At 67.4% G+C, this 55,706-nt stretch carries 52 protein-coding genes (1 of these 52 running past the window's edge); 21 read left to right on the top strand and 31 right to left on the bottom strand.

The window, feature by feature from the left end:
* Together GBZ48_RS16195 and GBZ48_RS16190 are read right to left on the bottom strand one after the other, a co-directional pair.
* Positions 1–1,400: the 5' portion of a translocation/assembly module TamB domain-containing protein gene (locus GBZ48_RS16195; protein WP_174471954.1), read on the bottom strand. It extends 2,953 nt beyond the left edge of the window; the window shows 1,400 of its 4,353 coding nt (coding positions 1–1,400); it begins with the start codon at positions 1,398–1,400; its stop codon lies beyond the left edge, outside the window.
* Positions 1,401–1,459: 59 nt separating this feature from the next.
* Entirely contained in the window at positions 1,460–3,511 is a 2,052-nt protein-coding gene (locus tag GBZ48_RS16190; RefSeq protein WP_246307233.1) for an autotransporter assembly complex protein TamA, read from the bottom strand.
* A gap of 193 nt (positions 3,512–3,704) precedes the next feature.
* Here GBZ48_RS16190 and typA point away from each other — a divergent pair, with 193 nt between their 5' ends.
* Complete coding sequence (gene typA / locus GBZ48_RS16185) at positions 3,705–5,531, top strand: translational GTPase TypA (protein WP_174471953.1); 1,827 nt, start codon at positions 3,705–3,707, stop codon at positions 5,529–5,531.
* A 97-nt stretch (positions 5,532–5,628) separates the two neighbouring features.
* Positions 5,629–7,302 carry an ABC transporter permease gene (locus GBZ48_RS16180; RefSeq protein WP_174471952.1) on the top strand — a complete coding sequence of 558 codons (1,674 nt, stop codon included), beginning with the start codon at positions 5,629–5,631 and terminating at the stop codon, positions 7,300–7,302.
* A 3-nt stretch (positions 7,303–7,305) separates the two neighbouring features.
* Here GBZ48_RS16180 and GBZ48_RS16175 read toward each other — a convergent pair whose 3' ends face one another.
* A complete protein-coding gene (locus GBZ48_RS16175) occupies positions 7,306–9,195 on the bottom strand; it encodes a potassium/proton antiporter (RefSeq protein ID WP_174471951.1) in 1,890 nt (629 codons plus the stop codon).
* A 119-nt stretch (positions 9,196–9,314) separates the two neighbouring features.
* Positions 9,315–9,812, bottom strand: coding sequence for an RT0821/Lpp0805 family surface protein (locus GBZ48_RS16170; protein ID WP_246307232.1), 498 nt, complete (start codon positions 9,810–9,812; stop codon positions 9,315–9,317).
* A gap of 170 nt (positions 9,813–9,982) precedes the next feature.
* Between GBZ48_RS16170 and GBZ48_RS16165 the strand changes: the two genes are divergently transcribed.
* Positions 9,983–10,165 carry a hypothetical protein gene (locus tag GBZ48_RS16165; protein ID WP_085089555.1) on the top strand — a complete coding sequence of 61 codons (183 nt, stop codon included), beginning with the start codon at positions 9,983–9,985 and terminating at the stop codon, positions 10,163–10,165.
* A 19-nt stretch (positions 10,166–10,184) separates the two neighbouring features.
* Here GBZ48_RS16165 and GBZ48_RS16160 read toward each other — a convergent pair whose 3' ends face one another.
* Positions 10,185–11,222: a patatin-like phospholipase family protein gene (locus tag GBZ48_RS16160; protein ID WP_246307231.1), complete on the bottom strand. Its 1,038-nt coding sequence runs from the start codon at positions 11,220–11,222 to the stop codon at positions 10,185–10,187.
* A 177-nt stretch (positions 11,223–11,399) separates the two neighbouring features.
* Here GBZ48_RS16160 and GBZ48_RS16155 point away from each other — a divergent pair, with 177 nt between their 5' ends.
* Positions 11,400–13,187 carry an ABC transporter transmembrane domain-containing protein gene (locus GBZ48_RS16155; protein WP_174471949.1) on the top strand — a complete coding sequence of 596 codons (1,788 nt, stop codon included), beginning with the start codon at positions 11,400–11,402 and terminating at the stop codon, positions 13,185–13,187.
* Between the two features lie 20 nt (positions 13,188–13,207).
* Here the strand turns inward: GBZ48_RS16155 and GBZ48_RS16150 are convergent, their stop codons facing one another.
* The 6 genes from GBZ48_RS16150 to GBZ48_RS16125 all read right to left on the bottom strand — a co-directional run bounded on the left by GBZ48_RS16150 (position 13,208) and on the right by GBZ48_RS16125 (position 20,172).
* Positions 13,208–14,290 (bottom strand): ABC transporter ATP-binding protein, encoded by a 1,083-nt coding sequence (locus GBZ48_RS16150; protein ID WP_174471948.1) that lies wholly within the window; start codon positions 14,288–14,290, stop codon positions 13,208–13,210.
* 1 nt (position 14,291) lies between these two features.
* Positions 14,292–15,314, bottom strand: coding sequence for a Fe(3+) ABC transporter substrate-binding protein (locus tag GBZ48_RS16145; protein WP_174471947.1), 1,023 nt, complete (start codon positions 15,312–15,314; stop codon positions 14,292–14,294).
* 471 nt (positions 15,315–15,785) lie between these two features.
* The gene (der, locus tag GBZ48_RS16140) at positions 15,786–17,180 is read right to left on the bottom strand and encodes a ribosome biogenesis GTPase Der (protein WP_174471946.1); all 1,395 of its coding nucleotides are present in this window, start codon (positions 17,178–17,180) and stop codon (positions 15,786–15,788) included.
* A gap of 41 nt (positions 17,181–17,221) precedes the next feature.
* On the bottom strand, positions 17,222–18,589 hold the full coding sequence (locus GBZ48_RS16135; RefSeq protein WP_174471945.1) for an outer membrane protein assembly factor BamB family protein: 1,368 nt from the start codon (positions 18,587–18,589) through the stop codon (positions 17,222–17,224).
* A gap of 8 nt (positions 18,590–18,597) precedes the next feature.
* Entirely contained in the window at positions 18,598–19,242 is a 645-nt protein-coding gene (locus tag GBZ48_RS16130) for a tetratricopeptide repeat protein (protein ID WP_174471944.1), read from the bottom strand.
* Between the two features lie 288 nt (positions 19,243–19,530).
* Entirely contained in the window at positions 19,531–20,172 is a 642-nt protein-coding gene (locus GBZ48_RS16125) for a response regulator transcription factor (protein ID WP_098739653.1), read from the bottom strand.
* 951 nt (positions 20,173–21,123) lie between these two features.
* Between GBZ48_RS16125 and GBZ48_RS16120 the strand changes: the two genes are divergently transcribed.
* On the top strand, positions 21,124–21,861 hold the full coding sequence (locus GBZ48_RS16120; RefSeq protein ID WP_246193703.1) for a response regulator transcription factor: 738 nt from the start codon (positions 21,124–21,126) through the stop codon (positions 21,859–21,861).
* A 97-nt stretch (positions 21,862–21,958) separates the two neighbouring features.
* Here the strand turns inward: GBZ48_RS16120 and GBZ48_RS16115 are convergent, their stop codons facing one another.
* From GBZ48_RS16115 to GBZ48_RS16075, 9 genes are all read right to left on the bottom strand, one after another.
* On the bottom strand, positions 21,959–23,905 hold the full coding sequence (locus tag GBZ48_RS16115; RefSeq protein WP_343049559.1) for a methyl-accepting chemotaxis protein: 1,947 nt from the start codon (positions 23,903–23,905) through the stop codon (positions 21,959–21,961).
* Between the two features lie 252 nt (positions 23,906–24,157).
* Complete coding sequence (locus GBZ48_RS16110) at positions 24,158–24,493, bottom strand: tRNA-binding protein (protein ID WP_174471999.1); 336 nt, start codon at positions 24,491–24,493, stop codon at positions 24,158–24,160.
* A gap of 184 nt (positions 24,494–24,677) precedes the next feature.
* Positions 24,678–25,112, bottom strand: a complete 435-nt coding sequence (locus tag GBZ48_RS16105) for a phasin family protein (protein WP_174471942.1) — start codon at positions 25,110–25,112, stop codon at positions 24,678–24,680.
* A gap of 173 nt (positions 25,113–25,285) precedes the next feature.
* A complete protein-coding gene (locus GBZ48_RS16100) occupies positions 25,286–25,972 on the bottom strand; it encodes a TetR family transcriptional regulator (RefSeq protein WP_174471941.1) in 687 nt (228 codons plus the stop codon).
* A gap of 78 nt (positions 25,973–26,050) precedes the next feature.
* Positions 26,051–26,533 (bottom strand): YbaK/EbsC family protein, encoded by a 483-nt coding sequence (locus GBZ48_RS16095; RefSeq protein WP_174471940.1) that lies wholly within the window; start codon positions 26,531–26,533, stop codon positions 26,051–26,053.
* An 11-nt stretch (positions 26,534–26,544) separates the two neighbouring features.
* Positions 26,545–27,369, bottom strand: a complete 825-nt coding sequence (gene proC, locus GBZ48_RS16090; protein ID WP_174471939.1) for a pyrroline-5-carboxylate reductase — start codon at positions 27,367–27,369, stop codon at positions 26,545–26,547.
* 72 nt (positions 27,370–27,441) lie between these two features.
* Positions 27,442–27,945, bottom strand: a complete 504-nt coding sequence (locus GBZ48_RS16085; protein WP_085089634.1) for a type III secretion system chaperone family protein — start codon at positions 27,943–27,945, stop codon at positions 27,442–27,444.
* A gap of 223 nt (positions 27,946–28,168) precedes the next feature.
* Positions 28,169–28,555: an accessory factor UbiK family protein gene (locus GBZ48_RS16080; protein WP_246307230.1), complete on the bottom strand. Its 387-nt coding sequence runs from the start codon at positions 28,553–28,555 to the stop codon at positions 28,169–28,171.
* Between the two features lie 115 nt (positions 28,556–28,670).
* On the bottom strand, positions 28,671–31,949 hold the full coding sequence (locus GBZ48_RS16075) for an AsmA family protein (RefSeq protein WP_174471938.1): 3,279 nt from the start codon (positions 31,947–31,949) through the stop codon (positions 28,671–28,673).
* Between the two features lie 275 nt (positions 31,950–32,224).
* On the opposite strand from GBZ48_RS16075, the gene GBZ48_RS16070 reads away from it, so the two are divergent.
* Both GBZ48_RS16070 and GBZ48_RS16065 read left to right on the top strand, forming a co-directional pair.
* Positions 32,225–32,407 (top strand): DUF4169 family protein, encoded by a 183-nt coding sequence (locus GBZ48_RS16070; RefSeq protein WP_174471937.1) that lies wholly within the window; start codon positions 32,225–32,227, stop codon positions 32,405–32,407.
* A 177-nt stretch (positions 32,408–32,584) separates the two neighbouring features.
* Entirely contained in the window at positions 32,585–33,397 is an 813-nt protein-coding gene (locus GBZ48_RS16065) for a DUF2189 domain-containing protein (protein ID WP_174471936.1), read from the top strand.
* 63 nt (positions 33,398–33,460) lie between these two features.
* Here the strand turns inward: GBZ48_RS16065 and GBZ48_RS16060 are convergent, their stop codons facing one another.
* The gene (locus tag GBZ48_RS16060) at positions 33,461–33,658 is read right to left on the bottom strand and encodes a DUF1192 family protein (RefSeq protein ID WP_174471935.1); all 198 of its coding nucleotides are present in this window, start codon (positions 33,656–33,658) and stop codon (positions 33,461–33,463) included.
* 119 nt (positions 33,659–33,777) lie between these two features.
* Between GBZ48_RS16060 and GBZ48_RS16055 the strand changes: the two genes are divergently transcribed.
* From GBZ48_RS16055 to GBZ48_RS16035, 5 genes are all read left to right on the top strand, one after another.
* Positions 33,778–34,794 (top strand): NAD(P)H-quinone oxidoreductase, encoded by a 1,017-nt coding sequence (locus tag GBZ48_RS16055; protein ID WP_174471934.1) that lies wholly within the window; start codon positions 33,778–33,780, stop codon positions 34,792–34,794.
* Between the two features lie 285 nt (positions 34,795–35,079).
* Positions 35,080–35,694 carry a DUF1013 domain-containing protein gene (locus GBZ48_RS16050; protein WP_109442700.1) on the top strand — a complete coding sequence of 205 codons (615 nt, stop codon included), beginning with the start codon at positions 35,080–35,082 and terminating at the stop codon, positions 35,692–35,694.
* A gap of 64 nt (positions 35,695–35,758) precedes the next feature.
* Positions 35,759–36,352, top strand: coding sequence for a UbiX family flavin prenyltransferase (locus GBZ48_RS16045; protein WP_174471933.1), 594 nt, complete (start codon positions 35,759–35,761; stop codon positions 36,350–36,352).
* A gap of 122 nt (positions 36,353–36,474) precedes the next feature.
* Entirely contained in the window at positions 36,475–37,155 is a 681-nt protein-coding gene (locus GBZ48_RS16040) for a carbonic anhydrase (RefSeq protein WP_109452532.1), read from the top strand.
* A gap of 131 nt (positions 37,156–37,286) precedes the next feature.
* Positions 37,287–37,547 carry a hypothetical protein gene (locus tag GBZ48_RS16035; RefSeq protein WP_174471932.1) on the top strand — a complete coding sequence of 87 codons (261 nt, stop codon included), beginning with the start codon at positions 37,287–37,289 and terminating at the stop codon, positions 37,545–37,547.
* Here GBZ48_RS16035 and GBZ48_RS16030 read toward each other — a convergent pair.
* A complete protein-coding gene (locus GBZ48_RS16030; RefSeq protein ID WP_174471931.1) occupies positions 37,523–39,310 on the bottom strand; it encodes a tetratricopeptide repeat protein in 1,788 nt (595 codons plus the stop codon). The genes GBZ48_RS16035 and GBZ48_RS16030 overlap by 25 nt on opposite strands.
* A 195-nt stretch (positions 39,311–39,505) precedes the next feature.
* On the opposite strand from GBZ48_RS16030, the gene GBZ48_RS16025 reads away from it, so the two are divergent.
* On the top strand, positions 39,506–39,934 hold the full coding sequence (locus GBZ48_RS16025) for a hypothetical protein (protein ID WP_174471930.1): 429 nt from the start codon (positions 39,506–39,508) through the stop codon (positions 39,932–39,934).
* A gap of 1 nt (position 39,935) precedes the next feature.
* Here GBZ48_RS16025 and GBZ48_RS16020 read toward each other — a convergent pair whose 3' ends face one another.
* Both GBZ48_RS16020 and GBZ48_RS16015 read right to left on the bottom strand, forming a co-directional pair.
* Positions 39,936–40,394, bottom strand: coding sequence for a TIGR02444 family protein (locus GBZ48_RS16020; RefSeq protein ID WP_174471929.1), 459 nt, complete (start codon positions 40,392–40,394; stop codon positions 39,936–39,938).
* 19 nt (positions 40,395–40,413) lie between these two features.
* Positions 40,414–41,508, bottom strand: a complete 1,095-nt coding sequence (locus tag GBZ48_RS16015; RefSeq protein WP_174471928.1) for an ATP-dependent 6-phosphofructokinase — start codon at positions 41,506–41,508, stop codon at positions 40,414–40,416.
* Between the two features lie 272 nt (positions 41,509–41,780).
* Between GBZ48_RS16015 and GBZ48_RS16010 the strand changes: the two genes are divergently transcribed.
* Complete coding sequence (locus GBZ48_RS16010; RefSeq protein WP_085089646.1) at positions 41,781–41,981, top strand: YdcH family protein; 201 nt, start codon at positions 41,781–41,783, stop codon at positions 41,979–41,981.
* A gap of 142 nt (positions 41,982–42,123) precedes the next feature.
* Here the strand turns inward: GBZ48_RS16010 and GBZ48_RS16005 are convergent, their stop codons facing one another.
* A complete protein-coding gene (locus GBZ48_RS16005; protein WP_246307229.1) occupies positions 42,124–42,588 on the bottom strand; it encodes a group III truncated hemoglobin in 465 nt (154 codons plus the stop codon).
* 215 nt (positions 42,589–42,803) lie between these two features.
* Between GBZ48_RS16005 and purE the strand changes: the two genes are divergently transcribed.
* The 4 genes from purE to GBZ48_RS15985 all read left to right on the top strand — a co-directional run bounded on the left by purE (position 42,804) and on the right by GBZ48_RS15985 (position 48,331).
* Positions 42,804–43,340, top strand: coding sequence for a 5-(carboxyamino)imidazole ribonucleotide mutase (gene purE / locus GBZ48_RS16000; RefSeq protein ID WP_174471927.1), 537 nt, complete (start codon positions 42,804–42,806; stop codon positions 43,338–43,340).
* Between the two features lie 46 nt (positions 43,341–43,386).
* Positions 43,387–44,499: a 5-(carboxyamino)imidazole ribonucleotide synthase gene (locus tag GBZ48_RS15995; protein WP_174471926.1), complete on the top strand. Its 1,113-nt coding sequence runs from the start codon at positions 43,387–43,389 to the stop codon at positions 44,497–44,499.
* 555 nt (positions 44,500–45,054) lie between these two features.
* Positions 45,055–46,245: an acyltransferase family protein gene (locus tag GBZ48_RS15990; RefSeq protein WP_174471925.1), complete on the top strand. Its 1,191-nt coding sequence runs from the start codon at positions 45,055–45,057 to the stop codon at positions 46,243–46,245.
* A 334-nt stretch (positions 46,246–46,579) separates the two neighbouring features.
* Complete coding sequence (locus tag GBZ48_RS15985; protein ID WP_246307238.1) at positions 46,580–48,331, top strand: EAL domain-containing protein; 1,752 nt, start codon at positions 46,580–46,582, stop codon at positions 48,329–48,331.
* Positions 48,332–48,363: 32 nt separating this feature from the next.
* Here GBZ48_RS15985 and GBZ48_RS15980 read toward each other — a convergent pair whose 3' ends face one another.
* The 4 genes from GBZ48_RS15980 to fumC form a co-directional block, all read right to left on the bottom strand.
* A complete protein-coding gene (locus GBZ48_RS15980; RefSeq protein ID WP_174471923.1) occupies positions 48,364–48,579 on the bottom strand; it encodes a hypothetical protein in 216 nt (71 codons plus the stop codon).
* Between the two features lie 137 nt (positions 48,580–48,716).
* On the bottom strand, positions 48,717–49,439 hold the full coding sequence (locus GBZ48_RS15975) for a DUF599 domain-containing protein (protein ID WP_174471922.1): 723 nt from the start codon (positions 49,437–49,439) through the stop codon (positions 48,717–48,719).
* A gap of 93 nt (positions 49,440–49,532) precedes the next feature.
* Entirely contained in the window at positions 49,533–49,739 is a 207-nt protein-coding gene (locus GBZ48_RS15970; RefSeq protein ID WP_174471921.1) for a ribbon-helix-helix domain-containing protein, read from the bottom strand.
* Between the two features lie 89 nt (positions 49,740–49,828).
* A complete protein-coding gene (fumC, locus tag GBZ48_RS15965) occupies positions 49,829–51,220 on the bottom strand; it encodes a class II fumarate hydratase (protein ID WP_174471920.1) in 1,392 nt (463 codons plus the stop codon).
* A 271-nt stretch (positions 51,221–51,491) separates the two neighbouring features.
* Here fumC and GBZ48_RS15960 point away from each other — a divergent pair, with 271 nt between their 5' ends.
* Entirely contained in the window at positions 51,492–51,740 is a 249-nt protein-coding gene (locus GBZ48_RS15960) for a hypothetical protein (protein WP_174471919.1), read from the top strand.
* Between the two features lie 365 nt (positions 51,741–52,105).
* The gene (locus GBZ48_RS15955) at positions 52,106–52,321 is read left to right on the top strand and encodes a hypothetical protein (protein ID WP_109048389.1); all 216 of its coding nucleotides are present in this window, start codon (positions 52,106–52,108) and stop codon (positions 52,319–52,321) included.
* Between the two features lie 10 nt (positions 52,322–52,331).
* Here GBZ48_RS15955 and GBZ48_RS15950 read toward each other — a convergent pair whose 3' ends face one another.
* Positions 52,332–52,829, bottom strand: coding sequence for a GNAT family N-acetyltransferase (locus tag GBZ48_RS15950; RefSeq protein ID WP_109048390.1), 498 nt, complete (start codon positions 52,827–52,829; stop codon positions 52,332–52,334).
* A 108-nt stretch (positions 52,830–52,937) separates the two neighbouring features.
* Entirely contained in the window at positions 52,938–54,005 is a 1,068-nt protein-coding gene (locus tag GBZ48_RS15945) for a CgeB family protein (RefSeq protein ID WP_174471918.1), read from the bottom strand.
* 344 nt (positions 54,006–54,349) lie between these two features.
* On the opposite strand from GBZ48_RS15945, the gene GBZ48_RS15940 reads away from it, so the two are divergent.
* Entirely contained in the window at positions 54,350–55,624 is a 1,275-nt protein-coding gene (locus GBZ48_RS15940) for a lytic murein transglycosylase (protein WP_174471917.1), read from the top strand.
* The last annotated feature ends 82 nt before the right edge of the window (positions 55,625–55,706 follow it).

Here is a 55,706-nt window from a genome sequence, read left to right as displayed (position 1 = left end):
TTCAGCGTCAGGTCGACCGTCTGGCCCCAGCCGCCGACTGTGCCTTTCACCTCGGCCCGCGCCGCGGCGGCGGTCAGCGCCAGCGTCTCCAAGCCGATCCGGCCACTGCCGGTGTCGATTTGCGCCTTGGCGGCCAGGGTGGTTTCGGGCCCGGTCAGGCGGGACAGCGCAGGATCGTCGGCGGCCAGGTCGCGCAAACTGGCGTTCACCGCGACGTTCAGCGCACTCAGCGCCCCTTCCGCCGAACCCTCGACCACGCCCTCGCGCCAGGACAGCGGCACCAGGGTATGCAGGGTGGAGTCCGGCCCGGCCTGCAAGGTCCAGCGCAGGGTCATGCTCTTGTAATCGGCGGCGACGTCGCCGTTGACCGTCGCGCTCGCTGCGGCGACGGTCAGCGCCAGCGGACGGAGACTGATGGCCCCCGACGGCGCCCGCAGCACAGTCGCGCTCAGCGTGGGGTTGGGGCCGATCAGCGGCACCACCGTATCCCCCGCCAGCCCGGCGATCAGCGGCGCGAAATTGCCCCCGGCCGCCAGCGTCAGCGCGTGCCCCTCCGGCCCCTTCTTGATGGTCGCGTCGGCGTTCAGCGTGCCGCTGGGCGATGCCGCCTCGCCGGCCATGGCGCTCAGCTTGCCGGTCCAGTCGTCGAGCGTGCCGTCGCCCTTCAGCGTCAATTCGACCGGCAGCAGGCCGGGAACCGACAGCGCGCGGGCCATGACGCCACCCGCAGGTTCGGACGCATCGACCGACAGGTTCAGCGTATTCTTGCCGGGATCGTAGACGGCGACCAGATCGGCCTTGCCCGGCTTGTCGTCAATGCGCGCCACCGACAGGTTGGTGTTCAGCGCCCCGCCGCTATGCTCCAGCGCCAGGGCGCCGGCAATGCGCAGCACCGCCGGCTCGCCCAATAATGCCGGCGCCAGTTCCAGCCGCTCCACCACCAGCTTCTTCAGATCGATGTCGACCGGCAGGCTGGGCAGCAGCGGGGCATTGGGATCGGAGGGTGCGGCCGGCTGGCTGCTGACCGGTGCACGGGTCACCACGACGGACGCCGCCTCCAGCACGTCGATCCTGGCGCTGCGCAGGAACAGGGCGGACGGCGACATCACGACATGCAGCCGGTCGATGGTCAGCCAGACGCCCTGGCTGTCGGCCAGCGTGACGGTCGCGATGGTGAAGTCGGTGGGGATGCTGCCTTCGATGGCGCCCAGCTTCAGGTGCATGTCCGGCGATTCGACGGCACCCTCGATCTTCTCGACCAGCCAGTCGCGGGCGGTATCGCCGGCGAACAGCGAGAAGGCCCGAGCGGGCTGCGGACCGGCCAGCAGGCCGGCAAGGATCGTCAGACCGACCAGAAATAAGCGAACCGCCGTCACACCATACCCCTTCACCGTCACCATCTTCGTCTCAACCGCAATAAACGGTCATCGTCCCAAAGGATTGGGACGAAAATGCGCCATCAGAACGCCTGACCCAGGCTGAGATACAGCTGCCAGCGCGAATCGCCGCTGGCGGGATTGAGCGGAACGCCGACATCGACGCGCAACGGACCGAAGTCTGTGTAGTAGCGCAGCCCCAGCCCGGCGCCGACGCGCAACGGCTCGCTGAAGTCGGGATAGGCCTTGTCATAGACGGTGCCGGCATCGACGAAGGGCACCACGCCGATGCTCTCGGTCACCTTGATGCGCAGCTCCGCCCCGATCTCGAACAGCGACCGGCCGCCGACCGGATCGTCGTAGCGGTCGCGCGGCCCCGCCTTCTGGAAGCCGTAGCCGCGTACCGACCCGCCACCGCCGGCATAAAAACGGTGATCCGGCGGAATGTCGCTCAGCGACGTGCCGAGGATGCTCCCCAACCCGATCCGGCCCGCGGCGACATAGCGCCCGTCCTTGCTGAGATCGTAATAGGTGGAGCCGTTCAGCAATATCGAGGTGAAGGGTGACTTGGTGTCGCCGCCAACCGGGAACCAGGGCGTCACCTGCAACGACGCCCGCTGGCCGGAGGTCGGATTCAGCAGGTTGTCGGTGCCGTTCCAGGCCGCCCCCAGCGGCACGCCGATGAAGGAGGTCTGATAGGTGGTGTCCTCCGTCCGCACCCGGCCACGCTCGCCGGTCACGCCATAGCTGACGGTCAGCTGGTCGGTCAAAGGCCGCTCCAGCTTCACCGTCAGTTCAGACGCGACTCGGCTGTAGGCCGGCGGTTGGTCGTTCACCACGGCGAAATTGACCACCAGCGACTGCTTCACCGCCAGGAAGTCGGGCTTGCGGAAATTGACGCTGAAGCGCAGATCCGGCAGGTCGTTGCTCTTGCTCGACGTACCGCCACTTGAGCCGGCGACGCGTCCGACATCGACGCCGACGCGAAGCTGCTCGGCACCGCCGAACAGGTTGCGGTGGCCCCAATAGGCGTTGGCGCCCACCCCGTCCTCGGTCGAATAGGTGACGCCGCCGCCGATGAAGCGACGCTTGCGCTCGCTGACCGACACGATGACAGGCGTCACGCCGTCCGGCCCCGGCTCGTCCGCCATCCTCACGCGCACGGTGTCGAAGACCTGGAGGGCGGCGATGTCCTGGCGCGCCCGGTCGGTGGCACCCGGGTCGTAAATCTGCCCCTCCTTCCAGGCGAGACGCCCGCGCACCAGATCCTCGTCGACCTTCTCCAACCCTTCGATTCTGGTTACGCCATAGCGGGTCAGCGGGCCGGGATCGACGGTGTAGGTGACATCCATAGTCCGGTCGGAATGGTCGACCACCACCTCGCGGTCGGGCACCTTGGCGAAGGCATAGCCGCGCTTGCTCAGCCGGCCGACCAGTTCCGATTCGGCGTCCAGCACCTTCTGTGCGATTGCGGGGGCACCGGCGACGAGGCCGAGATCGTCGGTGGCGACCTCCTTCGGCAGGATAGAGCTGCCAGCGGAACTGGAAACACCGCGCACCGTCACCGTCTTAATGTGATAGAGCGGCCCCGGCGTCACCGCGACCGTCACCTTGACCGGGGGGGCCTGCCCGCCCGCGGGCAGGGTGCCGGCCGCCGCCGGATCGTCGATGCGGATGTCCAGCTTCGCGTCGTAATAGCCGGCGGAGCGCAGCGCCGTCTGCAAGCGGTCGCGGTCGCTGTCGGCCCGCCGCTCCAGCCCGATCAGCGAAGGCGGATGGTCGTCCTTCAGCTCCACCAGGGTGGAGGCGTCGCGCAGAGTGCCGCGAAGGCCCTCATCCTCGACGCCGGTGATCTCCACCTCATAAGCGATGCCGGCCGGCCTCACCTCCTCGTCCGGCGGCGCGGCGTCCGGCGGGGCACCCTCCGATGGCGCCGCGGGCACGGCGCCGGGGATGCTGTCGGGCGGCGAATCCTGGGCATAGCCGGCGTCGGCCGGCCCCAACATCAGCAGGGCGGCGACCATCGGTACGGCGATCGGGGCCTTGAGCGGAGCGGCTGCAATCCTCGTTGCAGCGGCCGCGCGGCGGCGGGAAGCGGAAGCGAAGCGGATCATCGTCCCCAATGTAGGGGCCATTGACGCATGGCTCCATCCCGGAAATTCGCCCTAGACCAAAGGGTACAACGCTTGCGTTTTTGCCTCAGATCCATATATTGCGCCGCAACAGTTTCCCCGACAGCGCCCACCGATTTCTTTCGGCGGGCCTTTTTGTTGTTTGTGGCATGACGCTGCTGCGTGTCGGGGGTGCCCTTGCGAGACCGAAGGCTCCATGAATCTCCGTAACGTCGCTATCATCGCCCACGTCGACCACGGCAAGACCACGCTGGTCGACCAGCTCCTCAAGCAGGCCGGCTCGTTCCGCGAGAACCAGCAGGTCGCCGAACGCGCCATGGACTCCAACGACCTGGAGCGCGAGCGCGGCATCACCATCCTGGCCAAGTGCACGTCCGTTCTGTGGAACGACCTGCGCATCAACATCGTCGACACCCCGGGCCACGCCGATTTCGGCGGCGAGGTGGAGCGCATCCTCTCCATGGTCGACGGCGTCGTCCTGCTCTGCGACGCGGCCGAAGGCCCGCTGCCGCAGACCAAGTTCGTGCTGGGCAAGGCCCTGAAGCTCGGACTGCGCCCCATCGTCGTCATCAACAAGGTGGACCGTCCCGACGGCCGTCCGCACGAGGTGCATGACGAGGTGTTCGACCTGTTCGCCTCGCTCGACGCCTCGAACGAGCAGCTGGACTTCCCGACCCTGTTCGCTTCGGGCCGCAACGGCTGGGCGACCACGGACCTGGAGAACGGTGCCCGCGAGACGCTGACCCCGCTGTTCGAGCTGATCCGCGACCATGTCCCGGCCCCGAAGGTCGAGGAAAACCTGCCCTTCAGCATGCTGGCGACCACTCTGGAAGCGAACCCGTATCTGGGCCGCATCCTGACCGGCCGCATCCTGACGGGTTCGGTCAAGGTCAACATGGCCGTCAAGTCGATGAGCCGCGACGGCAAGCTGGTCGAGAACGCCCGCATCAGCAAGGTGCTGGCTTTCCGCGGCCTGGAGCGCGTTCCGGTGGACGAGGCGCATGCCGGCGACATCGTGGCACTGGCCGGCATGACCAACACCACGGTTGCCGACACCATCTGCGCGCCGGAAGTGTCCGAGCCGCTGGCCGCCCAGCCGATCGACCCGCCGACCCTGGCGATGACCTTCTCGGTCAACGACAGCCCGCTGGCCGGCCGCGAGGGTGACAAGGTCACCAGCCGCATGATCCGCGACCGCCTGTTCCGCGAAGCCGAAGGCAACGTGGCGCTGCGCATCTCCGACACCGAGGGCGGCGACGCCTTCGAGGTGGCCGGCCGCGGCGAACTGCAGCTGGGCATCCTGATCGAGACGATGCGCCGCGAGGGCTACGAGCTGGCGATCAGCCGTCCGCGCGTGCTGTTCAAGACCGATCCGCTGAACGGCCAGCGCCTGGAGCCCATCGAGGAAGTCGTCGTCGACGTCGACGAGGAGTTCTCGGGCACCGTCGTTCAGAAGATGTCGGAGCGCAAGGCCGACCTGATCGAGATGCGTCCGTCGGGCGGCAACAAGACCCGCATCGTCTTCCATGCACCGTCGCGCGGCCTGATCGGCTACCAGGGCGAGTTCCTGACCGACACCCGCGGCACCGGCATCATGAACCGCCTGTTCCACGGCTACGCCCCGTTCAAGGGCGCCATCGCGGCGCGGCGCACCGGCGTCCTGATCTCCAACAGCGACGGCACCGCGGTGGCTTACGCCCTGTGGAACCTGGAAGATCGCGGCCCGATGCTGATCGATCCGGGCGTGCCGGTCTATCAGGGCATGATCATCGGCGAGCACACCCGCGGCAACGACCTTGAGGTCAATGTCATCAAGGGCAAGCAGCTGACGAACATCCGCACCACCAGCAAGGACGAGGCGGTCCGCCTGACCCCGCCGATCCAGATGACCCTGGAAAAGGCGCTGTCCTACATCTCCGACGACGAGCTGGTGGAAGTGACGCCGAAGTCGATCCGCCTGCGCAAGCGCTACCTCGATCCGAACGAGCGCAAGCGCCACTCGCGCGCCGCCGAAGCCAGCTGATAACGGTTCGCATATAGGGTAGAGTACCGGCGGCGCTTGCCCCCCTGACAGGGAGCAGGCGCCGCCTTCTTTTTGCACACTGCTAGGATATTTCCGCATGGCGATGGCGACCGACGCGAAGTCCCCCGGCTCCCCGTCCTTCTCCCCCCGCCAGATCTGGGCACGAATCGGCCCGACCGGGCTGTTCGCCCTGATCCTCGCGCTGCTGATCGCCCTGCCGATTCTTGCCGTCTTCATCCAGTCCGCCGGAGTCTCCACCGATCTGTGGGGGCACATGGCGCGGACGGTGCTTCCCGGCTATATCCTCAACACGGTGATCCTGCTGGGCATCGTCGGCGTCGTCACGCTGGTGACCGGCGTCGCCTGCGCCTGGACCGTCACCATGCACGACTTCCGCGGTCGCGGCGTCCTGCAATGGCTGCTGCTGCTGCCCCTGGCCATGCCGGCCTATGTGCTGGCCTACACCTACACCGACTTCCTGCAATTCGCCGGCCCCCTGCAGACCTTCCTGCGCGCCACCTTTGGCTGGCGGCGCGGCGACTATTGGTTCCCGGACATCCACACCGCCTGGGGGGCCGGGCTGGTGCTGTCGTCGGTGCTGTACCCCTACGTCTACGTCCTCACCCGCGCCGCCTTCCTCGAACAGTCGGTCTGCGTGCTGGAGGCCAGTCGCACGCTCGGCTGCACCGCCTTCGGCGCCTTCCGCCGCGTGGCATTGCCGCTCGCCCGTCCGGCGCTGGTGGCCGGGGTCGGATATGCGCTGATGGAGACGCTGGCGGACTTCGGTGCGGTGCGCTATTTCGGCATCGACACCTTCACCGTCGGCATCTATCGCACCTGGTTCGCGCTGGGCGATCCGGCCGCGGCGGCACAGTTGGCGGCCGTCCTGCTGCTGGTGGTGCTGGCGCTGGTCGGGTTGGAGCGGCTGTCGCGCGGCAAGATGCGCTTCCACCAGACCACCGGCCGCTACCGCGCCCTGCCCGCCCCGCGCCTGTCGGCCCGTGGCACAATGGTGGCCTGGATCGTCTGCCTGACGCCGGTGCTGTTCGGCTTCCTGCTGCCCGGTGCCGTGCTGATCCGCATGATCCTGCGCGGCGGGACCGAACTGACGTTGGCCCACTTCACCGACCTGACGGTGAACACCTTCATCCTGGGCGCCAGCGGCGCGGTTCTGGTCGTCACGGTGGCGCTGATGGTGATCCACGGCGTGCGCCATGACCGCAGCGGCTTCGCCACCGGCGCTGCACGGCTCGCCTCGCTCGGCTATGCCACGCCGGGCACGGTGATCGCCGTCGGCATCCTCATCACCGTCGGGCTGACGCGCGACTGGACCGGCTGGCCGATGGGCGCGATCCTCGGCACCACCATCGCCGGCATCCTCTATGGCTACCTGATCCGCTTCTTCGTCGTCGCCTATGGGCCATTGGAGTCGGGCTTCGCCAAGATCGGCCCGAATCTGGAAGGGGCGGCACGTTCCCTCGGCCACACGCCGTTGCAGGTGCTGCGCCGGGTTCATCTGCCGCTGCTGCGCCCCAGCCTGCTCAGTGCCGCCATGCTGGTCTTCGTCGACATCACGAAGGAGCTGCCGGCGACGATGATCCTGCGGCCCTTCAACTTCGATACGCTGGCGATCGAGGCCTTCCGCATGGCCTCCACCGAGCGGCTGGACGACGCCGCCCTGCCCGCCCTGGTGATCGTTCTGGTCGGCCTCGCCCCGGTCATCTATCTCAGCCGCACCATTGCGGCGTCGCGGCCGGGGCACCGCGACTGACCGTCAGACTTCCGTGCGGCCTTCCATCCGCTCGTCGTGCCGGGGCTCCGCCGCCGGCACGCCCGACCGGCACGCCCGCTGCTTTTCGCGTTCCTTCCAGCGGCGGAAGGACTGCTCGTTCCACCAGCCATGCAGCCGTCCGCCGATGTCGGCGAGCCGCTGATAGAGCGGCCGGCGCCGGCTGGTCACACGGGCGGGCTCCAGCGCCAACCCGACGGAAGTGATGATGCTGTCCTCCATATCGCGCACGATCAGCTCGACGCCGCCCATGCGCACCCGGTCGCCCAGTTCGCAGGAGCCACCGAACTCGTTGCGCAGCAGGTCGCTCAGTGTCAGCCGGGCGTTCGACATCGACAGCGGCAACCCATACATCTCGGCGATCTGCTCCACCGTCGCGTCGGGGCTCAGCACCAGATCGCCGTAGAACTCCCGGTCGTTCTGGTCAAGCGCCCGGCTGCCGCCATAGAGCCGGTCGATCAGGGTCAGCCGGTGCTGCGGCGTGAACAGATAGACATGGTCGCCGGGCTGCAATGGCTTCGCCTTGTGCAGCGGCACCACCGCACCCGACCGGATGACCAGCGACGGCTTGGCCCAGCGCGGCATGCGCTGCCCTCTGGCCGCCGGGCTCTTGGCATGGACGGTGTAGGCGACCAGTTCCTGGTCGGCATTGCCGGGAAGCTCCAGTTCCACGCGCTCGACCGGGCCGCGGCGTGGCGGCACGATCAGTTCCAGCGCCCGCGCCATCGTGCCGATGGTCCAGCCCTGCACCAGCAGCGACACCACCACGACGATGAAGGCGGTGTTGAAGATCAGCTGTCCATTCTCCAGCCCGCCCAGCACCGGCACCAGCGCCAGCAGGAGTGACACCGCACCGCGCAAGCCGACCCAGGCGATGAAGCTGGTCTCCCGGACCGAGAAGCGGAAGGGCAGCAGGCACATCCACACCGCGGCAGGGCGGGCGATGACGATCAGGACGAAAGCGACACCCAGCGCCGGCAGGATCATCCCGCCGAATTCCCGCGGCGTGGCGAGCAGGCCCAGCATCACGAACATGACGATCTGGCTGAGCCAGGTCAGCCCGGCATGGAAGCGCCGCAGTTCCAGGGCGCCGCGCAGCTTGACGTTGCCGGCATAGAGCCCGGCGGCATAAACGGCAAGATAGCCGCTGCCGCCCATGACATTGGTGACGGCAAAGATGAACAGGGCGAAGGTCAGCGTCACCACCGGGTTCAGCCCGGCTTCGAAATTCGCCTTGTTGATGAAGGTCACCAGCAGCCAGCCGCCGGCCAGCCCCATCACCCCGCCCAGCGAAAAGGCCAGCACCAGCTCGCCGACGATGGCGACGGGGGACGCCAGACCGTGGGTCGCCGCCTCCACCAGCAGGATGGTCAGCATGATGGCGACCGGGTCGTTGCTGCCCGATTCGATTTCCAGGGTGGAGCGGACGCGGTCGCGGAGCGTGATACCGCCGACGCGCAACAGGAAGAAGACTGCCGCCGCGTCGGTGGAACTGCACGCAGCCCCGACCAGCAATGCCTCCCCCCAACCCAGCCCCATCAGGTAATGGGCGGCGATTCCCACCACGCCGGTGGTGACCGCCACCCCGACCGTCGCCAGCGTCATCGCCGGCCAGGCTGCGGACTTGTAGCTGGCGAGCTTGGTGTCGAAGCCGCTTTCGAACAAGATCACGGCCAGCGCCATCGATCCGATCAGGAAGGCGGAGCCGGCATCGTTGAAGGAGATGTGGCCAATCCCGTCCTCGCCGGCCAGCAGGCCGATGCCGAGGAAGATCAGCAGCAGCGGCGCACCGACCCGCAAGGCGAGGTAGCTGGTCAGCACGCTGACGATCAGCAGGGTCGATCCGATGAGGATGATGTAGCTGACCGCCTCCATAAGCCCCGCACGCCGTTCTTATCGGGCCGCCATCCGGCGGAACTCCTTGATTTTGACGGCAACTCCCCACATCCGCAAGGAGTAGGACCCGGAGGCGATCATTCGGATAGGCTGTACGCTTACGATACTAGCTTCCAGCTTCCGTCAGCCTGACGGCAGGCGGTGCCGCGCGCCACCTCGGTCCTGCCGTCGATCACGACCGTATGGTTGTAGTCGCGGCAGGTCTGGCCGTCGGTGCCCTGATAGGTCCTCACCGGCTGGATTGTGCCGCTGTTGCCGGACTGCGGGTTGTTCCAGGTGATGGTCTGGTTGTTGGCGACCGCGCGCTCCTCCGCGTCCGACGCACGGTTCTGGTCGGCGGGACTGAAGTGCCGGGCCAGCTGCTGTCCGGCATAGGCGCCGACCAGCGTGCCGATGGCCGTCGTCGCCAGCTTGCCCGCGCCTCCACCGAAGCGCGAGCCGAGCAGGCCGCCGGCGACGGCGCCGCCCAACGTGCCGACGGTCTCCGACGTGTTCATACCGCCGATGCCGCCGCCGCTGCTGTTTCCGGTCTGGCAGGCACCGAGCGACAGAGCCGCAACAGCGGCGATGGCCGTGACGCGCAACCTCTTGGTCATGGTCCGCATGGTGGTTCCCCCGTATCAACGTTTCACGGTTAAAGTCCGGTCAACGCTTATGGAGAGAAGAAGTTCCCCCAAAGAAGCAGGACCAAAAGATCAGGGGGCGATGGAAGCAAAATGCGTTTTCGCGTGTTTAGAGACCGAACAGTCAACACGTGGAGGGTAGTATGATGTCCCGTTTGCGTCTGATCGGTGCGGTGTTCGCGCTCCTTTCCGTCACCGCCTGTTCGACTGGCGGCGTGGTCGGCGGTGCGGCCGGTGCGGCCGGCGGATACGCCGTGGACGGTACCCGCGGCGCCGTGATCGGCGGCCTGGGCGGTGCGGCGCTGGGCACCGCCATCGATCACTAAGACCGGCTGCCCAAAAGCCTCAGTCACGCACCGGTGCGCGCGTCGATTCGCGCGGACCGGTGGCGAAGACGGCGAGCGCGTCGTGCAGTTCCGGCAGGACGCGCTCCACCGCCAGTTCGCCCTCGCGGATGCAATCGTCGGCCCGGTCGAACTCGGTCAGCCCGATGTGACCCAGCCGCGGCACGATGTGCACGTCCGGCGGATCGCCGGCAAGCCGCGACCGGGTGATGCGGTCGGTGACGATGCTGAGCGACGAGACCATTACGCCAAACAGGCTCGGCCCCTCATAGTCGCGGCGGAAGATCCGACGCGTCAGGGCGCCGATGCCGCTCGGTGCGCGATGGCCCGGCGTCTCGTCCTCGACCAGCCGCAACAGATCGAATCCTGCGGCAGTCGGCACGCTCGACCCGGGCTTGCGCGCCTTGCCCAGGATATCGCCGGCCAGATTGACGGCGATCACCATCTGCGCGCCCAGCGCCCGGCACGCCGACACCGGCACCGGGTTTACCAGCGCGCCGTCGATCATCCAGCGCCCGTCGATGGACGCCGGTGGGAATACCCCCGGCAGCGAGAAGGACGCCCGCATGGCGTCGACCAGTTCGCCACGTTGCAGCCACACCTCGTGGCCGGTCACCAGATCGGTGGTGACGGCGGCATAGGGGCATGGCAGTTCCTCGATCCGCACGTCTCCCAGATGCAGGCGCAGTTCAGCCAGCAGCCGGTCGCCGCTGATCAGTCCACCGCCCTGGCGCAGCCGCAGATCCAGATAGCCGACGATCTTCATTCGGGTCAGCGTCCGCACCCACTCTTCCAGCGTGTCGAGTTTTCCCGCGAGATGGACGCCGCCAACCAGCGCCCCGACCGAGGAACCGCAGACGATGTCGGCCTCGATGCCATAGCGCTTCAGCGCCCGCAGCACCCCGATATGCGCCCAGCCGCGCGCCACGCCGCCGCCCAGCGCAAGACCGATGCGCGGACGCCGCGCGCTCCCGCCACCATTGTTACCGCCAGTATTAACGCCATTGATGCCGCCATTCAGGCTGGTTCCGTTCGGCATTGGCCTTCCCCCCATCCCCGGCGGCACCGATGTTCGCCGCCCCGATCGTCAGCATCCTCGTACGGAATCGGTAAAGGAAGCCTGTAACCAGCACCGGTGGCGCCGCGTCGACCGGTGGACAAAGCCGAAGCCCATGGGCTAAGCCATCCCCATCGGACAAGATGATCGGATGCGACCGTGACGAACAAGAGCGGCAAGCCCCTGCGCCTGGATGCGGCGACCGAACGGCTGGCGGCCCGGATGTGGCGCGAATGGGTGCGACCTTATCGCGGCAAGCTGCTGCTGTCCTTCGTGCTGATGGCGGTGGTGGCGGCAACCACCGGCGCCTATCCGCTGCTGATCGACCGGTCCTATGCCATGTTCTCCGCCCAGGACCGCGGCATGCTGCTGGCGATCCCGCTCGCCATCGTCGCGGTGACGATCATCAAGGGCGCGTCGCTCTATTCCCAGACGGTGGTAACCAGCGACATCGTCCAGCGCATCATCGCCGACGTCCGGCTGGCGATGTTCACGCACCTGCAAACCGCCGACATGGCACAGCTTCATGCCACCCCCACCGGGTCGCTGACCTCGCGCTTCATCAACGACGTCGATCTGATCCGCAATGCGCTGACCCGGACGCTGACCGGGCTGGTGCGCGACATCCTGACGGTGATCGCGCTGGTAGGATCGATGTTCTATCTCGACTGGCTGCTGTCGCTGATCGTCTTCATCATCTATCCCATCGCCGCCGTTCCCATCGTGCGGATCGGCAAGCGTCTGCGCCGCGTCTCCCGCGACACCCAGGCGCAGATGGGCGACATGACCTCGCTGCTGACCGAAAGCCTGTCGGGCGCGCGCATGGTCAAGACCTACAACCTCGAAGACTATGAGCGCGCCCGCGCCGGCCGCGCCTTCCACGAGAACTACCTGCTGACGATGAAGGCGGTGCGCGCCCGTTCGCGCATCGACCCGATGATGGAGGTACTGGGCGGCGTCGCGGTTGCCGGCGTGATCGCCTTCGCCGGTTATCGCATGACGATGGGAGAAGGGTCGGTCGGTGCCTTCTCCGGCTTCGTCGGCGCCCTCCTGATGGCGGCCCAGCCGGTGCGCGCCATCGGCACGCTGAACGCAGCCTTGCAGGAAGGGCTTGCCGCCGCCCAGCGCATCTTCGAACTGCTGGACCAGCAGCCGACCATCGTCGAGCAGCCGGGCGCCAAGCCGCTCTCCGTCTCGACGGGTGTCGTCGCGCTGCGCGGCGTCCGCTTCTCCTATGAGGCCGGGGCCGACACACTGAAGGGCATCGACCTCGACGTGCCGGCCGGCAGCACGGTGGCGCTGGTCGGGCGCAGCGGCGCCGGCAAGTCGACGGTCTTCAACCTGATCCCCCGCCTCTACGACGTGACGGGTGGCGAGGTGCTGATCGACGGCCAGGATGTCCGCGGCGCCACCCTGCGCAGCCTGCGCGGTGCCGTGTCCATCGTCAGCCAGGACACCGTGCTGTTCAACGACACCGTGCGGGCGAACATCTGCTTCGGCCGGCTCGATGCCGGGATGGACGACGTGATCGCCGCCGCCAAGGCAGCCGCCGCGCACGACTTCGTGTCGAAGCTGCCGGAGGGCTACGACACGGTGATCGGCGACCGCGGCGTGAAGCTGTCGGGCGGCGAGCGCCAGCGCCTGGCGCTGGCCCGTGCCTTTCTGAAGGACGCGCCGATCCTGCTGCTGGACGAGGCGACCAGTGCGCTGGACAGCGAATCGGAACGACTGGTGCAGGCTGCTCTGGAACGGCTGACGGAGGGTCGCACCACACTGGTGATCGCCCATCGTCTGGCGACGGTGCGCAATGCCGACCGGATTGTGGTGATGGAAGGCGGGCGCATCATCGAACAGGGCCCGCACGAGGCGCTTCTGGCCGCCGACGGAGCCTATGCCCGGCTGTGCCGGCTGCAATTCGGCGAGGACGAGGTGCGGGCGGGGGCCTGAGGCTTCCCGCCCCTCCCCGCTCACTCTGCCGGGAACACCATCGCGCGGTCGGCCGCCATCGCGGCGAACAGCTCTTCGCCGGCACGCACGTCCACATGGCCGGGCAGGCGCGCATGGACCTCCGACCCGGCCAAATCCAGGCACACCCGGGTCGCTGGCCCGAGGAAGCTGGAATGGCGCACCCGCACCGGAACGGCATCGGGCCGGGTGCCCGGCGGAAGCAGCTCCAGATCCTCCACCCGGCAGGCGACCTCCACCTTCGTCCCACCCGGCAGGCCGGGGGCCATGATCCGGCCCAGCGGAGTGACGATCTGCCCGTCGCGCACCGTCGCTTCGAAGCGGTTCACCTCGCCGAACAGACGGGCGACGAAGCTGTTGGCCGGGCGCTGATAGAGGGTCACCGGCGTGTCGGCCTGGACGATGCGCCCGGCTTCCATCACCACCACGCGGTTGCCCATCTCCATCGCCTCTTCCGGGTCGTGGGTGACGACGACGGTGGCGATGCCGCTGGCGCGGATGATCCGCACCACCTCCTCCCGCACCGAACGGCGAAGCTGCTCGTCCAGTGCGGAAAACGGCTCGTCCAGCAGCAGGACCTTGGGGTCGCGCGCCATGGCGCGGGCCAGCGCCACCCGCTGCTGCTGGCCGCCCGACAGGGTGTGCGGGTAGGCGTCGGCATAGCGGGTCAGCGCCATGGTCTCCAGCAACTCGTCCACCCGGCGCCGGCGTTCGGCGCGCGGACGGTCGGTCTGGCCGAAGGCGATGTTGCCCGCCACCGTCAGGTGCGGGAACAGCGCGAAGTCCTGGAACATCATGCCGACCGGCCGCTTTTCCGGCGGCAGCGACCGGCCCGCGGTGGCGAGCACCTGCCCGTCCACCGCGATCTCGCCCTTCTGGACCGCCTCAAGTCCGCTGATCAGGCGCAGCAAGGTCGACTTCCCGCAACCGGACGGGCCGACAATGCACACCACCTCGCGCGGGGCCACCGACAGCGAGACGCCGTCGACCGCCGTTACGCCGCTGTCGGGGCGACCGTAGCGGTGGGTGATGCCGGAGAGGACGACCGACGGAGAAAGAGCGGACGGAGAAAGGGCTTCTGTCATCTTACTTCCAGCCGGCACGGTCCATGATGCGCAGCGCCTGCGGCGTGTGGGCAGCGAAGGAGGCGGCATTCACCTCGGCCGCCTTGAAGCTGCCCAGCTTCACCAGTTCCGGATGCGGCTGGACCGCCGGGTTGACGGGATATTCCATGTTGCCGTCGGCGAACTGGCGCTGCGCCTCCGGGCTCAGCAGATATTCCAGAAGCTTGCGGGCGTTATCCTGGTTCTTGGAGGTCTTCACCACGCCGGCGCCACTGAGGTTCACATGGGTGCCGCGGTTCCCCTGGTTGGGGAAGATCACGCCGATCCTGGATGCGACCTCGCGGTCCTCTTGCTTGGCCGAGGTGATCATCTTGCCGACATAATAGGTGTTGGCGATGGCCAGATCGCCCTCACCCACCGCGACCGCCTTAATCTGGTCGGTGTCGCCGCCCTGCGGCGGACGGGCGAGGTTGGCGACGAGGCCCTTGACCCACTCCTCCGTCTTCTCCTCGCCGAGCGCTTCGATCATCGAGGCGGTCAGGGCCAAGCTGTAGGGATGGGTGCCGCTGCGGGTCAGCACGCGATGCTTCCACTCCGGCTTGGCGAGATCCTCGTAATCCTTGATCTGCTCCGGCTTCACCCGGTCACGGGCATAGACCACGATGCGGGCGCGGCTGGACAGGCCCCACCAGGCGCCGTTCGGGTCGCGCAGGTTGGCCGGGACCTTGATCGCATCGAGCTGTGGCGAGGTGACGGAGGCGAGCAACCCTTCCTTGGCGGCAGCGGCCAGACGGCCGGCGTCGACGGTGATGAACAGATCGGCCGGGCTGCTGGCGCCTTCCGACTTCATGCGCTGGATCAGTTCATCATGGTTGCCTTCAATAATGTTGACCTTGATACCGGTCGACTTGGTGAAGGTTTCATAGATCGCGCGGTCGGTATTGTAATGCCGCGAATTGTAGATGTTGACTTCCTGCGCCTGAACGGAAAAGGCGGTCAAGGCACCGACGGCAAAAGCGACCCCAGCGATCTTATCGATGAACATCCATCACTCCCGGACTGCGAATGGCTCTCAATTTCATGAGAATGGATATCAGTTGCAGGCTTCGCTGTCGAGACGGGATTTACCTGGGGAGAGTCAATCACATGGCTCGGTGTGAGCCCGCCCGTCACAGAGGGCCGCTCTCAAATCGGTCGCCCTGATGATCTATGGTGAGGCCCCGGACGATCCCGGCGAGCACAATCAAGGGACTGGATCGGACGATTGAGGCGGCGGCTTCCAAATTTCAGGAGCAGGCCGGCGGACAATCGTCTCTGGGAAGCCGGGGCTGGGCGGATAACAGCGCCTGCCACTTCAGCGATCAAGGCTTCCCATCGACAACATGTAAAGCCGCTCGACAGGCGGACGCAGGTCAGCGAAAAGCTTTATGTGGAGCGTGATCGTTTCGGATCACGCTCCACAACATTACCGGTGCTCGTCGTGCCCCCTTCCCATCGGGGAGAGGGCACATCGGGATCATTCGTCCGCGTACGGATTCTTGCCCTTGCGCAGAAGCAGGCGCACCGGCACGCCGGGCATGTCGAAGCTCTCGCGCAGATGCGTCGTCAGGTAACGCTGGTAGCTTTCCGGCAGATCCAGCGGCTTGTTGACGAAGAGCGCGAAGGTCGGCGGACGGGTCTTCACCTGGGTGACGTAGCGGATCTTCACCCGGCGGCCCTCCACCAGGGGCGGCGGATGGTGGTCCAGAACGCCTTCGATCCAGCGGTTCAGCTGGGCGGTCGGGATGCGGCGGTTCCAGACCGTGTAGGTCTCCAGCACGCCGTCCAGCAGCGTGTCGAGCTTATGGCCCTTCAGCGCCGAGATGGTGACGACCTTTACGCCCTTGATGTAACCGAGCGAGGCCTCAAGCTTGTCCTCGACCTGACGCAACGCCATGGCGCGGTCCTCGACCGCATCCCACTTGTTGACGGCAATCACCAGGGCGCGGCCCTCGGAAATCACCAGCCGGGCGATGGTCAGATCCTGCTTGTCGAGGATGGCGGCGGCATCGACCACCAGCACCACGACATTCGCCATGCGGATGACGCGCAGGCTGTCGGCGACCGCCAGCTTTTCGACCTTCTCGTCGACGCGGGCGCGGCGGCGCATGCCGGCGGTGTCGACCAGCTTGAAGCGGCGGTCGCGCCACTCCCAGTCGACGGCGATGGCGTCGCGGGTCATGCCGGCCTCAGGCCCGGTCAGCACGCGTTCCTCGCCGAGCAGGCTGTTCAGCAGCGTCGACTTGCCGACGTTCGGACGGCCGACGATGGCGATCTGGATCGGCTTGGTGCGATCCTCCTCCGGCTCGGGCTGGTCGCCGATGGGGATGGAGGGGTCGAAGCCGTCGTCGGCGTCCTCGGCCTCGTCGGACTCCTCGGGCGGAGCGTAAGGCAGAAGGGCCTCGACCAGATCGGCCATGCCCTCGCCATGCTCGGCGGACAGCGGGATCGGATCGCCCAGGCCGAGTTCGTAGGATTCGAACATGCCGGGCTGGCTGGCCTTGCCCTCGGTCTTGTTGGCGACCAGCAGCACCGGCGTCTTGCCGCGGCGCAGCAGCTTGGCAAAATGGCGGTCCAGTGGCGTGATGCCGGCGCGGGCGTCGATGATGAACAGCGCGACGTCGGCACGGGCCAGGGCCTGCTCGGTCTGGCGGCGCATGCGCGCCTCCAGGCTGTCGTCGGTCACATCCTCCAGACCGGCGGTATCGACCACCGTGAAGGACAGGCCGCCGACATGGGCCGGGGCCGAGCGCCAGTCACGGGTGACGCCCGGCGTATCGTCCACCAGGGCCAGCTTCTTGCCGGCCAGACGGTTGAAGAGGGTCGATTTGCCGACATTCGGCCGACCGACGAGGACCACGGTGAACGACATGGGGCCAAAGGCCTTTCACAACAGACGGAGGAAATCCGCGATCAGCGGAACGCGACGAGCGTTCCGTTGTCGCACAGCACATAGAGAGTGTTGTTGGCAACGACCGGAGACAAGTAGGAACCGGTGGGCAGCGAACGGGTCACCTCGACCTTGCCGTCGGACGGCGACAGGCCGAGCAGTTGGCCGTTGGAACCGGCGACCCACAGGCGACTGCCCGCCATCACCGGGCCGGACCAGACGATCGGACCGGACCTGTCCTCCGGATCCTTGAAGCGGGCGAGCGGCGCCACCCAGCGGACCTTGCCGTTCTGGCGGGCCACCGCGACCACTTCCTGGTCGTTGGTGACGGTGAACAGGTAATCGCCGGCCAGCCAGGGGGTCTGGACGCCGCCGATCTCCGTTTCCCAGATGCGGGCACCGATGCGCTCGTCGATGGCGACCATGCGGCCGGAATGGCCAATGGCATAGACGGCGCCGCGGTCGACCACCGGCAGGCCGCGGATGTCGGCCAGATTGCTCAGCGCACCGCTGCGGCGGATGTTGGCGAGGCTGTCCTGCCAGGCGACACGGCCGTTTTCCGGACGCAGGCCGAACAGCTCGCCTGAGGAATAAGGGGAGACGACCAGCGTGCCGGTGGCGGCCGGGCTGGCGGCGCCAAGCAGGCCGGCGGTTTCCAGGATGCCCTGCTGCGACCACTGCACCGCACCGTCGTCGGTGGACAGCGCGATGGTCTGGTTGTCCAGCGTGATGACCAGCACACGGCCGCCGGCGACCGTCGGCGCGCCGCGGACCGGGCCGGCGATGCGCTTGCGCCACAGCACCTTGCCGCTGCCCGCGTCGAATGCCAGCACCTCGGCGAAGCCGGTGGCGGCGTAGACGCGGCCGTCGGCATAGGCGACACCGCCGCCGGTGGCGCCGCCGCGCTCGTTCTCCGGACGGGTATCGAACCGCCACAGCGACTGGCCGCTGCGCTCGTTCAGCGCGGTGACGTGCGAATCGGCATCCATCGCGAAGATGCGGCCATCGGCGATCACCGGCGTGCCGAGCAGCGCCCGCGAGCTGCTGGACCCGGCGCCGATGTCAGCGCGCCAAGCGTCGGACGGGTTTGCCGACAAGGCGAGGTTGCCCAGCACATGGTCCGGCGTGCCGCCCGGCTGCGCCCAGGCCGCGTTGGTGACCGGCGGCGGCACGGTGACGGCGGTGGCGGCGAGCTGGGCATCCGGCTCCACCTTGCGCTCGCGCTGGAGCACGGCGACCCGCTTGCCCGGCAGGGGCGGATCGGGAGTCTTGCCCATCCAGCTGTCGATGGTGTCGCAGCCGGCGAGCAGGACGGTCAGCAGCGATGCCGACAGCAGCGCGGCGCGGCGGATCGAACCGGCCATTGCGGTCTTCTCGGTCTTGGTCTTCATGGCCCGGGTCAGCCCTTGCCGTAGAGGGAGGCGAGATCGGCGGCGCGGCCGCGCACGCCCGACGGGGCCTGCTGGTCATCTGCCAGTTGCTTGTAGAGCGTGCGCGCCTTCTCGGTGTCGCCGGCACGGGCGGCCAGCATCGCCGTCAGCTCGCGCGCCGAGAAACGCCAGGGGCTGGTGTCGGTAGTCAACGGCTGCAGCTTCGCGGTCAGCTGCACCGGATCGCCGCTGTCGGCACGCTGCATCACCCCCATCAGGGTGGCGAGGTCGCGGTACTGCGCAGGCACGGCGGCGTTGCCGGCGATGCCGTCATAGACGGTCGCGGCGTCGGCGCCCTTGCCCTGGCGGATCATCAGCGCAGCGGCGTTGAACTGGGCAATGGCGGCGAGGCTGGGATCGGCGGAGCCGGCGAACGCTGCAAGCGCGTCGACACCCTTCTCCGGCCCCTGGCCGCTCTGCGAGATGGCGGTGACGAGGGCGGCGGTCTGCTCCTGCTTCTTCTGTGCCTGCCAATGGCGCCAGAAGCTGTAGCCGCCGGTGCCGGCGACGACCAGGACGGCCGCGGCGATCATGGCGCCGCCATACTTCTTGAACAGGTGCTCCGCGCGGTCCCGGCGCAGATCCTCGTCGACTTCGCGGAAAATATCGCTCATGGCGCTGCGGTGGCGTCCTTGCGGTGGCGGCTTCGCGCACGGCCCGGATGGCGGCGCGGGTCAGGCGGAACCCAGCCGGCCGGCTATCCGGACGGATGATTCCACAAGATCAAGAGGGGCGGATAGCATCGGGCAGCCCACCCGGTCAAGAGGCAGGCTGTCTCGCGGTGGAGGGATGTGGTCGCAGGCAAAAGAAAATGGGCCGCGGAGGCGATGCCCCGCAGCCCATTCCCACGACCCGGACCTGCCCCGGATCGGTCGATTCCTATTGGAAAGCTTCGGTGCGGCTTACGCCGACATGGCGGCGGCAGCGATGACGGCCTGGGTGCGGTTCTTAACGCCCAGCGACTTGAAGATGGCCGTGACGTGGATCTTCACCGTGCCTTCGGACAGGCCCAGCTCATAAGCGATCTGCTTGTTCGACTTGCCGAGACGCAGGCATTCCAGCACTTCGCGCTGGCGTTGGGTCAGGCCGTAGCCGGCGTTGCGGTCGGACATGTCGACGGTCCGGCGGCGCGGGGCGGCGTCCATGCTGGCGGTCAGGGCGCCCGGCGGCAGGTAGATGCCGCCCGAGAACACGAGGTTCAGGGCGCCCATCATGACCTTCACGCTGCTCGACTTCGGGATGTAGCCGGTCGCACCATGGTCGAGCGCGCCGCGGATGTCACCCAGCGCTTCCGACGCGGAGATCACCACCACCGGCACGCCCGGCTGCAGCGCCTGAATCTCGCGCAGGCCGTCGAAGCCCGGCCAGTTCGGCATATGCAGATCCATCAGGATGATGTCGAAGGTGCCGCTGGTGCGGCATTGCTCCAGAACCTCGTCGAAGGTGCCGGCCTCCACGAAACTGGCATCGCCCTGCAGTTGTTCCAGCAGACGCCGCAGGCCTTCGCGGAACAGCAGATGGTCGTCCCCGATCAGAATCTTCATGGTCCCCGTCATCCTCGCTCGCCGGCCCTTGCCGGTGCCGTCCGCTTTGCGGACGACCGCCCGTCAGGGCTTGTTGTCAATCTCGCCCCGTGCGCCCCCGCGGCACCCGGGTCACCGATTTCATGCCGCTTGCACGGCTTGGTGGCCGATTTTTACTGCGGCCCCGATCCGGGCATCGGCCGGAAGGCTGTCTGCCGTTGTGGGGCTGTTCTTCTCTGTGTTGAGTATCTGATACCACGATCGGAAGGGGCTCTGTATCCCGACAAGGGCCATAGGTCATTCGAAGCCGCAACCCTCCTTCGAGGCACCGTTCGTCATGCGACCGGCAAGAAACGGCTCTGCCTAAGGTCATAGATTCTATTGCGTCCGCGAATAGAGTTATCGCACACATCCATTGGATTCATTCGATCCGGACGGGTTCATTCAAAAAGAGACCTGCTGTCTCCATTAGCGACGGGAATTTTTCTGGAACCTTGCCATCTTTGCGGCGTTCGTGTGGCAGGGATGCGGCTAATCCCGATTCGAACACGCAATAGAGGAGGGAAAAGCCGTTGCGAAACCGAAAGGATAGTCCTGAAGGATGCCTGTACCAACGCGCATTCCCGTGTGACCCGGCCAGCACACATCATTCCATAGGTGTTACCGTTTCGAAACCTGAGGCGACCAACAAGGAGACGGGAAGCGATCTTGGCTGATCATCCATCGCCTGATTTACGAAGAGCACCAATCATTTCTAAATCACGCGGTGCGAACAGGACTTCCCGAACCCCGACAAGGAGGGAGTCTGCGGTCCGCACGCAAATACTTTCATCCCGCAATATTCCCCAACGACGTGACCCAATCCATGACGTGCCTGGGCCAACCGGCCGGTTCCTCCTCAACCCTTAGACGCAGGCGGCAATGCCCTGAGCCGGGCCGGCCGTGGATGCCTCCTCCAGACAGAGCTGACCCATGCACACACACCATGAGTACGCCCATGAGAAAGCATCTCACCAGACCCGCAACGCGGTGACTCCCATGCATGTCTGCCTGATCCTCGACAACAACGCGCTGACCGAGAACGTGGTCCAGCAGCTCGACCGGGGCGGCCGCCATCGCGTCACGGTCCTGCACGACATCGGGGAGCTGACCCAGAGCGCACTGACGCCGGATGCGATCCTGATCGGGTTGCAGCAGTTCACCGCACTGCGCGAGAATGAACCGATGGTCTATCTGCGGCTGTCCCGCCGCTCGCGGATCGTCGTCGTGCTGTCTTCCCGCGAGTTGCTGGACGCCGCCCATATCCTGGCCTTCGCCGACGCCTGGGTGTTCGAGGATCTGAACGTCGATCGCATCAACGAGCTGCTCGACCTTGGGCTGGAAGGCCATTGCCTGATGCCCAAGCAGTTCCTGTCGCGCCTGGGCGTGGACGAGATCCGGCTGACGCTGCTGCCGCGTCTGTCCGATCCGGAGTTCGAGACCCTGCGCCTGCTAGGCGAGGGCATGAACAACCGGACCATCGCCAACGCGCTGGATCTGTCGGAAGCGGTCATCAAGTCGATGGTGCGCAGCGTGCTGTCCAAGCTGCATTTCCGCAACCGTACGGAAGCGGGCGTCTTCGCCGCTCGCCAGCAAAGCGCCCTCGAGCAGGCGCGGACCGGCATGACCCCGCCACACGTCCACGCCGCCGTCCGCCGGGCCGGGGTCTGACGGAACCCGGAACCGAGATCGGAACCGCGCTGGGACCGTCAGGGATCCGCGCGGTCCGTCACCGCTCCCCGGCCGGAATCCATCCGGACAGCCGGGATCAGGCCGTCAGGCGGCGTCCGGCCATCGCCTCTTCGAATCGGTCGAAGCGGGCGTCGAAGGCCTGCCGGTCAATCTCCGACAGCCGGAAGCGGATGCGCACTACCCCCTCCTCCCGGTTGAAAGCCTCGAAGGGCAAGGCCACGCCCAGGCCGTCGAACAGCAGGGTGCCGCGGGCGCCGACCGCGTCGGCCTCGGCAAGCGCCGCGCCGTGGCGGGAGATGTCCAGTAGCCGGACGGTCAAACGGCCCTCCGGCCCCTCCACGGTGCAGGGCGCCTCGACGCGGTAGCGCGGCAAGCTGCGGCGGTCGACATCATCGGTCGCCGTACGCACGGCGCGGACCAACACATGCATCAGTTCATCGATGCTGTGAGTCACCTCCGACGCGCCGGCGCGCAGCACGTCGGCCCGCTCCTCCGTCACCTTGGCCTCGCGCGACACCTCGTCGATGCGGGTCGACACATCGGTTGCGGCACCGGCGGTCTGGGCGACGTTGCGCGAAATCTCCTGGGTCGCCGACGCCTGCTGCTCCACCGCAGCGGCGACCGTGCCAGAAATGGCGTCGATCTCGCCGATGGTGCGGCTGATGTCGCGCACCTCCTCCACGCTGCGGGCGGTGACCGACTGGATCTCGGCGATCAGGCGCGAAATCTCCTCGGTCGACCGCGATGTCTGGTTGGCGAGGTTCTTCACCTCTCCCGCCACGACGGCGAAGCCCTTGCCCGCCTCCCCTGCCCGCGCCGCCTCGATGGTGGCGTTTAGCGCCAGCAGATTGGTCTGGGCCGCGATGCCCTGGATCAGTTCGGCAACATCGCCGATGCGGCCGACGGCCGAGGACAGCGATTCGATGGTGGTCTCGGTCCGGTTGCTGGCGGCAACGGCGGCGCGGGTGACGCCGGCCGCATGGCCGACCTGGGTGCCGATCTCCTCGATGGAGGCGGAAAGCTGCTCGGCGGCCGACGACACCGCCTGGGCGTTGCTGAGCGCCTGCGCCGCTGCAGCGGCGACGTTCTGGGCGTTGGCGCCAACCAGCCCGGCCGACTTCGCCATGGCGCCGGCATTGTGGTCCATCTCCTGGGTGCGGGCGGCGACCCGCTCCACCGCATGGCGGCTTTCCAACTCCACCGTATCGGCCATCGACTGGAGAGCCCTGCGCTTCTGCGCTTCCCCTTCGATGCGCTGGCGCTCCTGTTCGGCACGCAGGCGCTCGGCCTCGGCCATGCCGTCGCGGAAGACCAGGACGGAGCGCGACATGGCACCGATCTCGTCCAGACGCTCGGAGCCCGCCACCGTGGCGGTCAGGTCGCCCGACGACAGGGCGGTCATCACATGGCTGAGCTGGCCCAGCGGGCGCAGCAACCGGCGCGACACCAGATAGCCCGGAACCGCCAGCACGACGGCGCACAGCACCACCAGCATGGTGGCGAAGCGCATGCTGTCGTCGAAGGTCTTGAACACCTCCGCCTTCTTGATGCCGACATAGAGGATGCCGACCGGGTTGCCGGATGCATCCTTGATCGGGTCATAGGCGGCATAGTAGGGCTCGCCCAGGATCTCGACCATGCCGCGGAAGGGCGCGCCCCGGCGCAGCACCGAATCGTAGGCGGGCCCCTGCGCCAGCGTCGTGCCGACGGCACGGCTGCCGTCGGCGGCGGTGACGTTGGTGGCAATCCGGCGGTCGCCCAGGAACAGGGTGGCAGTGCCGCCGGTGATGCGCTTGATTTTGTCGACCACCAGATTGTTGTCGTTCATCACGACACCGTCCAGCAGCAGCTTCCCATCAGCGATGGTGAAATGGCCGCCGCGCTCCTGCAGCGAGGACCAGGCGATGTCCATGCTGAGACGCTGCATCTCGATCGCCTGCCGTTCCAGATCGCGAACGATCACCTGTCCAATGGCGAACAGGATCGCAGTGCTGAGGACCAGCATGCCGACGAGATTCAACACGGTGACTTTCGTAGAAATCGAAAGCCGGCCGACAAAGGAGCGCAGGGCGTCCATGGGTACCATCCACCAGAAAAACATGTTGCAAATGCGAGGTCGTAGTCGCTCCGCACTATGCCATCCTGGTTAGACTGCATTCATTTAAAATACACACAACCCCTGCGGCAACTTGTCGCCTTATTGCGCCTGCAACACTTCAACCTTGAACTGATATTTCAGACCATGGAAAGTGTTCGAATCTTTCAGGATGACTTCTCAGAACAGCCGCGCGCCGTCCGGCACCGTATGATCCGGACCGACCAGAACCACCGCGCCCTCGGCATCGGGCAGGCCAAGGCACAGGACTTCGCTGGTGAAGGGGCCGATGCGCTTGGGCGGGAAGTTCACCACCGCCAGCACCTGCCGGCCGACCAAGGCATCGGCTTGGTAGTGGCTGGTGATCTGGGCTGAACTGCGCTTGGTGCCGATTTCGCCGCCGAAATCGATGGTCAGCTTGTATGCCGGCTTGCGCGCCTCGGGAAAGGCCTCGACGGTGCGGACGGTGCCGACGCGGATGTCGACCTTGGCGAAATCGTCGTAGCTGATGGTCATGACAGGTCCGATGCGGTTCTGGCGATCCATGCCAGGGTAGCGCGCCAGGATCGGCATCGGAATGGGCAAGTGCACGCAGCCTCCCTCAAACCAGAGTGGGGGCCGAACGAGACAGACACCGCAAACGAAAAAGGGGCCGCCAATGGCGACCCCTCTTCGTGGAAATCCGGCTGACCGGAAAGGATCAGGCCTTCGCCTTGGCGATGGCGGCCTTGACCTCGTCCAGGCTGTCGGAGACGCGCTTGGTCAGGATCTCGGCAGCCTCGGTGTTCGACTTGGCGATCATCTCGCTCAGCTCGCGGATGTTCGACAGCGACTTCTCGAAGGCGGCCTTGACCAGATCGGCCTGCTTGGCGGCCTTCTCTTCCGGGGTGCCGGCGGCCGACAGCTCACCGACGGCGCGGTTCACGTCTTCGGCGACGGTGCGCAGCACTTCTGCCTGACGGCGGACGATGGCCTGGAAGCCTTCGAAGGCGAGCTGATTGGCGGCGGTAACCGCCTCGATGTTGCGACGCTGGCTGGCGATGATGGACTCGACGTCCACACCCGGAACCTTCAGGTCGCCCATCAGCTTGGACGGATCGAATTCGAGGAAGGGGTTACCGCTGATCTTGGCCATGTTTCTCATCCCAGCATCGGTGTTTGCTACCCGCATCTGAATACGGGCATGTTGCGTCGCAACATTACAGAGGCCGACTATGCAGAGTGCTGAAAAGTTAGTCAATCCGCTTTTTTGCGCCGCAGCATAACCTTGGCGGGAAAAACCCCCTACCCGGGCTCGCCGCTCCGTTGCTAAATGCCTGATGCCATGGACTCTGTTCCCGGTTGCTTGCCGAGCGGCCCCCGCGGCCGGGTCCAGCGGCAGAAGGTCGCGCCCCAGCGTTCCGCCCCGCGCAGGGCGTTGTCCAGCGCCGCCATGGTGCGCGACAGGTCGGCGGTGTCGTCATCGAGGAACACCCGCATGACGCGGGCATGGACGGTGCCGAGGCCGGCCACCAGTGCCGCCCCGCCGCGCCGGTCGGGATCGATCCCCGCCGCCCGCAGCATCCATGCCATGGAGCGGCCGAAGCTGCAGGAGAAGGCAAGCGCCGCCGCGGGATCGGCCGGCAGGTCGCGCACGACGGACCGCAAACCCTCTCGGTACGGACGAAGCACGTCGAAGCGGCGCATCATCACGTCGAACAGACGGTCGCGTGCCGATTCGGTCGGATCGACGGGAGTGTCACCGGCCAGAACGGTGGCGTCGGCGACGCGCGATACCGCCGCCAGTACGTCGGCGCGCCCACGATAGCGATGATGGAAGCGGGACAGCGGGATACCGGCGGTATGCGCGACCTCCAGCAGGCCGACGCGCCGCCAGCCCTTCTCGGCCGCCAGCCCCATCGCCGCCGCAGCGACGGCGCGGTCGAGCGAATCGGAGTCCGTGGGATCGGAGCGGAAGCTGTTGTCTTCAGGCTTGTCGGACGACATGTCGGACATGGCACCACCTCCAGGCGACAGGGATCGCCTTATAAGGTGGTGCGTGGACGGGCGAACGTCACCCGCCCAACCGTTCAATCATGCCTTGCGGACAGCTTCCACCCGGCCGCCGGTCATGCTGACCAGATCGGCGGGGGTCAGGCGGAAAACGGCATTGGGCGTGCCGGCCGCCGCCCAGATGGTTTCCAGCCGCAGCAGGTCGTCATCGATCAGCACCAGCGGCGGCACGGCATGGCCGATGGGCGGAACGCCGCCGATGGCGAAGCCGGACGACTCACGGACGAACTCCGGGTCTGCCCGCTCGATCTTTTCGCCGATCAGCCGTGCCACCGCCTTCTCGTCCACCCGGTTGGCGCCGCTGGCGACGACCAGAACCGGACGACCGGTCTCCTTTGTGCGGAAGATCAGCGATTTGGCGATCTGGGCCACATCACAGCCGACGGCGTTGGCAGCATCCTCCGACGTTCGGGTGCTGCCTTCATGCTCGACCACGCGATGGCCGAGGCCGATGCTGTCGAGCAGGGCCTGGACCCGGGCGGCGGAGGGGCTGAGCGCCGTCATGGCCGCGTCCCTCAACCCGCCAGTTCGCGCGACCGCCGGGCGGCGGCGGCAATGGCGGAGGTCATCACCGGCTGCAAGCCCTCCGGCGCCATCAGCACCTCGAGCGCGGCCTGTGTGGTGCCGTTCGGGCTGGTCACCGCCTTGCGCAGGTCCGCGGCCTCCTGCTGCGGCGAGGCGTCGAGAAGGGCACCGGCGCCCGACACGGTGGCGCGGGCCAGCCGCATCGCCAGATCGGCGGGCAGTCCGGCGGCCTCGCCGGCCTTGGCCATCGCCTCGACCAGGAAGAAGACATAGGCCGGGCCGCTGCCCGACACGGCGGTGACGGGATCCAGCAGCCCTTCGTCCTCCACCCAGGCGACATCGCCGACGGCGCGCAGCAGGCGGTCGGACAGGTCGCGCTGGGCAGCGCTGACACGGGAATTGGCGACGGCGACGGTCATGCCACGACCGATGGCGGCCGGCGTGTTGGGCATGGAGCGGACGACGACCGTCCCCTCCCCCAGCAACCGTTCGAAATAGGCGATGGTCTTGCCCGCGGCGATCGACAGGAAGACGGTGTCGGGGCCGACCAGGGCACGGTAGGATGGCAGCGCCTCCTCCATCACCTGCGGCTTCACCGCCAGGACGACCACGTCGGGAACGAAGCCGTCCGGCAGGGCGTCGGCGCCGGATGCCAGGGTGACACGGGAGTCGCCCGCCACCGATTGCGGCAGGCCCGCACGGTCGACCACCACGACGCGCGACGCGGTGCCGGCGGCAAGCCAGCCGTCCAGCATCGCCCCGCCCATCTTCCCGCAGCCGACCAACAGCAGCGACGCACCCGATTCCGCCGTCATAAACCCTGCCCCTCTCCGGTTCGCCGGGGCTTTCCCGCCCAGGCATCTTGTCTTGTTACGCTTGTTGTCCTGTTACGCTTCGCCCATGGTGTCGAGAATGGCGGCGGACACCGCCTCCGACGCCGACTTCCCACCCCAGATCACGAACTGGAAGGCGGGATAGAAGCGCTCGCATTCCGATAGGGCGATCTCCACCAGATCCTCAAGCTGCTCCACCGCGGCACCGCGCGAGCCACGCAGCAGCATGGTCTGGCGGAACATCGGCGTATGCTCTTCCGAGCAGACGTCGAAATGGCCAAGCCACATGCGGCCGTTGACCTCGGCCAGCAACTCGGCGACGGCGGTGCGGCGGGCGGCCTGGACCTTCATGTCGAACTGGCAGGAGAACTGCATCGCGCTGACGTCCGGCTGCCAGACGAAATAAAGCCGGTAATCGCACCAGCGCCCGCCGATCTCTACGACCAGCTCGTCCTCGGTCGCGCGGTCGAAGGGCCATTCGTTGGCAGTGACGATCTCCTCGACCACGTCGAGCGGATTGTGGGCGGAAGTGGTGGTTTCGACGGCAACTGCCGACATGTCCGCGTCCTCCTGTGAAGGCGCTATGGGCTGTACCGTTCACCCGGACCGAAGAGACGCGCCGGCGACAGCGCGCGGTCCGGGCCAATACCCCAAGATGATGAAGAAACGGGCTGAATCGAGGGAGAGACTGGCGCTGGCGCACACCCATCCGGCCGCGGGAAGCGGCGCGGACAGGGACGACGGGAGGGAGCGTCGGGTGTGTGGGCGGCGGCGGCGACACTCAGGCGGCCGGGGTGGCCTTGCTGCCGGGGCTGCCGGGCTTGCCCTCTTCCGGCTTGACGCCCGCCGGATCAGTCTCGACCACGGCGGGGACACCGGCGGCCTCGACCGGGACCGGCAGCGGCGCCTTCGCGGCGCTCAGCGATGCGACGGTCGCCTCAAGGGCAGCCAGCCGCTCGGTCATCGCCTCCTGCTCCTCGCGGGCCTTGGCGGCCATGGCGCGGACAGCCTCGTATTCCTCGCGGCTGACCACGTCCATCCGCGACAGAACACGTTCGAGCTGGGCACGAAGCTGGCCTTCGGCCTCTTCGCGCAAGGACGAGAAGGCGCCGAGAGCGCCACCCGCCACACGGGCGAGATCGTCCAAAATCCTGTTGTCCACCTGCATCGCTCTGACTTCCGGTTACCGTTCGTTCATTATGGACGCCGCGCGCGGCGACTTCAACGCCCTTGGCCGTGTGGGCAGGCCGTCAATTTCGCCGGGGCATTATTTGGGCCGGCCGTCATTTCGCGGGGGCCGCGTTGAAGCGGTCGCGCAGCGCCTTCAGGTCCAGGGTCTGGGTCGGGGCGGCCCAGGGACCGGTCATGCGCAGGGTCAGCGGCGGCAGGTCGCCGTCCGTCTTCACCTTCAGGGTCAAACCCAGATCCACCTCTTCCTCGGCCAGCGAGACGGTGCCGGCCAGCGTGCCATCGGCCGGCGCGGTGATCAGGCGGGCGTCCTCGGTGCGGATCACCCCGTTGTCGATGGTGAAGCGGGCATCGAGCCGGTCGAGCTTCGTCTCTCCGCCCTGGAGCGCGCCGGCGACCGCGGTCAGCACCTCCTGCGTGCGCTCCACCCCGGCAAGGCGGCTGCGCAATGCCGCGAGGTCGACGCCGCGCAGCACGCCGCCCGACGCCACCGCCCGGCCGCGGCCGGTCAGGCTGCGGAGCAGCGCGTCGCCATGGCCGCTGCCCGACAGGGTCACGTCGAGATCGACTGTGCCGCCGCTGAGGCCGAGCCCGGTGAGGCCGGACAGCGCATTGCCCGTGTCGGCCTTGATGACAGTGAGATCGGCGTCGAGCTTCGGCGCCTGCCCGGCCGCGGTGGCGAGACGGCCGCTGAGGCCGATCTGGCCGCCCTGCCATTCGCCGTCCAGCTGCTCCAGGGTTGCGACGCCCTTGGACAGGGTCGCCCGCAGCGCCGGCTGGGCGATGCGCTGCCCACCCACCGTCAGGGAGGTGGAGGTCAGGCCGAGGCGGCCGTCCAGCGACTCCATCCAGGCGAGGTCGGACAGCGGGTTGGCCGGCGTTGCGGCGGGATCGCCGGCGGCTGCGGCCGGACGACCGGCGCCGTCGCCGACCAGCGGCGCGTTGCGCAGCCGGTCGAGGTCGAGGTCGCCGGTCTGGATGTCGGCCTGGAAGGCGGGGCGTTCAGCCTTGCGGTCCAGCACCAGTTTGCCGCGCAGGGGCACGCCGGCGACCAGCCCCTGGAGGTTGTTCAAGGTGGGCGACGCCGCCGAACCAGACAGCTCGCCATAGAGATCGAGCGGGCCATAGGCGCGGACCAAGCCCGTGTCGGTGAACAGGGCGGCGATCCGCCCCATCTCCGGATGGGTGAGGCGCAGCTTGAGGTCGGCGCCGGGCGTGCGGTCCAGCCCGAGCAGAACGCCGCCAGCCTCCAGCGTGCCGCCGAGCATGCCGGCCGAGGCCTCCACCGCCAGCCGCTCGCCGTCGCCGGCCAGCCGCGCCTTGGCGCTGACGGCGCCCATCCGCTCCGGCACCGGCAGGCCGCGCGGCCACGACACGGCACTGGGCAGGCCACCCAGCGACTTGGCATCGGCCGTCAGGGCGAGATTCACGCCGCGCAGCGGGATCAGGCTGGCGACCTGACCGTCGATGCGGGCCTGGAGACCGGCGATGTCGTCCACCTTGGCCTCGCGCACCGTCAGCGCGCCGGAGGCGACCGTGGCGTCGAGGCGCAGCCCCTGCACCGGCAGCCCGCCCACCGTCAGCTGCCCGATCCGCAGATCGAGGTTGGCGTCGGCAAGGCCGATCATGCGCTGCGGCGTCTGGGCCGAACCGGTGGAGCCGTTGGCGGTCCCATTGCGCGGGCCGACGGCGCGGTTGGCCGGCTGCGCAGCGGTCTGGGAAGACCCCTGGGAGGGCGTCTGCGCGGTCGCGGGATCGCCCGGCAGGTAGCCGTCCAGATTGAGGCGGTCAAGCTCCAGCCGGGCGCCGAAGGCGGGACGGCCGCGGTCGACATAGGCGATGGCACCGCTGAGGCGGCTGCTGTCGAAGCGGAAATCGAGGCCCGACAGCTCGAAGCGGTCGGCATGGCCCTGGAGACGGCCCGACAGCGAGGCTCGGCGCAGCCGGTCGGTCGGGACGCCGTGCAGGTCGAGCTTCGCCCAGTCCAGCAGGGCGCGAAGGTTGTCGGCGTTCGCCTCCATCCGCACGTCCAGTGTCGGCTGGCCGCCCGGCGTCGTCACCTCCCCCGCCGCGACGAAGTCGGAGCCGCCGGGCAGAAGCGCGCTGATCCGGTCGATGTTCAGCCGGCCGCCGGAGAGGCTGGCCTCGATCCGGCCCTGCCGCACAACGCCGCGGTTGTAGGCGATGGCGTCGACGGCGACATCCAGCTTGGCCTCCACCCCGGCGGGCAGCACGATGGACAGCGACTGCGCCTTGCCGCCGCCGGAAGCGTCCACGGTGCCGGAAGTGGCGGATGGGGCGGACGCGGTGTTGCCGCCGCTGCGCGCGCCCTGGGCCAGCCAGGCATCGAGGTCGAGACGGTTGACGGCGAGGGTCAGTTCGGTGCGAGGCTCCTCGCGCTTGGAGGGATCGCCGGCGCGGAGCGTGGCGTTGCCGGTGGCGCGCGTGTCGCCCAGCTGCGCTTCCAGCCCGGAGAAGGTGGCGAGGCTGGTCCCCGCCTCCACCGTCGAGCGCAGGCTGAAGGGCTGGGCCAGCGCCGCCGGGGCCCAGGAGGATTTGGGGGAGCCGATCAGCTTGGCGAAGTCGCTGCCCTCGGCGCGCATATCGCCCTGGACCTTCGACGCGCCTCCGCCATTGCCCCCGCTGTTGCCGCCGCCGGTCAGGATGCCGGCGAAGCGCAGGGTGGCGTCGGTGTGCGGCATCGAAAGGGTAGCGCGCACCGGCACCGCCGCCCCTTCGGTGAAGCGGCCGGCGGTCGCCTCGGCATGCAGGGACAGGCCGCGCAGGCGGAAGTCGCCCTGGATCTGGAAGGGGCCGTTCAGGCTGCCGGCGGCGATGCGGGCGCTGAGGCCCGCCACCGTCTCGGTCCGGCCGTTGCGGTCGTCGCGATAGATGATCGTGCCGTTGTCGATCAGCACCTGATCGAAGCTGACGGCGGAAACCAGCCCCTCGGCCGCCCCCAGCCCGTCGCCGCCGCGGGTACCGGCGGTGGACAGGTCCCAGTTGATGCGGCCGTCCTTCAGCACCTCGACCACGAAGGTGGGTTCGACCAGCGCGATGCTTTCGACCTGGATGCGGCCGCCCAGCAGCGGGCCGAGCGCCACCCGGGCGTCGAGCTTCTTCAGGCGCACCATGTCGGGTTCGGCGGCGCCGGCGGCGTTGGCGAGCCGGGCGTCGCGCACCGTCAGCGCCGGCGACGGCAGCAGGGTGAAGCCGACGTCGCCCCGCAACTCCACCTGGCGGCCGGTCGCCTGCGACACCCGCTCGGCGATGATGCCCTTGTAGGCGTTCCAGTCAATGAGGCTCGGCGCCGCCAGCAGCAGACCGGCCGAAACCGCCAGTCCGGCCAGTACAGCGATCAGGATCTTCTTCACCGGGTTTCCGCCTTCCCTGCGACCGGCCCTGTCGTCGGCCGCGCCCCTTTGCCACGTCTATACAAAGACCAGTTCCCCCACCCACCGCACCGTCCGCTTCCGGTGCGCGCCATCCTTCGGTAAGCTAGCGCCCGCAGAAGAAACAAGCAATTTGGGCAATCCCACGGCCAAGTCGGGATCCGCCCGGATTTTTCGCAACGTTTTTCGTCCCGCCGCGTGCCGGAATCGGCCGTGCGGCGCCGAACCCCCTGAAAACAGCCACCGGAGACCGTGCCATGGGCGACGTGGTCAACCTCAACCGTTTCCGCAAGACCCGCGACAAGGCGGAGCGCACCAGGGAAGCGGAGGCGAATCGGGCCCGATTCGGCCGCACCAAGGCGGAGAAGGAGCGCGACCTCAAGGATGCCGAGCGGCGCACTCAGACTTTGGATGGGCATAAGCTGGACGGGGAGGACTGACCGCATAAGCCAAAAGCGCGGCAAAGACCAAGCTACGGAGTGGGAATAACCTCTGCTTTTTTGTTACTATTGGGTATGCCGATAGTTCCCTATTGCGACTATCGGGGCGGCTGTGTGACAGTGCCGGTCATGGGCGCCGGCCGGCGCTTTCCTAGGCTGATGGGGAGGGCCGTCTTCATGGTCGACATGACGTCTTTTCGCGGTTCGGTGCAGGCGCCTCGGACGCAAACCCCCAGCTGGCTGCCGGCAATCCGCTCGGTCGAGATGGACCGGCCCTGGGTCTGGCTGGCATCGGCCTGGCAGGACATGATGGCCGCCCCCGGCATCAGCTTCGCCTACGGCGCGCTGGCGGTGATCTCCAGCCTGGTGCTGGTGGTCGGGCTGGCAACGCTGGACATGGAATATCTGCTGCTGCCGATGGCGGCCGGCTTCATGCTGGTCGGGCCCCTGTTCGCCGTCGGGCTCTATGAGACCAGCCGCCTGCTGGAGCTGGGGGAGCGGCCGACGCTGGCCAAGGTGGTCGCCGCCTATCGCCGCAACGGCGTCCAGATCGCCGGGATCGGTATGGTGCTGATGCTGGCGCTGCTGGCCTGGATCCGCGTCGCTTTCCTGATCTTTGCCCTGTTCTTCTCCAGCGAGCCGCCGGCGCTGGACCAGCTGGTAGACCGCATCTTCTTCTCGGCCGAGACCATTCCGTTTCTGCTGACCGGCACGGTGTTCGGCGGGATCATCGCGACGGCGGTGTTCTCCATCGCCGTGGTGTCGGTGCCGATGCTGCTGGACCGTGAGACCGATGTCTTCACCGCCATGGCGACCAGCATCGCGGTGGTGCGCGCCAACATCAAGCCGATGATCGCCTGGGGCTTCCTGATCGCCCTGTTCATGAGCGCCGGGATGGTCACCGGCTTCCTCGGGCTGGCCATCGCCCTGCCGGTCGTCGGGCATGCCTCCTGGCATTGCTACCGCGATCTGGTCGGCATCGGGCGGTGACGTAGGGCAAGCCATTCCGCAAACAGACGAAGCCCCTCTCCCCCGGCGTGAGAGGGGCTTTTTTCAGCCCTTTTTGAAGAATGCCTCGGCCGCCGATTTCTGCGCCTGCTTGGCGGCGATGGCGGCGCGGGCGCGGGTGATTTCCGCTTCCAGCGTGGCGATGTAGGCCTCGATCTCGGCCACGCCCATCACGGTCAGGTCCTTGGGCGCCGGCTTGGCCTTGCGCGGCTCCAGATCCTCGAAACGCTCGTCGATGGCCATGTTCGGGTGCCTCCCCCTGCCGTGTTTTCAGCCCGTTGTCCGGCTTGTCAGGCCGGTTAGGCAAATCTACCTTTCGGGCCTGACATTGCCAAACAGACAAAACCGAAGGAACGACCGCCATGGGCCTGAGCCTGCCCGACAGCATGCGCTGCGTCGAGATCACCCAGCCCGGCGGGCCGGAGGTGCTGCGCCCCGCCCGCCGCCCGGCCCCGGTGCCCGGCCCCGGCGAAATCCTGGTGGAAGTCGCCGCCGCCGGCGTGAACCGCCCCGACACGCTGCAGCGCCAGGGCCGCTACGACCCGCCGCCGGGCGCATCCGACCTGCCGGGGCTGGAGCTGTCCGGCACGGTGATCGCCATCGGCGAAGGCGTGGAGACCTGGGCCAGCGGCGACAGGGTCTGCGCTCTGGTGGCCGGCGGAGGTTATGCCGAATATTGCGTGGTGCCGGCGGTGCAGGCCCTGCCCGTGCCGGGCCCGCTGTCGATGGTCGAGGCGGCGGCGGTGCCGGAAACCTTCTTCACCGTCTGGACCAACGTGTTCGAGCGCGGCGCCCTGAAGCGTGGCGAGACCCTGCTGATCCATGGCGGATCGAGCGGCATCGGCACCACCGCCATCCAGCTGGCCAAGGCTTTCGGCGCAACGGTGTTCACCACCGCCGGCAGCGACGACAAGTGCCGCGCCTGCGAGGAACTGGGTGCCGACCGCGCCATCAACTACAAGACCGAGGATTTCGTCGCGGTCATCCGCGAGGCGACCGGCGGTCGCGGCGTCGATGTGGTGCTGGACATGGTCGGCGGCGACTACATCGCCCGCGACATCGACATCATGGCGGTGGACGGCCGTCACGTCTCCATCGCCTTCCTGCAAGGGGCGAAGGTGTCGCTGAACATGGCTCCGGTGATGACCAAGCGGCTGACGCTGACCGGATCGACGCTGCGCGCCCGCCCGGTGGCGGAGAAGGGCCGCATCGCCACGGCCTTGCGCGAGGATGTCTGGCCGCTGCTGGAGACCGGCGGCATCAAGCCGCAGATCCACGCCACCTTCCCGCTGGAACAGGCGGACGAGGCGCACCGGCTGATGGAAAGCAGCGCGCATATCGGAAAGATCGTGCTGACGGTGGGGCCGGACGTCGCCTGATTTTGCGCTTTTCTTCACCGCTGCGTCGCCGTCGGGCTTGCCATCCGCTGCCAAGACAGGTTAGCAGAGGCGAGCGGGCGGCCGGGATTTCCCGGTGCGCCTGCGCAAGCATGCTTACGCGGACCGGTATTCGCCCTATATCGTGGTGACGAGAATGGGGCGGCCGCCCCCGGAGTCGCGAAGCCGGGTCGCGAAGCCGCCCCCGCGCCGCATAACCAGTTAGAACGACCGGCCGCACCACCCGCCAGCGGGTGCGGCCGGTAAAGAAGTTTGTCAGGAGGGATGATGGCTCTGCCCTTGATGCCGAAAGCGACAGCCGTCTGGCTGGTCGAGAACACGTCCTTGTCCTTCGAGCAGATCGCCGCCTTCTGCGGCATGCATTCGCTGGAAGTCCAGGCCATCGCCGACGGCGAGGTCGCGGTCGGCATGGTGGGGCTGGACCCCATAGCCAATGGCCAGTTGACCAAGCAGGAGATCGAGCGCTGCGAGAAGAATCAGGACCTGCGCCTGAAGCTTCTGGTCGCCGACCTGCCGCAGGTCGCCTCCCGGTCCAAGGGTCCGCGCTACACCCCGATCACCAAGCGCGGCGACAAGCCCGACGCCATCGCCTGGCTGCTGAAGCACCATCCGGAGCTGTCGGACGCCCAGGTCTGCCGCCTGATCGGCACCACCAAGCCGACCATCGCCGCGGTGCGCGACCGCACCCACTGGAACGTCGCCAACATCAAGCCGCGCAGCCCGGTGATGCTGGGCCTCTGCTCCCAGCGCGAGCTGGAAGAAGCGCTGGCACTGGCGATCCGCCGCGGCGGTGTGCCGCGTGCCCCGGAGGACGCCGCCGAGGACTTCTACGGCGAAGGCCGCGAGGACGACCGCTATTCCGAACAGGAAGACGCGCACTGAGGGGGGTGTCCCTCTCCCCCAGCGGGAGGGGGAATACCGCTTGATGAGAACTTAGAAACCGGCCATGACCGATCCCAGCATCCCTCCGCCCAGGCTCGTGGTCGGCATCAGCGGCGCGTCGGGAGTGATCTACGGCATCCGCATGCTGCAGACGCTGCGGCGGATCGGCGTCGAGTCGCATCTGGTGGTCAGCCGGTCGGCCGAGGTCACGCTGGCGCATGAAACCGCCATGAAGGTGGCCGAACTGCGGGCGCTGGCCGATGTCAGCTATGCCGCCGCCGACATCGGCGCGGCCGTGTCCAGCGGCAGCTTCCGCACGCTCGGCATGGTGGTCGCCCCCTGCTCCGTCCGGACGATGAGCGAGATCGCCAGCGGCGTCACCTCCACCCTGCTGACGCGGGCGGCGGACGTGGCGCTGAAGGAACGGCGCCGGTTGGTGCTGATGGTGCGGGAGACCCCGCTGCATCTGGGTCACCTGCGCACCATGACCGCGCTGGCCGAAATGGGGGCGGTGATCGCGCCGCCGGTCCCGGCCTTCTACGCCAAGCCGCAGGGCATCGACGATCTGGTCGACCATTCGGTGGGCAGGGTGCTGGACCTGTTCGGGCTGGACGCCGGAAACCTCCGGCGCTGGGGCGAGCAGAGGGGAGAAGCCTGACCCGCGGCGGTCGCCTAACAGGTGGCTTGGAGCGCGGGCGCAATGCCATTATACCCCTGTCGATGCACCACGACGCGGAACCGGCATCGCCGCCGGCCGGCGCCAAAGGGGAAAAGCCCATCATGCCCTTCAGCAGCAAACCGTCCGAGCCCATCCGCCAGCTTCTGGCCGGCATCAAGGCATTCCGCGCCCGCTATTACGAGCGGCGCCCCGACAGCATGCGGCAGCTGGCGACCGAAGGGCAGCACCCGGAGGTGCTGCTGATCGGCTGCTCCGACAGCCGCGTCGACCCGGCGCTGCTGACGATGGCGGAACCCGGCGAGATGTTCGTCGTGCGCAACGTCGCCAACCTCGTCCCGCCCTACCAGCCCGACGGCGCCTATCACGGCACCTCGGCCGCCATCGAATATGCGGTCAAGGCGCTGAAGGTGTCGGAGATCATCGTGCTGGGCCATGCCAAGTGCGGCGGCATCCAGGGCCTGATCCGGCTGCGCGCCGGGCAGAAGGCGGAGGACGATTTCGTCTCCCCCTGGGTGTCCATCGCCGGTTCGGCGCTCGACCCCTATGTCGGGCCGGAAGGCTCCGAACAGGCGCGCGCCGATGCGGAGAAGCTGCAGAACACGCCGGCGGTGATCGAACGCGCCGCGGTCCGCGCGTCGGTCGAGAACCTGATGACCTTCCCCTTCGTCCGCGAAGGGGTGGAGGCCGGCACGCTGAACATCCATGGCTGGTGGTTCGACATCGAGTCGGGCGAGATGTGGGCGATCCATCCCGTCACCCGGCTGTTCCAGCCGGTCGAGTGAGCGGCTCGGCGAGTCGTTTCAGGCCAGGAAGCGTTAACCCGAGCGCCGGCACGGGATTTGCCGGTCCCCTGCCCTGTTGAGGGCGAAGGAAAAACTCTCCTTCGCAATCCTCATAAGGGAAAGGGACTGCCATGAAGACCGCGCTCCGCTTTGTGATCGTCGCCGCCGTGCCGCTGGCGCTCGCTGCCTGCAACCAGACCAGCAGCAACAGCGGGGGCGGCGGACTGTTCGGCAACAGCGGCGGTGGGCTGTTCGGGTCGGGAAATTCCGATTCCTATGTCCGCAACGGCCGCTGCGACGACCCGCGCTACAACACCTCCAACGGCGGCCATGCCGAGGCCGGGACCGACGATTACGACTGCTCCCGCTACGGCAACGGCCTGAAGCGCTGAGCCAGCGCCGCCAGTTCCGCGGCCATGCGCCCGGCGACCGCAGGCCAGTCGCCGGGCGCCGGCTGCCGGAACAGGCGGGCTGTCGGATACCAGGGGCTGTCGTCACGGCCGGTCAGCCAGCGCCAGTCCGCCGAGAAGGGCAGCGCCACCCACAGCGGCACGCCCAGCGCGCCGGCGAGATGGGCCGGCCCGGTGCAGGACGACACAACCAGATCCAGGTTCGCCATGATCGCCGCGGTGTCGGCGAAATCCGAGATGACGGTTCCCAGATCGGTGAAGCTGTCCGGCAAGGCACTCTCAGCAAGGCCGGCGCGTCCAGGCCCCATCTGCAATCCATAGAACCGGCAGCCCGGCACATCGAACAGACCACGCAGCCCGGCAAGCCTGGGCGAGCGCTCCTCGTCGCCGGGGAAGCGCGGGTTGCCGGCCCAGACGACGCCGACGCGCAGCCCATCCTGCGGCCCCAGTAGCTCCCGCCAGCGGGCGACCCGCACCGGGTCGGGGCGCAGATAGGGGATATCGGCGGGCACGCTGTCGAGGCCGGTGGCGAAGGCGCGCGGCAGGCTCATCAGCGGACATTCAAGATCGAAGGGCGGCAACGGATCGCCACGGGCGATGACCTGCGCCGCCCCCTCCAGCCCTGCCATCAGGGGCAGCAGGGGCCGCTGCACCTCCAGCACCACCCGGCCACCGCGGGCCGCCACCAGCGGGACATAGCGCAGGAACTGGAGCGTGTCGCCCAGCCCCTGTTCGGCATAGAGCAGGATGGTGCGGCCGTTAAGCGGCTCGCCCTGCCACAATGGCTGATCGAAAGGCCGCCAGGGCGGATCGGCATGGCTGTCGCGGCGGCGCCAGTCGAACTCGGGCCAGCCACGCCGATAATCGCCGGCCATCAGCCGGGCGAAGCCGAGATTCCAGCGCAGGCCGACATCCTGCGGCCGGTCGGCCAGCGCGCGTTCGAACTCGACGGCAGCCTCCACCGGGCGGACCATGGCGACCAGGGCGATGCCCCGCGCCGCATGGACCGACGGGCCGGGTCGCAGGCGCTCCGCCATGGTGAAGGCGTCCAGCGAGTCCGGGAAGCGGGCAAGCTTGGCCAGGACAGCGCCCAGCACCTCCCACGGCTCGGCGGCATTGCGGTCGAGAGCCAGCGAGTCACGGGCGGCGGACTCGGCCTCCGCCCAGCGGCGCTGGGCCGCCAGGGCCGCGGCAAGCGTCGCAAGGGCAACCGAACGAGTGCTGGCAGACCGGGCGTTCGCGTCCAGCGAGCGGCGGGCACAGCGCTCGGCCGACCGCGCATCGCCGCAGGACAGCAGGGCGGCGGCGCGGTTCGCCAGCGCGTCGGCATGGTCGGGCGCCAGGGCCAGAGCATGGTCGGCGGCCGTCAGCGCGGCCGGCACCTGCCCCAGCCGGCGCAACGCACCGGCGCGGCTGGCATGGGCATCGGCGAGGTCCGGCATCAGGCGCAACGCGCGGCCATAGTGCCGCACGGCGTCGCCGAGGGCGTCGGCGGACTGCTCGACGCCGGCGAGGTTGGACAGCCCGCCGGCCCCGTCGGGACGCAACGCCACGGCAAGGCGCAGGCACCGGTGCGCCTCCGCCTGCCGGCCGGTCTGGGCGGCGAGCACCCCCAGAAGCTGCATGGCGTCGGCATATTCGGGGTCGGCGCCGAGGATTCGGCGGTAGATGTCCTCCGCCTCCGCCACACGCCCCGCCTGATGGTGGTCCAGCGCGATCAGCAAAGCCTGCGACAAAGTAACCATCGGCACACATGTGAAGTGATGGAGGGAGTAACGGGGTTGCCGCCGGGAATGGGATCATGCCTCTTCGGAACCCGCCCGGTCCAGCCGGGCCTACGCCTGAAATCGTCGCAAACGGTCACAGAATTGGGATTTTCCCTGGATTGTCATGACGCTGACCCATCGCTATTGTCCGCGCCGTTCTTCGAGGAGCGGATCATGACCACCCGCCCAATCCGGGCACTCTTCTGCCACTCCGGCCTCCGCCGGGTTACTCTCGCCGCCCTGACTGCTTGGTTCGGGACAGTTGGTTTCGGCATCGCCACCGCGCAGGCCAATGAGGGCGCCAAGCCGAACGGCTGCCCGTGGGCCCAGGACGTGACGCTGGAGATCAACGGCAAGACACTGACCCTGAAGCAGGACGCCTTCACCACCACCAGCTCCGAACCCCTGGAGATCGAGCAGTTCAAGGTGTTCCCGCTGATTGACCAGCTGAAGCTGCGCATCATCGGCCCGAAGGGGCGCGAGTGGGAGGCGGCGCTGACCCGTCTGGTCAGCGGCAAGCGGTGCAGCGCCTTCTATGCCGGCAAGCCGGTGCTGGTGTCCAACACCGTGCGCGATCCGAACGAGCTGATCCTGAACCGGTAGGTCAGTTCCCCAGCAAGCCCGGCAGCACCCTTACCAACTCATCCAAAGCCGGGTCACCGCCGGGCACAAGCAGCGCCATGTTGGCGGCGGCAAGCTCCACGCCGCCGCCCAGCTGCGGGGCAAAGCCTGCCGCTGCGAACAGGCGGTCCTGCTGGACCCGCTCGGCCTCCAGTTCCGCGGCCTTCATGCGGCGATAGAAGGCGTCGTCCTCCGCCTTGGCACGGCGGCGCAGGGCGCGCAGCGGACGCACAACCTCCTCCCGCCAGCCGGCGACCGCCCCGTCGATGCGGGCCAGTTCCTCGACCGACAGGCGGATGCCGCATTCCAGGCCGGCCCAGGCGGCGAACAGCAGCACATTCACGTCGACCCCGCGCCGGTCCTGAAGGGACAGGCAGCAGTCCGGCACCCCCGGCCGCCCGTAGACGGCCAGGGAAAAGTCCCAGAAGGGATTCACCGGCATTCCGCCCATCGCCACAGGATCAGTCGCCGAAGCTGATGTTCAGGCCACGGGCCGTCTTCACCAGCGCGCCGTCCAGCTCGACGCAGGAATAATGCTCGATCGCCTCGGTGATCGGCACGTCGATGACACCGCGGTTCGACCAGGCAACCATGCGGTTGAACTTGCCCTCCGCGATCAGGTCGACCGCATGGACGCCGAAGGCCGAGGCGATCAGGCGGTCGCGCGGGCTGGGCATGCTGCCGCGCTGGACATGGCCCAGCACGGTGACGCGGGTTTCGGCCCCGGTGGCGTCGGCGATCTTCTCGCCGATATAGTCGCCGATGCCGCCATAGCGCTTCTCGCCGCCCTGGAGGATCTTCTTGACCCCGGTGCCCTCCAGCGTCTTCACCGCCTCCGACACCACGACCAGGGCGAAGTTGCGGCCGGAGTCGCGGACACTCTGGATCTTGGCGGCGATGCTTTCGATGGAATAGGAGATCTCCGGGATCAGGATCACGTCGGCCCCGCCGGCGATGCCGGCCGCCAGCGCGATATGGCCGGCATCGCGGCCCATCACCTCCAGCACCATCACGCGGTGGTGGCTGGCTGCGGTCGGTTGCAGGCGGTCCAACGCCTCCACTGCCACGGCGACGGCGGTGTCGTAGCCGACCGACACCTCGGTCTTGCCCAGGTCGTTGTCGATGGTCTTGGGCACGCCCACCATCGGGAAGCCGCCCTTCTGCGCCAGCTTGTGCAGGATGGCGAAGCTGCCGTCGCCGCCGATGCCGATCAGCGCATCCAGCCCGAGTTCGCGGTAGCCGCCGATGATTTCGTCGGAACGGTCCTTCAGGGTGCCGTCGGGCATCGGATAGGCGAAGGGGTCGCCGCGGTTGGTCGTGCCCAGGATGGTGCCGCCCTGGCGCATCATGTGGCCGTCGACGGAGCCGAGATCGAGCGTCTGGTACTGCACCGGGCGCTGGAGGAGGCCCTGGGTGCCTTCCTTGATGCCCAGCACCTGCCAGCCATAGCCGGTGGCGCGGTGAACCACCGCACGGATGACCGCGTTCAACCCGGCGCAATCGCCGCCGCTGGTCAGGATGCCGATACGCTTGCCGGCTTTATTAGGGGCAGTCATTGAGGGGTTCCCGTCCCGTTCGCCTGTTCATTGAAATGGACCACCATGTTACCGGAACATAAGTTTCCCGCAATCGTTGCCCGCATCCGCAAAGGGGGCATTGTGTCCGTCGTACTCTCCCGCAGCAGCGCCGCGCATGCCAAAGGTCCGAGCCGGCGGTTTGGCGGTGCCGTACCGCCGGAAATCTGGTATAGTCCGGCCCGCCCAGCCAAGGGTCACCCGCGAGAGCACCCCCGTCCCACCCGGGGCAACGGCCATTCCTAACGGGCGCGATGAACGAGCAAGAGATTTTGAAGGAAAAGCTGGCGAGCTTGCGCAGCGAGCACCGCGACCTGGACGATGTCATCGCCCGGTTGGTCGAACGCGCGCCTTATGACCAGTTGCAGATGCAGCGGCTGAAGAAGCGCAAGCTGATGCTGAAGGACCAGATCATGGTCCTGGAAAGCCGGCTGCTGCCGGACATCATCGCTTAACGAAACATGCGACGCGCTTTTGGCCGTCATCCCCGCGAAGGCGGGGATCCAGGGCTCCGGGAAAAGCGCCTCAAGACGCCGGATTCCCGCCTTCGCGGGAATGACGGGCGCGGGAATGACGGGCCGGCCGGAAACTGACGCGTCACCCCTTCTTCGGCACCGTAAAGAACTGGATGCCCATCTGGAAGCTGCGGGCGATGTTCTCGGCCTTGCCGATCAGGAAGTTGGCGCCTTCGGCCGGCAGGACTTCGTGGGCGGTCTGGCGGAACAGGCCGAGCCAGCGTTCGAAATGCGGCGGCTCCAGCCCCAGCGAGATGTGGACCGGCATCGGACGCCCGTCGTAGCGCTGGGTCAACAGGGCGATGGACGACCAGAAATCCATCATCTTGCGCAGATGCGGCTCCCAATCGGTGATGGCGCGACCGAAGATCGGACCAAGCTCCTCGTCCTTCATAATCTTGCCGTAGAAGGTCCGCACCAGCGTCTCGATCGACGCCTCGTCGATGCCGACGGCGGCCATCCGTTCCTCCGCCATGGCGGCGCGGATGTCGCGGTGTTCCTTGCGCTGGGTGTCGCCGAGGTCTTCGCCGGAAACGGAGTCGGTCATGCGATGGGTCCGCCGAGTGAATTGAGCAGGGTCTATCCAGTCCATATAAGGCGGCACCATAAGTGGAACCATGTTCCGCCGGAAGGGCCGGAATGTCGCAGCCGCAGGGTGGGATTCGCGGGGCGCAGACTCCAAGGAGCGGCGCCGCCTCTGGACAGAAGCCCGACTCTTCCTATAATGCGCCGCTTTCCGGACCTTGAGGAAAGCGCCAGGCCGTGACCGCCGACCACTCCCCCAACAGCACCGCTTCGGCTACCGGCGCCCAGCCGCTGGTCGGCATCATCATGGGCAGCCAGTCCGACTGGACGACGATGAAACACGCTGCCGACACGCTGGCGGCGCTGGGCGTCCCGCACGAGGTCCGCATCGTTTCCGCCCATCGTACCCCGCACCGGCTGGTGGAATACGCCACCACCGCCAAGGCGCGCGGGCTGAAGGTGGTGATCGCCGGGGCCGGCGGCGCCGCCCATCTGCCGGGCATGGCCGCGTCGATGACGCCGCTGCCGGTCTTCGGCGTGCCGGTCGAAAGCCACGCGCTGAAAGGCATGGACAGCCTGCTGTCCATCGTGCAGATGCCGGGCGGCGTCCCCGTCGGCACGCTCGCCATCGGCAAGGCCGGCGCCATCAACGCCGCCTTGCTGGCCGGCTCGGTCATTGCCCTGATGGACCCGGCGGTGGCCGACGCGCTGGACGGCTGGCGCGCCCGCCAGACCGCCGCGGTCGCCGAAGCCCCCGTCGACGATCCTGCCTGACAACTGGCCTGATAACTGGCCCGGACAACTTGAAAGCCTCACCGTCATGACCGGCACCCCCCTGCCCCGCCTCGCCCCCGGTTCAACCATCGGCATGCTGGGTGCCGGTCAGCTCGGCCGGATGACGGCGCTGGCCGCGGCACGTCTGGGCTACAAGACACATGTCTACGCCCCGGACGCTGCCGACAGCCCGGCAGCGCAGGTCAGCGCCGCGGCGACGGTGGCGGACTGGAACGATCTGGAGGCGCTGGAGCGCTTCGCCCGCTCGGTCGATGCGGTGACGCTGGAGTGGGAGAATGTGCCGGTCGCCACGGCCGAGCATCTGCGCCGCTTCACCAACCTGAACCCCGGCCCGAACGTTCTGTCGGTGGCGCAGGATCGCATCACGGAAAAGAGTTTCGTCAACGCGCTGGGCATCGCCACGGCCCCCTGGCGTGCCGCCAACAGCGCCGAGGAGGTCGCCCGCGCGGTGGCCGAGGTCGGTCCGCGCTGCGTTCTGAAATCGACGCGGCTCGGCTATGACGGCAAGGGCCAGGCCCGGCTGGACAGCGGCAGCGATCCGGCGTCCGCCTGGGCCAGCATTGGCGGCGGAAAGCCCGGCGTGGAGGGCATTGTCGAAGGCTTCGTCACCTTCGCCTGCGAGGTGTCGGTGATCGTCGCCCGCAGCGCCGACGGCACGATGGTTGCCTATCCGGCGGTGGAGAACCGGCACAAGGACGGCATCCTCGACGTCACCGTCGCGCCCGCAGCGCCGGAAAAGGTGTCGGCGGCAACCGCGGCGGAGGCCGACCGCATCGCGCGGCGCATCGCCGAGGCCCTGGACTTGGTCGGCGTGCTGGCGGTGGAGATGTTCGTCAGCGCCGACGGCGCCGTGCTGGTCAACGAGATGGCGCCGCGCCCGCACAATTCCGGCCACTGGACGATGGACGCCTGCGCCACCTGCCAGTTCGAACAGCTGGTCCGTGCGGTCTGCGGCCTGCCGTTGGGCTCGGTGGAGCGGGTGGCCGATGCCGAGATGACCAACCTGATCGGCGACGACGTGCTGAGCTGGCCGGACCTGCTGGCCGAACCCGGCGCCCGCCTGCACCTGTACGGCAAGGCGGAAGCCCGGCCCGGCCGCAAGATGGGCCACGTCAACCGGCTGTTCCCGCGGCGCTGACGCCGACACCACGGCAAAAGCTGAAAGGCCCCGCGACCGGTACAGTCGGCGGGGCCTTTTCCATATGGATGGCTGGTCGGTCCCGTCACCACCGAAGTGCAGCCACTGCACGCGCTGCGCCGGTGGATGGACATCACCGGTTTCTCGGCCGCAACGGGACGGCTGGAGAATGGTGGTTGAGCCTGCCCGGCTCAAGGCCGAAAAAGCGCAACCTGAAGGCACAGCCAGCGTACCGCTTCGAAGACAACCAAGCGGTGCTTCAGGCTCCAGTCAGATATGGCGCCGCTCACAACGGGTAGGGGGCGCCCGCGGCCGGACAAATCCGCGGTCCTCAGGAAGCGGGCATTCCATCACCACAACCTTTCGGAGGTAATCACCGGCCAGCGTTCGGAATAAGCCTGATTTCCGCTTTTTGGTTGCGGTTCCGACATTTACGTTCAGCCAACGGTAATCGGGCGCATAATCCCCGCAGTCGAGCAAATATCACCGTTTACAGCAAAGTATCGGCAGCCGGCGTGAGATAGCTGAGACAAAAAGCCAATCTGGAGATCCGAAATGCGCTTTCCAGTTCTCGACGGCTGGCGCGGCTTATGCGCCGTGTTCGTCGCATTATTTCATTTCAACGCTTCAGGGCATTTCTACTTCGTTCCGTTCGTTCGCGGCAGTTATTTGTTTGTTGATTTCTTTTTTGTTCTCAGTGGTTTCGTCATCACCCACGCCTATATCCACCGCCTGAACTCGGCCGCGGACGGCAGGAATTTTCTGGTCAGGCGCCTTGGTCGGGTCTGGCCGCTGCATGCCGCCACCCTGATCGCATTCATTCCGCTGGAGATTGTAAAGGCACTGGCGGTCAGCGGCGAGACGGCGGCCTTCACAGGCCGCTTCGCCCCATCCTCCATTCTCAGCAACCTGTTCCTTGTGCACTCCCTGGGTATCGAGGACGGGCTGACCTGGAACATTCCGAGCTGGTCGATCAGCGCCGAGTTCCTCGCTTACGTCAGCTTCGCAGCGCTTTGCCTGCTGGCCCGCCGCACATGGCTGGTGACGGCGTCGGCGGTGGCGCTGTCGGCTGCCGGCGCCTTCGTGGTCACGGGATGGTCCGACCAATACATAGACACCAGCTTCGACTTTGGATATTTCCGCTGCCTCTATGGTTTCTTCACCGGCCATGTGGCGTATCGGCTGTTCCAGGTGGCCCGCGGTACCGGACTGTCCAGGCTGCCGATGCGGCGGCCAACCGTTGGGTCGCCGATAGCCGGGCTGAGCGAGGGACTCAGCTTTGCCGCGGTGATCGTCTTCGTTGCAACGGCGCGCGGGAACGCCCTGTCCTATGCCTCCCCCCTGCTGTTCGGTTTGGTCGTCTGGGTGTTCGCCTTCGAAGGGGGGGTGATTTCGCGGCTGCTGGCGATGAGGCCTTTCCAGTGGCTGGGCGCCCGCTCCTACTCCGTCTACATGGTGCATGCGCTGGTCATCGCGCTGTACGAGAAGGCGGCGGTCACGATGCAGAGGTTGTCGGGCCAGCCGATGTTCGTCGAGCAAGCGACCGACGGTGCCGAAGACCGGCTGATCTCCTTTGGTGCCACCTGGATGATGGATCTTCTGGCGCTCGCCTATCTGGGGACGGTGGTCGCGGTCGCCAGCCTGACCTACCGCCTCGTGGAGATGCCCGGACAATCCAGCTTCAACGCACTGCTGCTGAAGCGGCGAAAGCCCGCGGTCCGGCCGGCGGCGATGGAGGTTACCTGACCTTCTTAACCATGATGCATGGCGAGGCGGCTCCTGCGGAAAAGACGCGATAGGGCCGCCTGCTCATGCCGGACATCATCGACAACGGTCATTCCGACATCGGAACGATTTCGTCAATCTCCTGGTAACGTTATTAATTGCGGACATGAGCACCCCGCAAAGTCACGTCCGGTAGTTCGTATTTACGAGATAGATGTCTCAAATTGTCGCGTCCAAGTCAGACGAAGGTCATTTCCCATTGATGCGGCTTTTATCTCCTATCAATATTGGTTACCCTCTGTTGCATTCAGGAAGAAAATCTCTAAACTTTGATGTAATTTGTAACCGGATGACGATGCCCTTGTCGCAGGAAAGCGCAGGTCGCTCCCCTCTCCCGATTGGACCGGCCGTCACCCCGGCCTCCGGCGCGGCCGGTCATCGCCGCCCGCAGTCCAGCCGTGACCGCGACCGCTTCGTCGGCTTTGCCTTCGCCGCCGCCGATCTACTGATCGAATCGGATCCCCAGGGCAACATCCTGTTTTCCGCCGGCGCCCGCTGCCGGCTGACCAAGGGCGAGGTCGGCGGGCTGGTCGGCAGCAACCTGATGGAAGTGGTGGCCCCCGGCGACCGCAAATACGTCCATGTCCTGTTCGACCGCATCCGCGAAAAGGCGCGGATCAAGCCGTCGCGCGTGATGTTCCAGGCCTTCGACGGTCAGCAGTTCCCGGCACTGCTCGGCGGCTGCCGGCTCGACTCCTGTCCCGGTTCCCTGTTCCTCACCGTGCTGCTGACCGCTCCGGCCCGTGGCAACGGCGGCAGTGGGGCGGTCACGGCGGCCCAGGGTGAACTGCTCGACCAGTGCGGCTTCGCCGGCATCCTGGAGGAACGCATCCACGCCGCGCGCGAAAGGGGACTGGAGCAGGGGCTGACCCTGCTGCTGGTCGAGGGGTTGCAAGCGATGGTGGACTCGATGCCGGAGGGAGCGGCGGCGGAGGTGCGCGAGGGCATCGACGCCTATCTGCGCGGCATCTCCGCCGACGGCGACAGCGCCGGGCAGCTGACCGGCGACCGCTATGGCATCGTGCATGCCGCCGACATCGACGGGCGCGAGGTGCAGGGCCATATCGCCCAGATCATCGAGGCGGCGGGCGGCGCCCTGCCCGGCGGCATCCGGTCTTGGACGCTGGACATGGCCGACGACCGGCTGGACGCCGCGGATGCCGCGCGGGCGCTGGTCTACACCGTGCAGGCCTTCGCCTCCGCGCAGGGCGGCGAGTTCACCATCTCCAGCCTGGAGGATGGCGCGAACCGCCTGATGGCCGGGGCGGTGGAGCGGATCGGACAGCTGCGCGACACCATCGATAACCGCAACTTCATCGTCGTTTACCAGCCGATCGTCGACATCGGCACCGGCGCCGTCCACCATCTGGAGGCGCTGACCCGGGTCGAAGGGATGAGTTCGCCGGCCGATTTCATCACCTTCGCCGAGGATGTGGGGCTGATCTACGACTTCGACCTGCTGCTGACCCGCACGGTGCTGGACACGCTGCAGCAGTTCCGCAAGGAACCGAAGCTGCCCGACGTGGCGATCAACCTGTCGGCCAAGACGCTGATGAGCCCGATCTTCTTCAAGCAGTTCCAGTCGGTCGTCGCCCCCTACGGCGATCTGGCCGCGAAGCTGCTCATCGAAGTGACGGAAACCGTCGTCGTCACCGACATCGCCAAGCTGAACGAGGTGTTGCAGAAGCTGCGCGAAAGCGGCTTCCGCATCTGCCTGGACGATGTCGGCGCCGGGTCCACCAGCTTTCAGTCGCTGTATGGCATCCAGGCCGACTTTGCCAAGATCGACGGCAAGTTCGTCCGCGGCGCCGTGAACAGCCCGCGCGATATGGCGATGCTGCGCAGCATGGTCGATGTCTGCCGCCAGTTGGGGCTGGAGCTGATCGGCGAGCAGGTGGAGGAGACGGTGCACGCCGAGCTGCTGAACGGCTTGGGCGTGTCGTTTGCCCAGGGCTTCCTGTTCAGCCGGCCGTCGAGCGACTTCGCCTATTTCGCCAAGGACTGGTCGAAGGTGCGCAGCGGCGGCAAGGTACTGCTGAAGGGCTGACGCGCCGCGATTGCCAGAATGCCGGTGCCGTCTCAGGCCAGGGCGGGGGACCGGCCGAAGCCTTCGAACACGCCCATTTCCTCGATGCTGTGGACCTGCTCGAGCCGATGACGGGCCGCGTTTAGAAGTTCCCGGTTGCGGGCCAGCGTGTCACGGCCGGCATAGCCGTCGCGCAGGTGAACGCGGTTCAGCAGAGCCTCGGCCTGATCAAGGGCTTCCATGATGGTCAATGCAGTATCGGCGTTCATTTTCGCCCTCTTGTTCTCTGCGCCGCGCCGACAAGCTGTCGTGCGATCCTTGATGACCGGACCTTAGCCGCCGCAACTCGCCATCAGGTAGAGGATATTTGGTCGCATGCCGAAGAAAACGTGTGGGATTTTATTTGTTATTTCGCCTTGCTTGAATCGTTTCTCTCCAACCATTGGGTCTGTACGCGGATGACCTTTTCGGTGGCGGAAAACGCCTGACGGCGGGTGAGAACGAAAACGACGCCGCTGGACGCCGCGATCAGCGGAATGGGGCCGATAATCCAGACCAGGGCCGCCAGTGCGAAGTAATAGGCGCGGATGCCCCCGTTTAGCGCGACGATGGCCAGGGTCAGCGCCTCGCTGATGGTCTGGGCGATCTCCCGGCGGTCCTGCGGCGGCACCGGCGGCATCGGCGCAGAGCCGATCAGGGCGCAGCAGTAATTGTACTGACGCAGCGCCCAGGTGAACTTGAAGAAGCCGAAGGTGAAGATCACCACCATCAGCAGCATCTTGATCTCGAACATCTGGTGCGAGGTCGGGACGGCGAAGGACAGGTCCGATATCAGCTGCTGCGCCCGCTCCGCCGCACCGAAGGAGCCGATCAATCCGGCCAGCACCAGCATGTTGGTGGAGGCGAAGAAGGTGCAGCTGTGCATGGTGTGACCGAACAGCTGCGCGTCCATGATGCGGTTGTCGCGCTCCAGCATCCGCTCGATCCAGTGGCGGCGCACGATCCGCAGATGCCGGTTCACCACGTTGCGGTTGGACAGCAGATGGTCCTGGGTGACGGTGAAGCCGACCCAGGAACCGATGAACCAGACGAAGGCGACGATGTCGAGCGTGGTGACGTCTGGCGGCATGGCGGCGGGGTCTTGGCAAGGTGGCGAGGGGGGCAGGCACCCGTGTACGCCGGCAATGGGCGGGTGTCCACCTGCGGGTATCCGAGAGGTCCCCTACTCCCCGCGCCCCTGCACCGCCTTCAGCACGTGGACGCGGATGGCGCTGGACAGGTTGCCGCTCCGGGTCTGGTCGATCTCCTCGATCAGGGCATTGACCGACAGGCCACGGGACTGCGCCACCGATTTCAGGGCGTCCCAGAACTCTTCCTCGAGGGAGACGCTGGTGGGATGGCCGGCGATCAGGACCGAACGCTTCTTCATGGTCACGCACGCATCGCAGTGGGAGATGGGGGTGGTCAGAGGAAGGCCGGTGCGGCCGGGATAACTCAACCCCCACCCTAACCCCAAGCTTAGCCTGGACCAACCATCCGTTCGGGGCGAACCCATTGATCGAATTGCTCATCCGTCAGGAGTCCGAGTTCCCGCCCGGCCTCCTTTAGACTTGTCCCTTCCTTGTGGGCTTTCTTGGCGATCTTCGCCGCATTGTCGTAGCCGATGTGGGGGTTCAGCGCCGTCACCAGCATCAGGCTGTCCGACACCAGCTTGGCGATGCGCTCGCGGTTGGCCTCGATTCCCACAACGCAATTGTCGGTGAAGCTGTTCGCGGCGTCGGCCAGCAGGCGGATCGATTGCAGGACGTTGAAGGCGATCACCGGCTTGAACACGTTCAGTTCGAAATGGCCGGTGGCGCCGGCGACGGTCACGGTGGTGTGGTTGCCCATCACCTGGGCGCAGACCATCGTCATCGCTTCCGACTGGGTCGGGTTGACCTTGCCCGGCATGATGGAGGATCCCGGCTCGTTCTCCGGCAGCGACAGTTCGCCGATGCCCGAGCGGGGACCGGAGCCGAGCAGGCGGATGTCGTTGGCGATCTTCATCAGCGACACCGCCAGCGTGTTCAGGTGGCCGTGCACGTCGACCAGCGAATCATGGGTCGCCAGCGCCTCGAACTTGTTCTGCGCGGTGACGAAGGGAAGGCCGGTGAAGGCCGCCACCTCCTCGGCGAAGGCTTCGGCGAAGCCCGGCTTGGCATTCAGGCCGGTGCCGACCGCGGTGCCGCCCTGGGCCAGCCGGTAGAGCTGCGGCAGCGCGCCTTTCACCCGGCCGATGCCGTAGGAGACCTGGGCGGCATAGCCGGAGAACTCCTGCCCCAGCGTCAGCGGCGTGGCATCCTGGAGATGGGTGCGGCCGATCTTGACGATGTCCTGGAAGGCATCGGCCTTGGCATCGAGCCCCGTGCGCAGATGCTCCAGCGCCGGAACCAGGCTGTGCACGATTTCGTCGGCCGCCGCTATGTGCATGGCGGTGGGGAAGCTGTCGTTCGACGACTGCCCCATGTTGACATGGTCGTTGGGATGGATCGGCGTTTTCGACCCCATGGTGCCGCCCAGCCGCTCGATGGCGCGGTTGGCGATCACCTCGTTGGCGTTCATGTTGGTCTGGGTGCCGGAGCCGGTCTGCCAGACCACGAGCGGGAAGTGATCGGCCAGCCGGCCTTCGATCACCTCGTCCGCCGCCTCCATGATGGCAGCGCCGAGTTTCGGATCGAGCACGCCCAGTTTCATGTTGGCGGCGGCAGCGGCGCGCTTCTGGATGCCCAGCGCGCGCACCAGCGGCACCGGCATGCGCTCCCCGCCGATGCGGAAATTCTGAAGCGAGCGCTGGGTCTGCGCGCCCCAGTAACGGTCGGCCGGAACGTCTATGGGGCCGAAGCTGTCGGTTTCGGTGCGGACACCGCTCATGGTCGGACCTTTCCTGATCGCCGCTTTTGGTCACGGGTGGGACGGGTTGCAACTGTCCCCGCTCCGCCTGATCTTTGCGGTGGACCCCGGAACGGCAAGGGCCGGAAATGCGCAGGCCAGGGCCACGCTCCAAGCGGGAGCTTGAGCGACTCGGCGGAAATCCTCGCTATTCACTCGAATTTGTTCTTGTTGCGTTCGCTATTCTTCCGTACGCTTTCCTCAATGATCCGCCGCAAGGCCGGCGGCTATCGACCGTGATTGGGGGAACAGGATGGACGATCTGGCATACGACCATGTCCGCGCCTTCATTGCCCGGACGCGCGTTGCAGAGATGAAGAGCCGCGGCTGGCGGGTTCTCGGACCCGGCGAGGAAGGCTCCCTGCTGATGGAAGGCCCGATGCTTGCCGGCCGGGCCGCAGTTCTGGAACAGCCCATCGGCGGAGTTTTCGACGATCTGATCGCCCGCGCCCTGGAGCGTGCCGATGCCCGCGACCGCACCGCCGCCCGCCGCGCCGCCTGATCGACTTTTTCGGGAGTCAGCATTTTCAGGGGGTTGTATTTCCCCAACCGGGTGGGCGGGACTGCACCCTTCGGTGGTCCCTCCCTCCAATTCCCTCGGGCGGTCTGAGCAACCGGACATAGCGGTGCGTGTTGTCATCATGCATGCTACCCGCCGGGGCATCCGACGGGGATCGATTGCAGCAGAACTTCAAATGTCCGCATAGACGTTTTGAGGTAACTCTTCGGGGCGATCCTATATAACGCGACCATAGATCGGAAGTACCCCCGAAGATACCACCTGCCGCATAGTCCCGTTAGGAAGTCTTTAACTCGCCCGATGGCTTGATAAGGCCATCGGGAACGCTCAGGCCTAGGGAGATTTACATGATCGGCGCCGTCAACTCGAAGAAGATCACCTCCTCCTCCGCGGCCCATATCGCGCTTCTCGACCAATTCATTCGATTGACGCAAGACACCATCGTCGAACAGGACGATGCCTTCGTCCGCGACAGCCTGGTCGATCTTCTGTCGAACCTGCGCAGCGAGCGTGCCGACTACGCCGAGATCATCGGCGCGTCTGCTCTGAACCGCGCCGTCTGATCCCCGCTTTTTACTCTTCCCCGGTACCGACTTCCGCCGCAAGGTCGGAAAGGGCCTCCCCGGTCAGGCGATAGGGAAGCCATTCCTTCATCTGGCGGAAGCCGACCCGGTCGTAGAATCCACGCGCCGGGTTCCAATCCAGAACGCTCAGATCCACCCGGCGGTAACCGCGCTCCACCGCGCGCTTCGCCACCGCGGCCAGGAGCTTGCGGCCGACGCCGTAGCGCCGGGCGTCGGGTGTGACGTAGAGATCCTCGACATAGAGGCCGGGCCGCCCCTCCCAGGTGGAGAAGTTGCGGAAGGTCAGCGCGAAGCCGACCGGCGCGCCGTCCAGTTCGGCGATCAGCGCCTCGAACACCGGCTGCGGCCCCCAGCCGTCGCGGCGGAAATCCTCCTCGGTCGCCTTGACCGCATCGGCCTCGCGCTCGAATTCCGCCAGTTCGCGGACGAAGCGCAGGATGGTCGTGCAATCCTCCTCGACGGCGGGGCGGATGGTGACGGTCGGCATCGGCGGCGGGCTCCCTGATGATTTAAACGGCATTGGACGCAAAACGAAATGGGGAGCGGACCATAGCCCGCTCCCCGCTCTTTCGCACCCCCGTTGAACCGGATGACGTCAGTCGTCGCCGCCACCTTTCAGGTCCAGGATGCTGCGCAGCTCCTGCACGCGCCGCTCGGCGCTGTGTTCGGCCAGCACCCGCTTGCGGGCCCGGCGGCCGAGGTCGGTCAGGTGGTTGCGCGGCAGCATCATCGCCGTGGTCACGTCGTCGGTCTGGGCGGCGACCAGGATCTCGCGACCGGGTTCGAAAAAGCTGTCCAGCCCCTCCCATTGGTCGGCGACGATGGCGGACCCGCAGGCGGCAGCCAGGAACAGCCGGGGCGACGGGCACCAGCCGATCCGGCGCTCGTCGTCGCGGGCCAGCGTCAGTGCGAGACTGGCCGAAGCCAGCACATCGGCATGACGCGCCGGGTCGAGGTCGGGGAAGGTCAGGATGTTGGAAGCGCGCGGCACGCCGTCGGGCAGGTCGGCGCCGACCAGCGCGAAGCGCCGGCGGGTCAGCCGCTGGGCCGGGTCGATGAAGAAGCTGTCCAGCCCCTCGCGGATGCCGTCCGGCCCGCCGACGATGCAGCAGAGATCGGCCAGATACTCCCGCTTGAAGTCTCCGGGCTTGTCAGCCTCCGGCACGATCCAGGGATAGAGCGGGGCCACCGACTCCGCCCCCGCCTTGGCGCGGTAGCGGTCCAGCGCCGGCCCGCCGCAGGAGGCGAGCACCATGTCGAAGCCGGCCAGCCCGTCGGCCGGAAGATGGTCCACCGCCTCGCCCGCCTCCAGTGCCGTCAGGCTGAGCGGGGCTTCCGGATCGTAGAGCACGCGGCGCGGGGTCCTGGATTGGCGGACGAGGTCGGCGGCAAGGCGGGCGTCCGGCCCCTGCGCCACCACCAGCGCCACCCCGGCATCGTCCGCCTGTGCCGCGGCCGTCACCGCCACCTCGTCCCAGGCGGCATAGGACAGCACCTCGCCGCTGGGAATGGTCCAGGGGACAGGGGAGCCGGGTCCGGCCCGCTCGACCGCGACGACGCGATGGCCGCGGATCGCCAGCCCATGGATCAGCGCGCGCCAGCGCATGCTGTGCCCGCCCTCCTGGCGATACCCATTGGTCAAGCCGAAGATCACGATTTTCATGGCGTCGGCACCCTTGGCGTTCCGCGACGGGAGGCGGCTTCCTCACGGAAGCTCTCCCAGATCAACGCGATTGAGGAAGACGGTGTTCCGGCTTTCCCACCCATCCCGGCGGCACCGCCGGCGACTGCCGTCACCCGGATCGGCACCGGAGGAGGAAGACCCGCCGGACGGGAAATGCGAAAGCACTGCATTGAAATTTGATATGGACCAATCCGACAGACCTGCAAGCGTATATCCCCCGCAATAGGGGTTTCCACCGCAGGCCTGCCCATTTGACGGTTGAGCCTTGCTGCCGGGGGCCTTAGGGTCACGGCCCGGTTTCCCCTCCGATCACGGCCGAGCGCATGCGACTTCCGTTCCGTCATCCCGCCCGCCTCCTTCTCGCCACCCTGCTGATGGCCGGCTGTCAGAGCACCGGTGCCACCGCTCCGGTCGCAACCGGTGCCTCGGCCCCCGGTACCGCGACGGCGGCCGTCCAGCCCGTGGCGCAACAGCCCGCCTCTTTCCCCGAGTGGCTGGCGGCGCTGCGTGCCGAGGCGCTGGGCCAGGGCATCCGTCCGCAGACCTTCGACCGCGCTTTCCAGCGGGTGAAGCTGTCCGACCGCGTCGTCGAACTGGATGGCGCCCAGCCCGAGTTCACCCGGCAAGTGTGGCAGTATTTGGACAGCGCGGTGAATGAAAAGCGCGTCCAGGACGGCCGTCAGAAGTTACAGGAGCATGCGGCGTTGCTTTCCCGCATCACCCGCCGCACCGGCGTTCCGGGAGAGATCCTGGTCGCCTTTTGGGGGGTGGAATCGGACTTCGGCAAGTCGACCGGAAACTTCTCGGTCATCGACGCGCTGACGACGCTGGCCTTCGAAGGGCGCCGCGCCGCCTATTTCCGGTCGGAGCTGCTGGCGGCCCTGCGCATCCTCGATTCCGGCGACATCGCGCCGGAGCGGATGACCGGTTCCTGGGCCGGCGCCATGGGCCAGACCCAGTTCATGCCGACCGTCTTCCTGCGCAACGCGGTCGACGAGGACGGCGACGGCCATCGCGACATCTGGGGCAGCATGCCCGACGTGCTGGCCTCCACCGCCAAGTTCGTGCTGGCGAACGGCTGGCGGCCGGGCGAGTCCTGGGGACAGGAAGTACGGCTGCCCGACAGCTTCCCCTACGATCAGGCGGAGTTGAGCATCACCAAGCCGCTGTCGGACTGGCGCCGGCTGGGCGTCCGTCCGGTGGACGGCAGCGATCTGGGCGGCGAGGGATCGGCGGCGATCCTGGTGCTGGCCGGGCATCGCGGACCGGCCTTCCTGGTGCGCGACAATTTCCGCGCGATCATGCGCTACAACCCGTCGACCAGCTATTCGCTGGCCGTCGCCATGCTGGCCGACCGCATGACCGGCAAGCCCGGTGTCCGCGGCCCCTGGCCGCGCGAGGAGCAGGCGCTGAGCCGCGACGAGCGCATCGACCTGCAACAGCGTCTGGCATCTCTGGGGCTGGAGCCGGGCGCCGCCGACGGCATTGTCGGGGCGAACACCCGCAACGCGGTGCGGCGCTTCCAGGCGTCGGTCGGGGAGATCCCGGACGGCTTCGCCACCAAGGCCCTGCTGGAGCGGCTGCGCCAGCGGTCGTGAAGGCAGGGGGCCTGACCGGGGGGTGTTGGTGAGGCTATCGCCCGGCCACCCCCTCGCCTCCCATGCCCCCCCCCATCCTGCC

It is taken from the genome of Azospirillum melinis, assembly GCF_013340935.1.
Lineage (GTDB): Bacteria > Pseudomonadota > Alphaproteobacteria > Azospirillales > Azospirillaceae > Azospirillum > Azospirillum melinis.
Note: the sequence above shows the minus strand (reverse complement) of the source record. Positions and strands in the feature narration are given on the sequence as shown.

What these genes read in the sequence shown, in the direction of transcription:
- GBZ48_RS16035 (WP_174471932.1), top strand. Translation starts at nt 37,287, where the DNA reads ATGAAGACCGCGCTCCGCTTTGTGATCGTCGCCGCCGTGCCGCTGGCG.
- GBZ48_RS16105 (WP_174471942.1), bottom strand. Translation starts at nt 25,112, where the DNA reads ATGGCCAAGATCAGCGGTAACCCCTTCCTCGAATTCGATCCGTCCAAG.
- fumC (WP_174471920.1), bottom strand. Translation starts at nt 51,220, where the DNA reads ATGAGCGGTGTCCGCACCGAAACCGACAGCTTCGGCCCCATAGACGTT.
- GBZ48_RS15970 (WP_174471921.1), bottom strand. Translation starts at nt 49,739, where the DNA reads ATGAAGAAGCGTTCGGTCCTGATCGCCGGCCATCCCACCAGCGTCTCC.
- GBZ48_RS16070 (WP_174471937.1), top strand. Translation starts at nt 32,225, where the DNA reads ATGGGCGACGTGGTCAACCTCAACCGTTTCCGCAAGACCCGCGACAAG.
- GBZ48_RS15985 (WP_246307238.1), top strand. Translation starts at nt 46,580, where the DNA reads ATGCCCTTGTCGCAGGAAAGCGCAGGTCGCTCCCCTCTCCCGATTGGA.
- GBZ48_RS16025 (WP_174471930.1), top strand. Translation starts at nt 39,506, where the DNA reads ATGACCACCCGCCCAATCCGGGCACTCTTCTGCCACTCCGGCCTCCGC.
- GBZ48_RS16135 (WP_174471945.1), bottom strand. Translation starts at nt 18,589, where the DNA reads ATGAAGACCAAGACCGAGAAGACCGCAATGGCCGGTTCGATCCGCCGC.
- GBZ48_RS16015 (WP_174471928.1), bottom strand. Translation starts at nt 41,508, where the DNA reads ATGACTGCCCCTAATAAAGCCGGCAAGCGTATCGGCATCCTGACCAGC.
- GBZ48_RS16110 (WP_174471999.1), bottom strand. Translation starts at nt 24,493, where the DNA reads ATGACCATCAGCTACGACGATTTCGCCAAGGTCGACATCCGCGTCGGC.
- GBZ48_RS16170 (WP_246307232.1), bottom strand. Translation starts at nt 9,812, where the DNA reads ATGACCAAGAGGTTGCGCGTCACGGCCATCGCCGCTGTTGCGGCTCTG.
- typA (WP_174471953.1), top strand. Translation starts at nt 3,705, where the DNA reads ATGAATCTCCGTAACGTCGCTATCATCGCCCACGTCGACCACGGCAAG.
- GBZ48_RS16095 (WP_174471940.1), bottom strand. Translation starts at nt 26,533, where the DNA reads ATGACGGCGCTCAGCCCCTCCGCCGCCCGGGTCCAGGCCCTGCTCGAC.
- GBZ48_RS16120 (WP_246193703.1), top strand. Translation starts at nt 21,124, where the DNA reads ATGCACACACACCATGAGTACGCCCATGAGAAAGCATCTCACCAGACC.
- GBZ48_RS16180 (WP_174471952.1), top strand. Translation starts at nt 5,629, where the DNA reads ATGGCGATGGCGACCGACGCGAAGTCCCCCGGCTCCCCGTCCTTCTCC.
- GBZ48_RS16005 (WP_246307229.1), bottom strand. Translation starts at nt 42,588, where the DNA reads ATGACCGACTCCGTTTCCGGCGAAGACCTCGGCGACACCCAGCGCAAG.
- GBZ48_RS16130 (WP_174471944.1), bottom strand. Translation starts at nt 19,242, where the DNA reads ATGAGCGATATTTTCCGCGAAGTCGACGAGGATCTGCGCCGGGACCGC.
- GBZ48_RS16040 (WP_109452532.1), top strand. Translation starts at nt 36,475, where the DNA reads ATGCCCTTCAGCAGCAAACCGTCCGAGCCCATCCGCCAGCTTCTGGCC.
- GBZ48_RS15990 (WP_174471925.1), top strand. Translation starts at nt 45,055, where the DNA reads ATGCGCTTTCCAGTTCTCGACGGCTGGCGCGGCTTATGCGCCGTGTTC.
- GBZ48_RS16145 (WP_174471947.1), bottom strand. Translation starts at nt 15,314, where the DNA reads ATGTTCATCGATAAGATCGCTGGGGTCGCTTTTGCCGTCGGTGCCTTG.
- GBZ48_RS15995 (WP_174471926.1), top strand. Translation starts at nt 43,387, where the DNA reads ATGACCGGCACCCCCCTGCCCCGCCTCGCCCCCGGTTCAACCATCGGC.
- GBZ48_RS16065 (WP_174471936.1), top strand. Translation starts at nt 32,585, where the DNA reads ATGGTCGACATGACGTCTTTTCGCGGTTCGGTGCAGGCGCCTCGGACG.
- GBZ48_RS16190 (WP_246307233.1), bottom strand. Translation starts at nt 3,511, where the DNA reads ATGGCCCCTACATTGGGGACGATGATCCGCTTCGCTTCCGCTTCCCGC.
- GBZ48_RS15975 (WP_174471922.1), bottom strand. Translation starts at nt 49,439, where the DNA reads ATGCCGCCAGACGTCACCACGCTCGACATCGTCGCCTTCGTCTGGTTC.
- GBZ48_RS15940 (WP_174471917.1), top strand. Translation starts at nt 54,350, where the DNA reads ATGCGACTTCCGTTCCGTCATCCCGCCCGCCTCCTTCTCGCCACCCTG.
- GBZ48_RS16165 (WP_085089555.1), top strand. Translation starts at nt 9,983, where the DNA reads ATGATGTCCCGTTTGCGTCTGATCGGTGCGGTGTTCGCGCTCCTTTCC.
- GBZ48_RS16085 (WP_085089634.1), bottom strand. Translation starts at nt 27,945, where the DNA reads ATGTCGGCAGTTGCCGTCGAAACCACCACTTCCGCCCACAATCCGCTC.
- GBZ48_RS16160 (WP_246307231.1), bottom strand. Translation starts at nt 11,222, where the DNA reads ATGCCGAACGGAACCAGCCTGAATGGCGGCATCAATGGCGTTAATACT.
- GBZ48_RS16175 (WP_174471951.1), bottom strand. Translation starts at nt 9,195, where the DNA reads ATGGAGGCGGTCAGCTACATCATCCTCATCGGATCGACCCTGCTGATC.
- GBZ48_RS16045 (WP_174471933.1), top strand. Translation starts at nt 35,759, where the DNA reads ATGACCGATCCCAGCATCCCTCCGCCCAGGCTCGTGGTCGGCATCAGC.
- GBZ48_RS16060 (WP_174471935.1), bottom strand. Translation starts at nt 33,658, where the DNA reads ATGGCCATCGACGAGCGTTTCGAGGATCTGGAGCCGCGCAAGGCCAAG.
- GBZ48_RS15945 (WP_174471918.1), bottom strand. Translation starts at nt 54,005, where the DNA reads ATGAAAATCGTGATCTTCGGCTTGACCAATGGGTATCGCCAGGAGGGC.
- GBZ48_RS15980 (WP_174471923.1), bottom strand. Translation starts at nt 48,579, where the DNA reads ATGAACGCCGATACTGCATTGACCATCATGGAAGCCCTTGATCAGGCC.
- GBZ48_RS16020 (WP_174471929.1), bottom strand. Translation starts at nt 40,394, where the DNA reads ATGCCGGTGAATCCCTTCTGGGACTTTTCCCTGGCCGTCTACGGGCGG.
- GBZ48_RS16010 (WP_085089646.1), top strand. Translation starts at nt 41,781, where the DNA reads ATGAACGAGCAAGAGATTTTGAAGGAAAAGCTGGCGAGCTTGCGCAGC.
- GBZ48_RS16080 (WP_246307230.1), bottom strand. Translation starts at nt 28,555, where the DNA reads ATGCAGGTGGACAACAGGATTTTGGACGATCTCGCCCGTGTGGCGGGT.
- der (WP_174471946.1), bottom strand. Translation starts at nt 17,180, where the DNA reads ATGTCGTTCACCGTGGTCCTCGTCGGTCGGCCGAATGTCGGCAAATCG.
- GBZ48_RS16150 (WP_174471948.1), bottom strand. Translation starts at nt 14,290, where the DNA reads ATGACAGAAGCCCTTTCTCCGTCCGCTCTTTCTCCGTCGGTCGTCCTC.
- proC (WP_174471939.1), bottom strand. Translation starts at nt 27,369, where the DNA reads ATGACGGCGGAATCGGGTGCGTCGCTGCTGTTGGTCGGCTGCGGGAAG.
- GBZ48_RS15960 (WP_174471919.1), top strand. Translation starts at nt 51,492, where the DNA reads ATGGACGATCTGGCATACGACCATGTCCGCGCCTTCATTGCCCGGACG.
- GBZ48_RS15950 (WP_109048390.1), bottom strand. Translation starts at nt 52,829, where the DNA reads ATGCCGACCGTCACCATCCGCCCCGCCGTCGAGGAGGATTGCACGACC.
- GBZ48_RS16125 (WP_098739653.1), bottom strand. Translation starts at nt 20,172, where the DNA reads ATGAAGATTCTGATCGGGGACGACCATCTGCTGTTCCGCGAAGGCCTG.
- GBZ48_RS16050 (WP_109442700.1), top strand. Translation starts at nt 35,080, where the DNA reads ATGGCTCTGCCCTTGATGCCGAAAGCGACAGCCGTCTGGCTGGTCGAG.
- GBZ48_RS16100 (WP_174471941.1), bottom strand. Translation starts at nt 25,972, where the DNA reads ATGTCCGACATGTCGTCCGACAAGCCTGAAGACAACAGCTTCCGCTCC.
- GBZ48_RS16055 (WP_174471934.1), top strand. Translation starts at nt 33,778, where the DNA reads ATGGGCCTGAGCCTGCCCGACAGCATGCGCTGCGTCGAGATCACCCAG.
- GBZ48_RS16030 (WP_174471931.1), bottom strand. Translation starts at nt 39,310, where the DNA reads ATGGTTACTTTGTCGCAGGCTTTGCTGATCGCGCTGGACCACCATCAG.
- GBZ48_RS15955 (WP_109048389.1), top strand. Translation starts at nt 52,106, where the DNA reads ATGATCGGCGCCGTCAACTCGAAGAAGATCACCTCCTCCTCCGCGGCC.